This is a genomic window from Ureibacillus xyleni (genome assembly GCF_900217795.1).
GTDB classification, from domain to species: domain Bacteria; phylum Bacillota; class Bacilli; order Bacillales_A; family Planococcaceae; genus Ureibacillus; species Ureibacillus xyleni.
The window spans coordinates 1-57671 of sequence record NZ_OBMQ01000009.1 but is presented as its reverse complement, the minus strand read 5'-3'; the positions used below and the strand labels follow the sequence as shown (position 1 = coordinate 57671).

Here is a 57671-nt window from a genome sequence, read left to right as displayed (position 1 = left end):
CTATTTTGCTGACTATAACACAGAAGTAAACTTCATCTCAGAAGAAGAATTACAACGCGACCATTCAAAAGCTCCACATGGCGGATTCGTTATTCGTGGAGGAAATACTGGTGATGGTAATAAACAAATTTTCGAGTTCTCATTAAAATTAGACAGTAACCCAGAATTTACGGCAAGTGTTTTAGTTGCTTATGCTCGCGCAGCTTTCAGATTAAATAAAGAAAATCAATTCGGAGCAAAATCTGTATTTGATGTAGCACCAAGTTATATTTCTCCGCGCACAGCTGAGGAATTAAGAAGAGATTATTTATAATTTAACCTTAAATTAATAAACTGCACCCTAATTATAGGTTGCAGTTTTTTTACAATACTAATTTTTATTTTTTTGTTTCCTTTTAATAGGACAATTTTTGCAAAAAAGTCCCTTGCTCTCAGTTAAGTAAGATAAACAGCAAGTTTTTCGAAATTGAGTACCTTCTAGTATACTAGAACATTCCATGGAACTATGAAACTTTATAAATGGGCTTTCTTCATAATCTCCAAATAATTCGCCTTTCCCCATCATTATCATTTCAAAATCGTATTTAATATTTTGAGTATTATTGCAACAATAGGTGCCCTGCAAAATATTTTTATACATCCAAACAATATAGGTATAAAGGTTTTCCCACATTATTTTCTTTGATAGCTTCGTTACTTTATTTAAATGATTAAACAACACATCTATATGATTTGAAAATATTTCTTTTAGAATTTCACTAACCCAATTTAATCTATCTCCTCGAGGTGCTGAACTTAAATTCATCTCGTTAAAATTTATCCTTGGAAGCCATAATTTATCATTTTCATCTAGCGTTTGTATTGAAACATTATCCATTAAATAGTTAATTCGTTTATTTAGCACACTCATTGTATAAAGTACAATTAGTACCCCAAAGCTATATCTTTTTACAAATAGAGAGGCAGCTACTCCTAAGTTGGCTGACTTTGTTTTTTCTTTTATAGATGTTAAAAACATTTTAAGTTGTTCATCGTTTACTAAATCTATTGCTTGAATAGATAAATATGAGCAATTCTTTTCAAAAGTTAACCGGTAATTATTTTCTAGTACATTTATTTCATGAGGTGCAAACGTATTGATCATGTAATTTCACCTCTTTAATAAATCTTCCCCTTCCATATGGGACACACATCGGAGTTCCAAAAACAGGGTCTGCTACAACTTCACATTCTAGATTAAATACATTTCTCACTAACTCCCGGTTAACAATCTCTTCTGGTTTTCCTTGTGCAAAAATAGCTTTATCCTTAACTGCAATCACATGATGTGCATAACGACATGCTAAATTCAAATCATGTAGAACCATAATTACTGTGCGCTTTTCTTTTTCATTTAGTTCAAATAAAAGATCCAAAACTTCTATTTGATGAGTTAAATCCAGATAAGTGGTTGGCTCATCTAATAGAATAGTATCTGTATCCTGTGCAAGTGTCATAGCAATCCAAGCTCTTTGTTTCTGACCCCCAGATAATGAATCAACTAATCGATTTGAAAATTCCATCATACCAGTAGATTGTAGCGCATGATGAACGATTTCTTCATCTTTTGAAGACCATTGTTGGTACCATTTTTGATATGGAAAACGTCCTTGTTTTACTAATTGCATTACTGTTAAACCTTCTGGAGATACAGGTCCTTGTGGTAAAATAGCTAACTTTTTCGCTACTTCTTTAGTAGACAGCTTCAACATCATTTCTCCATCTAATAATATCGAACCGCTTTGTGGTTTTAATAACCGTGCCATTGAGCGAAGTAGAGTTGATTTACCACAACCGTTACTACCTATCAAAACTGTAATTTCACCAGTTGGAATTGTAAGGTTTAATTGGTCTAAAATAATATTCTCTCCATAAGTTAAGGTAAGATTTTTCGTTTCTATAATAGTCATAACAGTTACCCCTTTTAAACATTTCGATTTCTATATAAAAGATAAATAAAATAAGGCGCTCCAACAGCAGCAGTAAATACGCCAGCAGGAACTTCTATTGGTAAAAAGAGAGTTCGTCCAATTGTATCAGCAATTAAAACTAAGATACCTCCTATAATCGCAGAAAGAGGTAACAAATTTCCAAATGATGAACCAACTAGCTTTCTAGCGATATGTGGTGCCATTAAACCTACAAAACCAATACCTCCAGCAAAAGCGACAGCACTTCCAATTAGCGCTGTACTAAGGAGCAGTAGACCTAGCCGCTGCTTTTCCATCTTTAACCCAACGCCTAATGCAATATCCTCTCCTAATTCCTGTATATTTAAATGACGAGTCATGATTACCGCAATAAGGAATAAAACAATTGTAATAGGGAACAAAATTTGAACATTACTCCAATTAGCTCCATAAACAGATCCAGTTATCCAAACATTTGCCTGACTTGCTCGATGAATAGGGCCTAGAATCATAAATAAATTAGTTAATGCCTTCGTTAAAGCCCACAAACCAATCCCTATTAAGACTAGTCGAAATGGTGATAATCCATTTTTCCATGCCAGAATATATAATAAAAAACCCATTATTGCTGCACCAAAAAACGAAGCTAATGGCATCCAATGAATACTCACAGTTAATACATTACTTTCATTACTAAATAATGCTAAAAACAAAACGACCGCAACAGATGCCCCTCCAGTTATCCCCGTAACATCAGGTGAAGCTAAAGGATTTCGTAGGATGGATTGAAGAATTGCTCCTGCTACCGCAAGACTTATCCCTACTAAAATAGATATAACTATTCGTGGTAAACGAAATGATTGAACAATCATCATTTCAAATGCATTCCCGTTTCCTAATAATATTTGTATGACTTTCCATGGTGTAAAAATTTGCTCTCCCATTCCTGCACTTAGAAGAAATACAAGCCCAAGAAAAAGGAGGAAAAAGATGATTAATTTAAATGCTTTACGATCAATTAAAAAAGAGAATTTTTCATGAAAAGCTCTAACTGATATGTATTTTCTCATGCTACTTTTCTTCCTTTACGTGCTATATATATAAAAAATGGTGCGCCTACAATTGCTGTCATTATTCCAACTGGTACCTCTTGTGGCATTAAAATATAACGTGCACCTATATCAGCAATTAGAAGAAATATCCCACCTACTATTCCACAGTAAGGAATAATCCATCTATAATCATTTCCTACAAAAGATTTCACAAAATGAGGCACGATAATTCCTATAAAACCAATTGGTCCTGCAATAGCCACTGAACCACCTGCAAGTAGAATTATGGAGATTCCAGTAACTAGTTTGACAAATGCTGTTCTTTGACCTAATCCTTTTGCAACGTCTTCTCCCATTGTTAAGACATTTATTTGATTTGAGATAAATAATGCTATGAAAATACCTATTACTAGATATGGTAAAACAGATAAAAGTAATTCTAACTTTCTCCCTTGTACAGACCCGGACATCCAAAATAATACCTGGTCTAATGCTGATTCATCCATAACGAGCAATCCTTGAGTTAATGATCCAAAAAGAGCAGCTATTGCAGCTCCTGCCAATGTCATTTTTATTGGTGTCATTCCGTCACGACCGATTGATCCTAAAAAATAGACTATGACACCTGCGATTGCCGCTCCAAAAAAAGCAATCCAAGTAGTTACCTGTAATGAAGTTACAGAAAATAACATAAGAGCGACTACAATTGCAAAACTAGCACCCGCATTAAATCCAAGAATATCTGGTGATGCTAATGGGTTTCTTGTTAATGCTTGTAGTAAAGCACCAGCTATACCAAGACTTGCACCTACAGTAGTTGCAATTAATGCTCTCGGTAAGCGTACATCATGAATAATAATATGTTCATTTGTACCATTGAAATTTCTAAATGCATCGATAGCTAATTGAATTGAAATATCTGTATACCCCAGCACAATACTTAAAAAATTGAATAAAAGAAGGAATAGTATGCAAATAATTAAACCCGTTATTTTCCCCTTAATGTTATAAAACAGCATTTCATTTTATCTCCCTATATTCCTATTTCAGTTGTCTATCTTTCAACTGATAATCATTTTCAATTAATTATTGACAATATTTATTTTATCCAATAACATTCTAATTGTAAATGAAAATCATTATCAAATGGAGGTTATTTTTAATGCTGAAATATATCAAACAGCAAAAAATCTTTTTATTATCATCATTGTTACTATTAGCTATCGTACTAACTGGTTGTGGTAACGATGTAGAAACTTCTAAGGAGACTACAACAACTACGCAGGATGAAACAGAATTTAATTCTGAAGTTTATTCAGTTCAACATGCTATGGGGATTACTGAGTTAGAAAAAACCCCTGAAAAAGTTGTAATTTTAACAAACGAAGGAACAGAAGCTTTACTTGCATTAGGTGTTAAACCGGTTGGGGCTGTGGAATCTTGGTTAGGAGATCCTTGGTACGATCATATCAAAAATGAAATGGATGGCGTTACAAGTGTTGGTACTGAAGGAGAGCCAAGTTTAGAAACAATCGCTTCCCTGCAGCCAGATTTAATTATTGGGAATAAAATGCGTCATGAAAAAATCTATGAACAACTAAATACAATAGCACCAACCGTATTTGCTGAAGATTTACGTGGAGATTGGAAGAAAAACTTTGAGCTTTACGCAAAAGCCATCAATAAAGAAGCTGAAGGAAAACAGATCATCGCTGATTTTGATAATCGTGTAACGGATCTACAAAATAAATTAGGAGACCAATTACAAAAAGAAGTATCTATCGTACGTTTCATGGCTGGAGATGTACGTATTTATCATAAAGATTCTTTTTCTGGAGTGATTTTAGACCAATTAGGTTTTGCTCGTCCTGAATCACAAAATATTGATGACTTTGCAGAAAAAAACGTTACAAAAGAACGAACTCCAGCTATGGATGGGGATATTATCTTCTATTTTTCATACGAAACAGGTGATGGAGAAGCAACAAAATTAGAAGAAGAGTGGATTAATGATCCATTATTCCAAAACTTAAATGCAGTAAAAGCCGGTAATATCCATAAAGTAGATGATGCTATTTGGAATACTGCGGGTGGTGTACTTGCTGCTAATTTAATGTTAGACGATATCGAAAAATTCTTTCTTGAAGAAAATAAATAAAAAGTAATAATGGGAGACTGTAATCGCTCTGAGTCATTTCAGGTTGACTACAGTCTTTATTTTGCCATAAAAAAACCCGGAAATTAAATTCCGGGCTTGATTTCAACTTACATTAAATTCTCCATGACACACTGCCTCGCTTTTCGCTAAGATTTTCCAAAGAAAACAAAGCTACAGCTTATTCAGTTTGATGGTTCTTCTGAGCTAGAAATGAATCCCACTCATCGGGTTAACCCTCCTAATCACAGAGATTGAAGTGAAATCATTTATAGTATAGGCTGTCTCTCATGTTTTATACATCATATTTCAAATTTCTATCGCACCACCATTAATCCTTTTAAAGCCACGCAATTTCCCAAGCTCTTCAACAAGTTTTAATGCAGCTTGGTCTTTCAATTTCGCCTCAATCATGATATCTGCAGACTTCCCAAAAGCTTTTAATGCTTTAATAAAAGGCAACGCAAAATCTATATCAATATAATCTGCATGTGCTCGTATTAATTTCTCTGACTTAGGGGATGAGAGGTGAAATTTCGGTACCTTCCCCGTTCTTTCCCAAGTGGCAAAAATTCGTTCAAGTAAATCTTCAAAATTTTCATTTTGGCGGTTTGCCCAATAATGATGATAATCGAATACAATAGGGACATTTTGCTGTTCACAAATTACTAACGTTTCTTCTGCAGTATACGTTTTATCATCATTTTCTAAAGTTGTTTGCATTCGTATTTCTTTGTCTAGTTTATCAAAATTTTTATGAAATCTCATAATCGCTTCTAATTTATTTCCGTACATTCCTCCAACGTGAATATTAATATTAGCGTCCTTATGTAAACCCATTGCTTCTAACATATTATAATGATAGGTCATATCAATAATTGCATTTGCTGTAATATGTTCTTGTGGACTTGTAAACAAAGTAAATTGGTTTGGGTGAAAGCTTACACGTAAATTATTTTCTTGAACTAAAGTACCAACTTCTTTAAACAGCTCCCTAAAAGGGCTAATAAAATCCCACTTAACATCTGGGTGTGTTGCAAGCGGTACGAGAGATGAGGACATTCGGTAAAGTTCTATGCCGTGTGCAATATTATAATGTAATATCCGTATCGTATTTTTTAAATTTTGCTCTGTAAGATGTAAAAGTTTCTTTTCTCTATCTTCCTCAACTTGTTTTTTCCAATTTGTAAATGTTAACGTCCTTGAAGGAGAAGCTTCCCACAATGCTAATGCTGTTGAGACATACCCAAATCTGAGGATCATCGCGACACACCACCTTCTCTAGATATAAAACTTTAGCGCTCAATATAGATCTATGAGCGCTTAAAATGAACCTTTATTTATCTTTCTTATTTGCCATCTGTTTATTTATACTACGATACATTTGCGTATACATTGTTCCTTGTACAACTTGTTCTAAGAAAAAATCCCCGACTAATTTTAAATACTCATCATCGTCATACATCTTTCTATTTTGAATTTCCATTTCAGCCATACCTTCATACGTTGCTAAAATGGCGTATTTGTAATCGTGGCCACTGATTGGAATTAAAACTTCAACGGTATGATCGTATTGTTCATTTCTGTATTTTTTTATTTCTTGTAAATTTTCTATTGCCTCTTTAAATTTATCTTGTTTAATTTCAAAGGTTTGATAAATATAAACTGTCATTAGTACTTACTCCTTAAAAACGAATTTACTTATAATTTGTCCTATTACAGAAAAGTCATGAATAGGATGGTACAAACCATTCTTACATACTAAAGGAGTCTACAAATATGAGTGCTTTTTTTGGTTACGTTTTTCTAGGAATATCCCTTGCAGCTCCAATCGGCCCTGTTAATGCTGCACAATTAACGAAAGGAATTAATGGAGGTTTTTGGCACGCGTGGCTAGTTGGATTAGGAGCGATGTTAGCCGATGCCATTTTTATGCTTATTGTTTATTTAGGAGTGTTTCATTTTTTAGAAACAGAATTTATGCAAACTTTATTATGGTCATTTGGTTGTTTTGTTCTCATTTCTACTGGCATTGAAAGTGTGATCAATGCTAAGAAAAAAGTACAAATGAAAAACATGAAAGGTAACTCCTTAAAAAAATCATTTGGTTATGGCTTTTTATTGTCCATATCAAATCCATTATCGATGTTGTTTTGGCTGGGGATTTTTGGCTCGGTCCTTGCAAAAACGGTTTCATCATATGATTTAGACCATATTATTTTATATAGTGGTGCTATTTTCGTCGGATTGTTTATATGGGATATTACAATGGCTTTAACGGCAAGTAGCTTTAGAAAAATACTAACTTCTAAATTACTTAGTATAATCTCCATTTTATCTGGTCTATCTTTAATTGGGTTTGGAGGGTATTTTGGTGTACAAGCTGTAAAATTATTATTTTTCTAGTTACATGGGGGGAATTTGTCCGGTTCCCCCAATCATATGCCCTTTGGATATTCATTTTTCTGTTTTTTCTTACTACCTTTTCGTATAAATAAAATCACAACCAGAACGATTGCAATAAAAATGACACTAACAAAAAGGCCCATCCGATTATTCTTGTCTAAAACCGTACCGAAGATTGCAAGAAGTATAAGTACCATTGCAAAATAACGTTTTACATGATCAAATTTTGTTACTTTTATTAGTTTTGGGAATGATAATAGAATAAAAAACCAATTGTAAATAAGCATTAGTCCTGCAGCGGTTGTAATATACTCGTATACTCTATCTGGGACTAGACGAGCTATTACTATGGAAATAATTAAAACAGAGATAGTTAAAGCTAGAGCAAATGGAGGCACTTTTAGTTTACCCTTCTTTGCAAAAAGTTTTGGTGCATCGCCATCCTCTGCCATTGTGACAAGTATGCTTGTAACGGCAAAAAGCGATGCCGCCATTGTAGAAAACCCAGCAATTATAATCCCTGCATTAAATACGTGTGGAAAAAAAGCTAGATTATATTCTGCTAGTGCAATAGCAAATGGGCTTTCTTGAGCATTAAATTTATTGTGAGAAACAAATCCAGATGCTAAAAAAATAGATATTAAATAAATGGCCGTCAACAAAATTAGCATTACCGTTGTTGATTTAACAACATCTTTCTTTTGTTGAAGTCTTACGGACAAGATCCCCATTATTTCAATTCCACCAAAAGCATAGAAACCGAATATTAAGGATGACCATAAACCGATTATGCCATGAGCAAAAATTTCATCTGTTTTAGTTGGTACATTAAAATCATCCTTACTGCCACCAAAAAAACCGAATAACACTAGAATGGCAAGGATAATGAACATTAAGATTGCGGCCACTTTTATGACGGCAAATAAGTTCTCAGCACGTTCAAACCCTTTTGTACCAATTAAAACGACAATAATTCCTAACGTTGCATATATGGAAGCTAAAATCCAGAGAGGCACATTTGGAAACCAAAATCGGGTAAGTATCGAAAGGGCGGTTAATTGACTACCGGAAATGAGCATTTCTGAAAACCAATATACCCAACCACTACTAAATCCCGCCCAACGTCCAAAAGCTTTTTTCGTATAAGAACGAAAGGAACCTTTTTGCGGGTCTTGTACGAACATTTTTCCTAATGCTTCCGAAACAATCATCGCTGTAATTCCAGCAAGGATAAAAGAAATAACAATAGAAGGTCCAGTTTTCGAAATTCCAATACCAGAACCTAGAAAATAGCCTGTCCCAATGGTGCAGCCGACACCGATTAGAGAGAGTTGCCACCATTTTAGCTTACTATCATTGTTATTATCGTTTTTATCATTTTTACCCCCTACTCGTGCTGGTAGCTCCATCAAAAACTCCCTCCCTTAATTTCCTAGTTATTATGAGCTTTGGAAAGAAGTTTATGCACTTGGACGAGCTCCCACTTTTACTGAAAAGGGTTAGGTAAATTATGTATTTTCTGATATTATATCCCTATAAGTAAAAGGAGGGACAAACTATGAAGAAATTAATCACATTACTACTTCTTTTTGCCTTTGTAATTACACCAACTTTATTTTTTAAGGATGTACCTACAGAGGCAGCAGGAAATATTATGTATGTTAATGCGAAAGATGATATCATTTTGCGTGAAAAACCATCCCAAAATGCAAAAAAATTAGGATCAATAAAAAATTATTCAGCTGTGACAGTACTGTCTTCATCAAAAGGATGGTCTTATGTACAAACAAGTAAAACGAAAGGTTATGTTTATACAAGCGCTTTATCGAGCAAAAAACCTACCCCAACCATTAATGGAGGATTAATACCAAAAGTAGGATTAAAACTAACATATTCGCCATCGATACTATCTACGAAAAAGGAAGAATTTATCGTTAACAAAGATCTTTACTGTACATACTTAGTCAATATTTCAAATAACGATGCTGATTTTTGTTATACTGAGAAACAATCAAGACTATCGATGGGAGTATCTGCAACAGATTGGAGCTTCTTCCATTTCACTTATCCGATGAAACAAGGTCAATATATTAAGGATATGTATTTTGATGTTGATGATGCATCTGGATTGATGGTTGAACAGTACAATAAAGTTCTTGTTGAAAGTATGACTAAAAAGGTGAAAGTAAAAGCAGGCACATTTGAAAATGTTGTAATACTCCGATACCAATCAGGTGAAAGATATTATTTTGCAAAAGGTATTGGTTTGATCAAAGCAACAGACAAAAAAGGAAAAACTGTAACCGAGCTATCTTCAGTAAAAAATGACAAACTTACAACAACTGATGCTGTAAAACTGATTAAAAAGTACACAGGTTTAGCAAATGACTCGGACGTAATTTTTGAATATGACCATAAAAATGATGAACAACATTATATTATTCATGTATATAGATTTGTAGGCGAACCTGGTTACGAACATACTGCAACATTTGGCTGGTATGGCGTTAACCCGCATACAGGTGAAATTTACGACGCCTTTATGGAAAATCGCCTTTAATGGATAAATCCTAAGTTCAGTATGAAAATTGAGCTTAGGATTTTTTATTTTATCTTATATGAATAAACTAAAAAGACCTTCAACAGAAATTGTTGAAAGTCTTTTTCATATTATTTATTTTGATGACGTGAATTTGATGAAGCTTTCCCTCTTCTTTGCTCTGGTGGAATTTTTGGCTTTGCATCATTTGTTTTTTTCTTTGGTGCATGTGAGTCTTTTACCATATGATCTCCTCCGTTTTCGTATAGGTATCATTAATATATTAACCTTTATGTAGTGAATTATTTACGGAGAAGTTTGGATATAATAATTTACCGCTGATATAAAATTGTTTGCGCAACACCAATAAAGTACTCTGATTCAACAATGATATGGTTTAAGACAACTTTTGCTGTTGGGTTCGTACTAATTGGAACACTTTCTGTCATCATAGTGCGGCAAAAGTTAATAAATTGCTCGCTCTGTTTTAAACAATATGAGGTAAGCTGCATGATATCATGGTAAAGCGATTGAGAAATTTGTCCATTTGAACGGTTGACCGTTTCAATATATCTAACAACTCGTTGATGAGTTTTCGCAAATTCCATTTCCCATTTCTTTAAAGCACTTACATATTTTTGTTCAAGATTTCCAACAAGCTCTCTAATCACAACAGTATGTTCCTCTTCTTGGTGTTTCCAAAATTCGGCCTCATCAAGAACACGCAACGGCATCATGTTCCCGTAGTAATACTGCAATTATACATCCCCCATTCTAATCATTCTCTTGATATTTATATTCAAATGAATAAAGGGGCAGAACTTATTAATCTTTATCAATCCATGTTAATAATAGAAACATGCAGATAACTGTCAACCCTGCAAAAGATAACAATGGAATTTTATCAATTTCAAATTCGATCAAAAATTTTCTAAGCGACTCTTGGAAAATTCCTCCGAAAAATGATAATGGAAAACCAACAATAGTTATCGTTTTAATCACTCTGCTCGTCCGTGATTCGACAACACCTTTAATTGTCGTTTCAATCTCACTAACCATTGAATACAGCTCGTTCAGTTGCGAGTTTAAGCCCCAACGTTTTTCAATTACTTGTCTAAATTGAGTAACATCATAATCATTCGTCTTCGATGCTGTCTCAAAAATACTATTTTGTAGCTCAATTTTAATTTTCGCTAAGCTACTACTTAGCGTAACGATTTCTTTTCTCATCTTCCGTTTACTACCGATTTTATCCATTATCTCTTGAACTTCTTCTTTAATTCGTGTTTGGAACTTTTCAATGGCAATTTTACGTTTATTTAAACATTGAAACTCCTCATAATAAGTGCTAATATTTGCGCCTTCATCTGACCAATCATCGAAAAATACTGCACCCTCGTTATGAATTAATGCAAAGCCACCTGGAAGTTCTAGATAATCAAAGCTATTCTCATTTGGCAAATCTTTAATGGAAGGGATTCCTCCATTATTTTTTAAACATGCCACTAAATACCGTTTAAAAGTTGGGGTAATTATCATTGTGTTTTGTGGGTTCGATTGTGCCCATTTGATACCGATGAATTTTTTTAACTCCGCTTCTTGAATGACTTTCAGATTGCAAATGTCACTTTCTTCTCCCCATTTACTACTAGTATAGGAATGGACACGCAAACCTTTCATCGGGTTATATAAATTCCACAATGTATCTAACACATCGTCCCATGATAACTTTGAGCCTAACACTTCTTCTCCTTCTGGGATAACAGATTTTTCTGTCATATTAGGAGATAATACTTTATCTTCACTCGTTAATGTTTTAGGTGCTGCGATAATGGTAAAACTGTTATTACCATTGAACCACGGCTGATTGGTATCATAGTTGTCGCGAGGTTTATGGTTTGGTCGTTTGCCTTCCCATCGTTTGTTCTCTAATTCTTCCAGCGAATCCCATAAGTCTTTCAAATGAACACCTGTTGAAGGATCTACTGATATGACGTAATCATTCCCGCTTCCTTTCAAATGAGGACGATGTAAGGCCATTAAACCAAAGCCCATTTGGAAGAAAGAATTTTGCCGATCATTTCTTGAAAAATTCTTCAATGTCGCTAAAACATTAATTTCAGTAGCGATAATTGAATCCACAAAAACACGTCGATTTGAATTTTGTAATGGTAACAGAAGTTGAATTTCCGTTGCATTTCTTAATGTATTCTCATACTCTAGCTTTTCAATATTCAATAGTGCTATTGCTCGATGGTATCCTTCTGAGTGCTGTAGTACAGGTACGTTTGCTGGGTCAACCATTTCGGTTAGCGCTTCAATTGTAAAATTCAAACACATTCGAAAGCCATCTAAAATCTTTTGCTGATCATATGTTTTTACAATTTGACCGTTCTCTTCTTCAAAAATTGGTACAAAATATTCATGAGACAACGAGTTTAATAACACTCCCCATGAATTTTCGATTCCCCCAGTGGCTTTTACTTCTCCCGCTTCCCAGAGGTTCACATACGACAACCATTTAAGAGGGATTTGTGAAATAGGTATATCATTGCATCGTGCAAAAAATAAAAGGATGGCAAAACAAGTATCAGGTGATAAATCTTCTATAAAAATTGTAAGATTATTCACTTCTTGTTTGGTTGAAAAACTTTCCTTCCATGGAAGAAAGAAATCATCCTTTTTGTTAACAATATATTGCGAAACAGATACACTCTCTTGACCTTTAATTTTGTTTGAAAGCAATAGTCCACCAGATTGTTCATTTCCAATGCCAAACAAAATTTCATTTTCACAAGCAATCTTTTTATTTGGATCGTATTGAACCTTAATATTATTAGAATTTATGTACGTCTTTAATTCGGTTAAATAGTTTTCTAACATCGTAAACTCCTAGTATAAGTTTTGTTTTTAATATCTTTTATGAAAGACAAAAGTGGGTATCTTTCACTGGATTTTTATAGGAAAATAGTAGCTCTATCATTATATCAAGCAATTGATGTTTGATATATAAATATCTTTATAAAAGTAGATGAATACCAAAGCGAGTCATTTTTTATGTCAATTTTCACATTAAACCTTTACATAGAAGGAGTTGGGAAATTTTAGGTTATGTGAGATAATTATATACAGACAAACATTAAAATTGGGGGGATTTAAATGGAGATTATTTTGGGATATTGGCTAGACTCAAAAAAGTACCCAGATGAGCTGAATGGACAATCTGCAAGCGTAGGGAAAATAATTACCGGCTTTCATGGACTTATCAATATTTTAGAAATACAGCTAGGACAAAATTTCCCAGCTGTTGCGGATAGTACCCGGATTGCAGAGTGGCAGGCTACCATTACACAACTTGATGATGGGCAAAAACCATATTCCAAATCATTTAAAACTGATTCATGGAATACTGCGCGGGAACTAAAAAATAGAAGAGATGAACTTGTTCTTGCAGGCTGGAATCCAACTATTTGTGAAGGTGGCGGGAAATGGATTGAAGCAATTGCAGAAATTGAATTAGCAAGCGTTGACCATAGCAAAGGTTTTGCAGATCGTGTACGAGGATTATTCGAATTGCTAAATCAACAAACTTTACCACTCTCAATCAATAAAATTACTCTCGTTGATCAGGACGAATCACTTTGGGATAACTGGGCCATTGAGTTAGTCGAACTCCTAAAGTTAAACGGTATACCATTTGAGAAAATGACGTACCAACTACCAGAGTTTCCTAAAGAGCCCCTCACCGACTTAGAAAAAATTAAAACAGCCTTATATGACCCAAGTAAGGAAGTTAGTGATTTAAAAGTAATGAAGGATGGTTCTTTCATTATTGTACGATCTGAACAAGAATGGGATGGTGCAGACTATTTAATTAGTTGGCTGCAGCAACATGGTGATCAAAATACTGTTTTGATCAATAACGCAAACAACCTTTTATTAACTGAATTATTCCATCGCCGTGGCTTACCATCGAGTGAGGTTAGTGAATACTCGAAATGGCGTTCAGTACTACAAGTGCTGCCGCTTACAATTGAAACCTATTGGAAGCCGGTTCGTGTAGACCGTATGATGGAGTTACTCACACTACCTGCATCCCCCCTACCTAAAAAGCTTTGTTATAAACTAGCAAAAGCATTGTCTGAAGAGCCAGGTATTGGTGGAGATAAATGGAATGAGGCTCTTGAAAATGCTGTAACAGAACTTGAGGAACAGTGGATTGAAAAAGGACTCGACACAAGACAGTTAAATAAACGGAAAACAGAGTTACAAGAAAATATTGATTTATGGATTAATCATGATTATTACGACACAGTTGAAGGAATACCATGCCATATTATTGAAAGGATTTGCCGTAAAGTAAGTCACTGGGCATTTACAAGAAATAGTTTTGAACCAAATTCAATTTTTGCCCAATGTTTTAGTTCTGCAAATGAATTGATTAACAGTCTTCGTGCGTTAAATGTCAAACGAATTAGTCAGCTGCAGTTAGCAAATATACTAGATTCAATACTAGGTGATGGTACCAAACTCAATGCTTATTATTCTGAAACAACAAATTGGATTACAATTCAACAACCAGGTGCTATGTGGGGACAAGCAAATAATATCGTTTGGTGGGACTTTGTTCAAAATTCGACAACCAACTTTTCTAAATGGTCGGATGCAGAGCGTCACTTTTTACAATCGCACAATATTAATCTCCCAACACCTGAAAAAGAGCGTCGTCGAGAAAGTTTATCGTGGCATCACGCACTACAGTTTGCTAAAGATAAAGTCATTCTCTTTGTACCTTCGAAAATTCGTGGAACAGATGTAAAAGCTCATCCCCTTTTAGATGAGATTCGATTTGCTTTATCAAAGATGCAAGCTGAGGAACAACAACTTACTATTGATGCCGCAATGCTTCGTATGCGTGAAAGTGTAACAATTTCAGATAGTACATTTAAACGATTCCCATTAACAAACAAAGCAATCCCAGGCCCTATTCGTCAATGGCAAATTCCACAACAAAAAGTTGCATTAAGAGAAAAAGAATCTGCCACAAGTTTTGAGAGTGTCCTTAGTTGCTCACTTCAATGGACATTAAAATATAGTGCCAACATCCGTTCAAGTAACGCTCTATCTCTTCCAAATGAGTCAACTATGTTAGGAAACCTTGGACATGCAATATTAGAACAATTAATTAATGAAGATGCATTCACAGCTAGTATAGATATCCAACAAATGACAGGAGAAATATTCGATCGTTTAGTGCCAAAAATGGCTGCTATGTTACTTCTCCCTGAAAATCAATCCCTTCATCGTAAAGTGCGCCGGGATTTGCAAAAGTCGATGCAGCAATTCGCGGCATTCCTAGAAAATTCGGGTGTAACCATTACCGAAACAGAAGGGATTTACAATAAACAATGGCAAGAGGGGGTTCACTTTGAAGGAAGACTTGATTTGGTTGGCCAAACAGCAAGTGGTCGAACAGTACTATTTGATGCAAAATGGTCGAGGCGTCCTGCTAACTATAAAACGAAACTACAAGAAGGCTCTATCCAACTTGCTTTATATCATTGGCTGTTATCAACGACAGAAGAGGACTTCATTCCAGTAGCATACTTCATGTTGCAATCGGGTGAATTTTTCTCAGTGCCAGACAATGAAATTCCAGAGCAATACCACGTTGAAAGCATATCGATGAATGAGACGTTGCAAACGGTTCAACACGAACTTACGAAAATAAGTAATGCGTTAACAAATGGTTTGGCCATAGCACCTGGAGTTGAAGAAGATGGTGTCGAGGAACCAATTTTCAAACCAGTTTGTAGATTCTGTGAATATCAAGATTTATGTGGAGTTAGGAGGCTACAGAAATGACAGGTTCTTTAAAAATTATTAGTGCCGGTGCTGGAGCTGGTAAAACAACACGATTATCTAAAGAAATCATCGATGTGATTCATCACGACATAGCACCTGAAAAGATTGTTGCAACAACATTTACAAAAAAGGCTGCAGAAGAATTGATTGAACGTATCCGTCTTGAATTATTAAAAGCCGGAAAAACAGACGAAGCTGCACGAATACTAGATGGCTATGTCGGGACGATGAATAGTGTATTTGGGCGCCTGATTAAAGAATTTGCTTTAGAAATTGGCTTATCACCTGTACAAAATTTATTGGAAGAAAACGAATCACTGTCACTCTTTAATTCCATTGCATACAAAGCGATTACAAAATATGAACTACAACATTTTGAGTCATTACAACGTCTTCAACTCATTGGTGGAGACACACCTTGGAATAAATATGTACTAGACGTATTAAAGCTTGCTCGTGAAAATGGCCTATCTGCTTCAGATGTAAAGAATTGTGCCAACTTTTCATGGGAAACAATGCAACAATGGCTACCAACGCCAGCTGAAAACGGTGATGAGCTTACAAGAAAACTTGTTTTAGCACTTAAAAATGCAAGTAAAACATTACCAGGTAGTGACTCGACGAAGGCAACACAAAATGCAATCGGCGCGATTGGAACGATGCTAGCCCAAATTGAACGGAATGGATATTTAACGTGGGATCAATGGGCAAAAGCTTCAAAACTAACACCAGCAAAGGCAAGTTTAGAAGAAGTTTTACCAATTCATCAAGCAGCCCATATTCATCCTACACATCCACAATTACATGCTGATTTAAAAGCGGTGATAGAAGCGGTATTTTACTGTGCAGCAGAAGCAATGGAGCTATATGAAAATGAGAAGAATTTACGTGGTTTAATCGACTTTACAGACCAGGAATATTTGGCGTTAAGGTTACTTGAAAATGAAGACTATGTACAAGCATTGAAAGAACGTATTGAAGCTGTTTTTGTCGATGAATTTCAAGATTCAAGTCCATTGCAAATTGCACTAAACATGAAGTTACGTGAAATTGCCAAAAGTGCTACTTGGGTTGGCGACGTCAAACAAGCAATTTACGGATTCCGTGGTACAGACCCAGATTTAATGAAAACTGCTATGAAAAGCATCGAAGGAATCGAACAAGCAATTTTAGGAGATTCATATCGCTCACGGAAGTCGTTAGTCGAGTTTGTCAATGAATTATTCGTACCCGTATTTAATACAACAGGTCTAACTAAGGAGTTAGTTGAGTTAAATCCTAAAAGAGATGATATCGACGTTCAACAAATTTCACTGGAAACATGGACTTTTAGCGATTCAAAAAATGCGAAGAATGATGCAGCATCCCTTGCCCATGGTGTTTGGCAAGTAATCCAGCAAAAAGAATCCTATATTGTAATTGATAAGGAAACTCGTGAAACGCGAACACTTAAGCCAAATGATATTGCGATACTTTGCCGTTCAAATGATGAATGTGCCGATATTGCAAGTGCCTTATCAAAGTTGGGAATTTCTGCAACAATTGGTGGTAGTGGATTAATGGCAACAGTGGAAGTTGTTTATGCTATCGCAACTTTGCGCTATTTAATCGATAACCGAGATACACTAGCACTAGCACAAATTCTCCATTTAGGGTCAGATCAATGGCAAAATGGAGAATGGTTAGAAGCTTGGTTAAACACTGATAAAGCAGAGCAAGTGAAAAATAGCGAAACAATTGAACAACTAGATAATGTCCGTCACAAGATTTTTGAAATGAGTCCATCTGAAATTTTAGATTTAGCTCTTGTTACAGCGAATGTAGATGAACAAATTTTACGTTGGGGTAACGGGAAACAGAGGTTAGCAAATATCGATAATTTACGTGCACTCGTTCAGCAATACGAACATGGTGCAGAATCAAATGGATATGCTGCAACAGCAAGTGGATTACTATTCTTCTTAAATGAAGTGGAAAACAATAAGGAATTAAATCGAGTTGCCGAGTCAACAAATGAAAATGCAGTAAAAATTTTAACGTATCATCGTGCAAAAGGATTAGAATGGCCATTTGTCATTCTATACTCGCTTAATAAATCTGCTATTAGTACTGGCAAACCAGCTGTATTCGATCGAATTTTAGCCGTTAGTACAACAGATTTCAATGTTGAGGATCCGTTAAAGGGCCGAATGTTATACTTCTGGCCATGGCCATATGGTGCCCAATCAAAAGATGTTGGATTTGATTCCGCAGTTCAGGGTACATCACAGCTAATTTTGCGCGAGAAGCAATTACGGGAAGAAAGCCAACGTTTACTCTATGTCGGGATGACGCGTGCTCGTGACTATTTAGTACTTGCAACACGCGATTTTTCAAAAGCGACATGGTTGAATGAGCAAAAATCAGAAGATAGTAATCAAGTGATTTCTTTAATCCATAAAAAAGAAGGTGAAGAAACTGGGGAAATCATTATTAATGGTAAGTCATTCCCTATGAAAACATGTAGCTTAACTCTGCCAGTAGTTCAAAATGAAGACAATTCGTCATTTGATGAAAAGGTCTATATTGGTGAAAAACTAGAAAATGTTGAATTTCAACCTGCAACTTTTAAACCAAGCATGACCCAATTCGCGGAACAGCTTGATGAAAATACATTAAAAGCAGAAGAAATAAATCCACATGTTCAATCGATTGGTTCAAGATTGCCAATCACAGGTAGCCCTGAAATGGATATTCTCGGTACTATGGTACACACATTTTTAACCGTCGACTCCCCAACTTTTGGAAGGGAAAAACGTCAACAGCTTGCTCAATCTATTCAACAAAATTTCGGGGTTTATGCACTGACTCCCGAAGCGTTAATAGAAGCATCAAATCGATTGAATGATTTTATCGAAAATAACTATGAAGCTAAGGTTAATGTTTTTAAAGAGTTTCCAATTCATTTAAAATTCAACAATCAAAAAGCTTCTGGATTTATCGATTGTTTAATCGAATTACCAGATGGTTGGATAATTATCGATCATAAGACGTTCCCAGGTCGCGAGGATCTATGGACGAGCCGCGCGTATTTACATTTACCACAGTTACAAATTTATGCTCATGCATTAGCTGAAGCTTCTAATAAGCCTGTACTAGAAGCATGGATTCATATGCCAATAGTTGGTAAGATGGTACGCTTTTTGCAAGATGATTTATCGATACAAGACACAAATAGAATAATTCTAAATCAATAAATTAATTCAGACTATAGACAATCTCGATTAATTTCGATTTTGTCTATAGACTATTTTATTAAAAAAAGACCATCAAAAGATGATCTATTATGTGTTCAAATCTCTATCGTTATATTCGGTTTTGTTTCGATTCTGCTTAACTTTCCACTTAACTGAGTGTTTTTGTCATAATATAATCAGTTTGTTCTTCATCACCTAAATAGAAGGAATGCGACCCTGTTTGGACAAAGCCCATTTTCTTATAGAAAGCAATGGCATTCTCGTTTTTTTCCCATACCCCTAGCCAAATTTTCTTGTTACCAAGTTGTTGGGCAATTTCAACTGCTTTATTTATTAAAAGTTTGCCAAGTCCATGCTTTTGATAGTTTGTTTTTAAATAGATTCTCTCAATTTCAATGGATTCTTGCCCCACTTCAGCTTCGTCGGTATTCACCTTTAAATACCCAGCAACTTCATTATTAAAATAAACAAAAAAGAACTGCGAAGAAATATTAGATAATTCCTTCTCTAGTTGTTTTAGATTAAATGCCTTTTCTAAATAGACCTTCATATTTTCAGGTGAATTTTGCTCTTTAAATGCACTGTTGAACGTATCGATACTAATTTCTTGAAGTGTTTGTAAATCTTCTAAAGTACACTTTTTTACTTGAACTGTCATTTTACTATTTCTCCCCTTTAATAACTTCGCTTGTTCCCTTTTTTTACGTATTCCCAATCTTTTTCTACGTTTTTTCTCACTCTCTGTAGCAGATTGAAAATGGTTTCTACTTCATTTTCGGAAAGCCCTTCTAAAGCTACTTGATTGGAATAATCATTTTCTCTTTTTAAAAATGCATATATATGATTTCCTTTGTCAGTTGGATAGAGCTTTTTTATTTTTTTGTTATGGGCATCATCTTTCTTTTCAATGAAGCCGTTTATTTCGAGTTTTTTTATAGCACGAGCTGCTGTTGTCCGGTCAACTTTGATCAACTCGGCTAGTTTTTCTTGAATGATTCCAGGGTTTTCACATATTCGCACAAGGTATAAATATTGCCCTTTAGTAAGGTCAAATTCTTTAAATTCAATATTACTAATAGAATCTAGTGCCCTTGCAATCATTCCAATTTCACGTAGAATTTCTTTCATTATGAATCTCCTTCGCATTTTGTTGCAAATACAACATATATTAAATTTAAACTCATTTTGTTGTAATTGCAACAAAAAGTGTGTAAAAAAAAGCCGGCTTAATTTTGCCAAGCTTACATTGAACATTTCTGACCGATGCTATACCCTAGTCCAAAAACGCTTTTGGGCAATAGCATTGATAAATTCCGTTCCAAAGTTAGGGTTATTTTCTGAAAAAACGACGTCATCTAACTTATTTACTTCTAAAAATTGTTGCTAGTCACCATGGAAACACTCCATTTTGTTACTCTCAAATAAAATAAAAAACTACCAGAAATCTCCTAGTAGTTTTTAACGAATGTAACTTTATCACTCACTATACACTTCTTAACGCATCGATTGGATGTAGCTTCGATGCCTTTCTTGCTGGTGCAATTCCAAAGACAATTCCAATTACTGCAGAAAATCCTAGAGCTAAGAAAACCGTGGAAGCTGTAAGGATTAAACTAGTACCCATTATTAAACACACCACATATGCGACTAAGACGCCACCAAAGAATCCAAGTATTCCACCTATCAGTGAAAGGAATACTGCTTCTAGTAAAAACTGCTGTTGGATTCGTTTAGGTTCTGCGCCGAGTGCTTTTCGGAGGCCAATCTCAGCAGTTCTTTCTGTAACTGATACGAGCATCATATTCATAATACCAATACCACCGACAAATAAAGCAATGGAGCCAATACCGCCAAGCATAAAGGACAGCATATTTGTAATTTTATTAATTGAAGACAGCATATCTTGCATATTCATTACTGTAAAAGCTTCCTTTTTATCATAAAATGCTTCAGATAAAGCTGCTTCAATATCTTCTGTAATTTTCTCTGAGTTAGTAGCATTTTTCATATACACATCTACACTAGAAACATAGCCCGTTCCAAGTAAACCCATGGAAGTGGTATAAGGAATTATCACGGAATCATTCGTTGAAGAACCAGAAAAATCATTTGATTCTTTTAATGTTCCGATGATTTGGTACGAAACACCACCTATGATGATTTCCTTACCAATCGGGTCTTGCCCAAAAAACATTTCCTTTGCAATTGCCGATCCAATTAAACTAACTTTATTTTCACTCTCAATATCTAATTGATTAATTCCTCTACCTGCTTCTACTAAATCTTTTGACTTAGAAAAGTAAACATCATTTTTCCCTTGAACTAGTACATTCGTTTTTTCTGCACCAGAAGCAACAACTGTTGTATTTCCAGATAAGGTTGGTGATACACCTGCGACATTCTCAATTTCTTGTAGTTTTTCAATATCACTTTCAACTAGTCCTTGCTTAAGGGGTGTACCTAAAACTTGAATCGATATTTTATCTGCACCGAAAAGTTCGAATTCACTGGTCATTTCATTCATTGAACTTTTACCAATTGTAATTAAGGCAATGATTGAGCTAACGCCGATGACAATTCCTAGTATTGTGAGGGCAGAGCGCATTTTATTGTTCATCACATTCATCCAGGACATTTTGAGGTTTTCTTTAAACATATGCTGCCTCCTCCCTTAGTTGGCCGTCTAAAATATGAACGATTCGATTTGCAGTTTTTGCAATTTCCCTATCATGTGTGATCATGACAATGGTTTTCCCCTCACGATTAATTTGCTGGAAAAGTTCCATGATTTGTTGCCCCGTCTTTTGATCCAATGCTCCGGTTGGTTCATCCGCAAGTAATATCGTAGGCTCCGTAACCATTGCCCGCGCTATTGCCACCCTTTGTTGTTGACCGCCTGAAAGCTGATTCGGACGATTTTGAATTTTGTCTTCAAGTCCTACTCTACTTAACATCTCCGTAGCTTTTTGCTTTCGTTCCTTTTCATTTATACCAGCGTAAACGAGAGGGAGTTCTACGTTTTGTAACGCACTTAGTCTTGGCAGCAATTGAAACTGTTGAAAGACAAAGCCAATTTCCTTGTTTCGGATGGCTGCCAATTCCTTTTCGTTTAACTCATTAATCTGTTGGTTCGATAACATATAGTTTCCGCTTGAAGGGGAATCAAGGCAGCCAATGATGTTCATTAAAGTTGACTTTCCAGAACCAGACGGACCTAGCACAGCAAGGAAGTCTCCTTTTCTCACTTGTAAATCAATTTGTTTTAAAACGATTTGTTCTTCATTTCCCATACGATAAGCCTTTGTAATACTGCTCATAGAAAGAATATTGTCTTGCACTATTGAGTTCCTCCTCCATGCATTGCAGCAGCACTATTTTGTTGATCAGGTTTTGGAATCATCACGACATCATCAGCATTTAGTCCGCTTTTAATTTCGATTGTTGTACCATCGTTAATGCCTGTTTCTACATATTGTTTGATTGGTTTTCCGTCTTCGGATAACATGACGTAAGTTTCATTTTTACTATCAAATTGAATAGCTTTCATTGAGATCGTTTTAATTCCTGTTGCAGAATCTTTTAACACTTTTGTTTCTGCACTCATTCCAACGCGGATACTTTCATCTTTGTCAAAATCGATCATTGCTGTGAAATACGAGATTCCATTTTCATTAATGGCTTCTTTGGAAATTGCATATATTTTCCCTTTAATATCCTTTTCAAGCGCATTGATTGTCACATCCACTTCTTGGTCAACTTCAACATATTTTAAGTCATATTCATCCACTTTTACCTTCACATGTAAATTGCTATAATCCACAATATCAACTAATCTTGTACCCTTCATTGCATGGCTATTATTTTTTGTGTAAACGCCAGCAACCTCTCCATCAATTTCTGATTTAATTTCTTCTCCTTCAGAACTAATGACTAACACATCTCCCGTTTTTACCTGGTCGCCTGCTTTTACGAGTACTTCCTCAACATGCATTTCCTTTTGACTAACGATGTTTTGTCTACTTTTAGCATCAACTGTGCCAGAAAAGCTATAGTATGTCGTTATGTCTTCTGTCTGAACCTTTTCCTCTTCAAATGAAGCAGAACCCTTATTAGTTAAAAATGCACCTGAAATTAAGGATACTACTAGAACCCCACCAACAACGAAACTTGTAATCTTTATTTTCTTATTCATTTGCTTTCCTCCAATTGGTAAATACTGTTCTTTACACATTTATTGTACTAAGGAACACCCCTTAACAAACCGCACTCTTATTGGAGGACCACCGCACAGTTTTTCGAATTACACCGCAGTCTATCTGTAGAGCACCGCAAAATTTTGTGGTACCCCGCAAGCTTTTTGAATAAAAAAAATACCAGGGATCCCTGGTACATTTGACGATCAAATTATTTCAATTCTTCTTCTGGAATTAATCCAAGACTTTTTGCTTTCGCAATGGTATCTACTCTCGTTCGTACACCAAATTTTTGGTACAGCGTTGTTAAGCTATATTCTAAAGATCTTTGACTCATAGCTAAAGCAGATGCAATTACACGCGTGCTTTTCCCTTTAGAAAGCTCTAATAAAATTTGTTCTTCGTTTTCAGTTAACACTACTTTACCACTAGTGCTTGAACTGTCTGAGATAATTCCAGGTCTTCTTAATTCTCTTACTAAAGAAAGGGGTAAAATAACCTGTTTTCTTAATGCACAACGGATTCCAGCGACTAGCTCATCTCTTGAAGATGTTTTTGATAGGAATCCAGAAACCCCTGCTTCCACAAGCAAATTAAAATGTGGCTTGATATCAAATCCTGTGTAGATTAATACAGTTAGGTCAGGATTATAAGCGAGTGCTTGCTTTGCTAGTTCAAGTCCATTTAAATGTGGCATATACAAATCAAATAACAAGACATCATAATGTTTTAACTTTATTAGATTCATCGCATTTAACGAACTATTTTCAACCGTAATGTTAAAGTCTGGTTCTTGCTCTAATAGCATTTTTGTACCTTCAATAATCGATAAATGATCATCGACAATTAAAATATTAACCATTATAGTAAACTCCTTTCAAGATGAATGGGAAGCTGCAAAGTACCATGCGCTGAGGTGAACTCAATTCCCCCTCCAAGACTTTGCGTTCGTTGGCTTATACTCGTAATCCTCATATTAGACGTATCGATTGTTTTACCATCATCACAATAAATTAACTTTAGATGATCGTTTTCAACATACAAATCAAAGTTAACCGTCGATACATTATCCTGTTCTTCAGCACGTTGTAGAAATTCCTGTACAATTCTATAGATACCTATCGTTTGCTCCTCGCTTAAATGTAGCCGGGAGAGATTTGCAGATGTAAAAAGGATTTTAAAAGTAGAAGATAATTGAATATGCTCAAATAAATTTTCTAAAGATTTTTCAAGCTCCAACTCTCTTAGCAAAGGTGGCCGTAAGTTATTGCAAGTCGCTCGGATCGCATAAATAATATCCAACAACCCTTGCTCAATTTTGATTAACTTTTCTTTTGCTTCACTATCCAGTTCGTGTTTTTTGAGAAGCGATTCAAGCCTACGATATAAATCAATCTGGTCCTGCAAAACGGTATCGTGTAAATCACTTGATAATGTTAATCGCTGTTGTTCTTGAAGATTAAACATCATGCGTAAAACCCATTGTGGTGTCTCATTATTAAGAGTAGTTGTTTCTAGCTGAAGCATCAGGTTTTCAATCATATTAAGATTTTCAAACACCATCACAGAATAATGTACAAACGTTTCTAGCCAAATCATTTCCATTGGCTCAGTTACTGCATTTGCATTAAGAGTTATGATATATGGTCGCTGGTTTCTTTCCCCTAGTTTTATATAAATGCTATCATCAATCGTCACTATATTTCCGCTCATTATTTCCATTTCTGCGGCTTCAGGAAATGAAGTAACAAATTTAGGATTCGAGTTCAGGAGAATTGTGACAAGCTCTTTCATAATCCTTTCCTCAAGTTCTGAAAATTTCATAACTGCTGTAAGATCATTTGAGAAATTCTTTAAACTACTTTGTAAAATTTCATGTCTATTTTTATGATATTCGAGTTCAATCTCCATCTGCTTTCGTTCGGTAACATCCCTTGTTGAAACAACTTGGAGATAATCTTCTGTCCCAGGAAGTGGGGTAGTTCTACATTCAAAATACCGAATTTCTCCACTTTTCCGAACCATACGATATTCTGTAGAGTTGCTCTTTTCAGAATCCAATAAATGCTTATGTCGATGCATCATCATTTCTCGGTCTTCAGGATGAACCATAATAAATGCATCAACACCTTTTAGTTCTTCAGGGTTATAACCAGTTATCTCATATAAACTAGGGGTTGCAAAAATAATATGTCGCTCTTGATTAACAATAAAGAGCATATCACTGGAATGGGTAAGGATGGTTTCTAACATTTGTTGGTTTAAGCTCATACAAACACCACCATTTTCAACTTGTATTAGTAGTTTACCTTAATCGTAAAGATCCTGAACCGAAAAAATCTTGCGTGCCTTATGCCTATTTATGTGGTGTGCTAGCTAGTGAGTGGCAGTGTCAAAACAACTTGTAATCCTTCATCAGCTCTTGGTATCATTTCAACTTCTCCACCAAGACTTTTAGCTCGTTGTCTAAAACTTGTTAACCTCACTGCATCGCTAAAACCCGCTCCATTATCTTGGTAGATCATTTTCAAGCAATTTCTTTTGTATTTAAAGTCAAATGTACATTCAATAGCAGCAGATTCTTCTGCAGAGTGGAGCAAATCCTGAACCATTCGATAGATACCAATCGTCTCTTCTTCATTTAACGAAAGTTCCGAGAGACCTTCCGAAATAAAATGTATTTTATAGGTGGAAGACAATTGAATATAATCAAATAAATTTACTAAAGACATTTGGAGTCCCAGTTCTCTTAAGAGAGGTGGCCGTAAGTTATTGCAAGTCGTCCGTATTTCATGAATGATATCCAATAACCCTTGCTCAATTTGAAATAGTTTTGCTTTCTGTTCTTGCTCTATTTCTTTGCGTTGTAAAAGGGATTCAAGTCTACGATACAATTCAATTTGATCCTGTAATACTGTATCATGCAAATCGCTAGATAACGTCAACCTCTGTTGTTCTTGTAAATTAAAAATCATTCGTAACATCCATTGAGGTGTTTCCTCTTGATGTTTCGCCTTTTCTAGCTGCACCATCAGATTATCTACTATATTTAAATTTTCAAATAGCATCATCCCGTAATGCGCTATTGTTTCTAACCAGATTGTTTCCATTGGGTCAGATATTGCCTCTTGTTGTAAAGTGAGGATATAAGGTTCTTGTTGTAAATCACCGAGTTTTATCAAAAGTTTGTTAGCAACCGTCACCAACTCTCCATCCCTTAAGTCCATTGGAAAAGATGTAAGAATGCTTGGGTTAGACCCAGGAAGTACCGTTTCTATTTCTCTGAGCAACCTTATCTCAAATTCAGCTAGTTTCATTACCCCAGATAAGTCATCTGAAAATTGTTTAAGGCTATTCTGCAAAACTTCATGTCTATTCTTATGATATAGGAGGTCCATTTCCATTAGCTTTCGTTCTGTAATATCTCGCATTGATACTACTTGAAGATAATTTTCCGTATCCGGTAAAGGGGTCGTTTTACATTCGCAATACATTATCTCTCCATTTTTCTTAATTGTTCGATATTCAGAGGAATTATTTTGTTTTGACGCTAATAGGTTCTGGTGTCTCTTTAGCATAAATTCTTTATCTTCAGGGTGGAGAAAAAAGAATGTATCTCTATCTTTCCATTCTTCAGGTCCATAGCCCGAAATCTTATAGGCATTCGGTGTAATGTATACAACATGACGATTTCGATCACAAATCATAATGGCATCACTTGTATATTCGAGGATCGTTTCAAAAAATTCCTCATTATATTTCATGCCTGAAACTCCTCCTGTCATAGTCTTCTTGCACTTAGTTTACCTGAATATGGTATATCGTGGACCGAAAAAATCTTGCGTGATAGGCGCTTTTTTTGAGAGGTATGTAACGCAAAAAAAATAAACCACTGTCCGTGCGTGGCTTATTTTTCACATAATCTATTAACTATTAATCGGCAATTCTAGCTTAACACGCAATCCTTTTCCAAGTTGTGAATTAAATTCAATGGTACCTCCAAAGCTTTTAATTCTCTCCCTCATACCAGAAAGTCCGATACTCTTGTATGTTGGTGTTAGTTTATCAGCGTTGAACCCTACCCCATCATCTGAATAATGTAAGATAACTCGATTGTCTTCGCATTCTACATAAAAATGCAGATTGCTAGCTTGAGAGTGCTTTCCTGCATTGTTTAGTAACTCTTGAATGATTCGATAAAGACCGATTGTTTCTTCTTCGCTTAAAATGAGACCTTCTGTATTTTTTGTAGTGTAGTTGATTTTAAAAGTTGAAGATATTTGGGTGTATTCAAACAAATTTTCTAGCGATTGTAAAAGTCCAAGTTCTCGTAAAAGTGGTGGACGTAGCTCATTACAAGTCATCTGAATTTGGTGAATCGAATCTGATAATCCCTTAGAAATGCCCATAAGCTGAGCCTGAATTTCACCCTTAAAATTGTAATCTTTTAAAATCGCTTCAAGATTTCGATATAGATTCATTTGATCTTGTAACACAGTGTCATGTAAATCACCCGATAATTCTAATCGTTGTTTTTCTGATAAATTAAATAATAATCGTAAAATCCACTGTGGTCTTTTATCTTTTTGAAGGGCATCTTCCAATTGATTCATTAAGTTTTCAATAACATGTAAACTTTCAAAAACCATTACCGTGTAGAAAATCAAAGTTTCGAACCAAATCTTATCCATAGATTCCTTTAGTGAAAAAGCCTTTATTGTGAGAATGAATGTTTTATCTTTACGCTCTCCTAGTAAAATATGTACTTGCTCATGATCATATTGAAGCTTTCCTACAATAAGTTTCGGTAGGTAAGATTGTAAGTCAATTGGGTTATCCCCTTCAAATTCATCCGTTTGTCGATGATAAATACTGATTACCGGTTCTGAATCTGGAAGTACAGTATCAAGTTCTTGTATTAATCTATTTTTTAGCTCAGAGACTTTTAAGACCAACGATAAATCTTGTGAATACTTTTTTAATTGATTTTGTAAATATTGATACCGATTTTTGCGATTCTCCAGCTCAGTTTCCATTGATTTTCGTAAAGTAATGTCTCTAATCGAAACCACCGCTAGATTATCTGGAACATTAGGAATTGGCATAACCTTTGATTCAAGGTATTTTATTTCACCATTTTTATGAAAAACACGATATTCATCAACTTTAGCCTTTTTTAAAGTAATCACTTCCTGATGTGAGGCCATCAATCTTTCTCGATCTTCAGGAAATACTGGCTCAAAAGCATTTTTTCCTAAAATATCTTTTGTAGAATAGCCCAAAATCGTTTCAAAAGAAGGTGTAACAAATTGCACGTTTTGACTTTGATCCACAACAAGAAGGATATCTTGTGTATGCTTTGTAATCGTTTCAAACTCCCAGTGCATATGTTTCGTTTTATCCAATCTCTCACCGCCTAACAGATATACTTTACCTTTAAATTCCATTTTACAAGATGTACATAAAAATGAGTAGGGAAAATAAAAAATGTCCGCAAAACTGGTTACGGACACTAATTATTATAAAAATTAAACAGCTGAAATCATTTTCGTTATTTTAGTAGATGGCTTTTTAGTCTCATGTTCATTTTGTTTTGAATGTAATTCTTTGTAATATCCATTTAAGCGCATTAGCTGTTGGTGACTTCCACTTTCGATGATCTCACCGTTTTTGAGAACGAAAATTGTGTCAGCATTAACAATTGTCGAAAGTCTATGGGCAATCATGATGACAGTTTTATCTTTTCCTACTGTAAATAATGATTGTTGAACAAGCTTTTCACTTTCGTTATCTAGCGCACTTGTTGCCTCATCCAATATTAGTATAGAAGGGTCTTTTAAAAATACTCGTGCAAGAGAAATTCTTTGCTTTTGTCCCCCTGAAAGTTTAATTCCTCTTTCTCCTATTTCTGTTTCATATCCTTTTGGTAGTTTTCTAATAAATTCATCTGCAAAGGCTTTTTCTGCCGCTCTCTTCACTTCCTGATCGGTTGCATCCGGTTTTCCTAGCTTGATATTATCCTTAATTGATGAACTGTATAAGAAATTATCTTGTGTGACGATTCCCATCTGTTCACGCAAACTGGATATTGAATAATCCTTTATATCCCTTCCATCAACAAGGACTTCCCCAGAACTTGTATCGTACATTCGCATGAGAAGCTGTAAAATCGTACTTTTTCCTCCACCACTTTCACCAACAAATGCATACGTTTTTCCCTTTTCCATTTTAAAATTCACATGATTTAAGATTTGACGGGATTGATCATAGGAAAATGAAACATTGTTAAAAGTAATGGATTTATTAAACGTTTTTAATTCAGTAGGATTTTCTTTCTCCTTAACCGTTTTTGAAATATTTAAGAAGTCAAAAATTCGTTGAAGGGCGACACTTCCTTCCGTAATAACCGGAAATGCTTGAACAAGCGCAGCAACAGGACTTCGCATTTTTTCTACATATGCAAAAAAGGCAATCAGACTACCAACAGTTAAATTTCCTTCAATAACAAACCAACTTGCAATAAATGCAACTAGTAAAGGTGTAAAATCAATTAAAACATTAACAGTCGATAATGAAAGCGCATTAATTTTCGCGTGTTTATTCGTTAACACCTCATACTGTCCTAAACGATCATCTAATTCCTCTTTGTCACGTTTTTCAGCAGAAAATAGCTTCGAAATAAATGCTCCTTGAATTTTTTCGAAAACAAAACCATTTAATACTGACCGCTCATTCATCATGTTCTTAGTTGAAACTTTAAATTTTTTTGAGAAAAAGTGAGCAAGCAAAAATTGAATTGTTATTAGAACAATTGAAATCATCGCGAGCTTCGGGTTAAGTACAAGCATAATTCCAATAACAGTTACAAGCACGATCATTTCAATCAAAATGTTCCCAAAAGTGGCTGTTAAATAGCCCTTCACCTTTTCTACATCATCAAAAAAACGTGTACCAATTTCCCCACTTTTATTTTCCGTAAAGTATTTCGCATCTAGAGAGTGAATTTTATCAAAGATATCCTGACGAAGCTTTTTTAGAATATTGTTATTCGCAGTATGGATACAGTATTGTCGAACGTATTCCATAGGATAGCGTATAAATAAAAAAATGATGACCATACAAATTGCTATAAAAAATAGCTTTTCAACTTTTTCCGCATTCGTGTAAATGCTCCCTTGAAGTACGTCGTCAAAAATAAATTTTAGAATAAGAGGAACAGACAGCGGTATTAGAAAACGGAACAAACTCCCTACGAATCCCCAGATATATAACAGTGCTTCTTTTTTTACATAAGGTGCAAATTGCTTGTTAAACATACTAGAACCCCTCTCGTAAAGTTAACTTTTCTACCACTAACTTTACACTTTTTTCTGGCAACTAAAGCGCAGACTTACTGCATGGGGTCCGCAAAACCTTTGCGTTGAATATACAATTTCTTTCGGGTATCTCTTGTTTATGTAGCAAAGATTATTTAACTACCTTATTAATGATTTATGCCTCATTCGATAGCTTTATAAAAGGGAAAAGAAAATAGTTCCACACATTAATAATAAGCTAAATAATCAACCCTTCATAGCTTTAAAATAAGTCATGCCTGCCGTGTAGTCTTTTGTAGCTTCACCATTAGATTTCATATAAACCGTGTCACCTTAACGCAAAAACCCAAGTCTTCGTAAAAAACTTGGGAGCTAAATAAAACTTTATTTTCCGTCAGTAATAGTGGTAATACCTCGTTCAAGCAATCCTGCAAAACCTGAAAGAATCCGGTTCGCGGCTGCCGTATTTTTTTCAGCAGGAGTCATTACATTCATACACGCTCTCATCGCAGAAACTCCCACTAAACTTTTCGCTTCACCCGATGCAACAACTCGTTTATCCAACGCTGCTAAGAAAGTGGTGTCACCTAACCATGTTAGATTGTAAAGATACGCACTAGGTTGTTTATGATTTAGTAATTCTGTTGCTGAACTAACTGATGCATCACTTGTGACCAGACTCGGCGAAGTTCCCGTGTTTTCAGCTACCAATCTAGCTTTTACAGTATTAATACTTGTTATAGTTGATGCGGCTCCGGCAAAATCAAAAGGCTCGTGAAGTTGATGAGCTTGACCAGAATTCAAAACGGAAGTATAGTATGCAGCGATTTGTTTGGCTTGAGTCAAATAATTCCCGCCATTTGATGGTTTTTTCAAATCTCTTGTCCCAGTGTGACCATGTGCAGCCAACGCTAATCCCATCCCTGTGTAGGCATTATATCCTGACGAACCGAATGGCTTTCTAACGGTATTTTTACCGCCAATCGGAATAAAGGTCCGTGAATTATTTGAATAGCCGTATCTCCCTACTACTGTATTAGAAAAGGTTACAATTGCACTTCGATGTGGTGACGACTTACTAACTAAGTCTGAGTAAACACCTAATGCACCTGCAACCAATGCCGGTGAATTTAACGCAAACTTAGGCACCGCATATAAACCACCATATTTATACGGCGCTGTATCAGTATTCACTTCTTTAATGCAGAACTGAAATAAATGTGCACCAAGGTAATCAAAGAAATTCTTTGCGTTAGTGTCTACAATACCTTTCGAAGTAAGATTTAAAGCATTATAAGTAGAACTTTTTTTTATTAATGCAAAACCTAACAAGATCATCCCATAACCTGGGTCCCCAAAGACATTCCCGTAAGTTAGTTTACTTTTGTTAAGCAAACCACTGATATTCAAGATACTAAGGATTAAGTTTATTTCTTTAATAACTCTTTGTTTTCGATTAGCATCGGTTGTTCTTGGATACAACGCTCCTAAAAATTGAAGTTGCATTCCCATTCGTTGTAAACTAGTTGATATGCTTGGATTTCTAGATCCTGTAATTTGGGTGAATGTGCCGTTATATTTACTTCCATACGTAAAATAAGTTTCAAATGCCAATTCAGCTTCGGTTAGAGTACGTAGTATCAACTTAAAATACTCCTATTTTTCATATTTTGTAAGCATGTTATAAAAGGAAACTTGATTATTTCCTCAATCCAATGTTAGACAGTGATAACTATACAAACCTCTCTTGCGTAACGACCTAAAATCTTTTCTTAATTATTTTATTCTTTGAGTCTTTACACCTTCTTTGTTACCAGCATTTCTACCTCTATTATTTTTTCATGCTATAACTTCACCACCTTCCACCAAATGGTAATAAAATAGTATATTTTAGCTTTATAAGTTGCATTAAGGCATTTATAGCAAGTGTGGAAAAATTGTTGAAATTATTATTGAAATAAATCGAATGCCGAGGAAGCGTCAAGAAATTGCAGATTCTAAATTTTTTCCTTCTCCTAACACTCATTAGAAGAGATATGTTTTAAGTAGCTAGCTATTTTACATAAAGAGCTGAGGTCAAATTGGGGTGATATCAATAATTGAATCGATAACAAAGAAGAATAATAGCATGTCGCGCAAGCATGTCTAGACGAGGCAACAGTCGGGAGAATGCGGTTATTGAATCTTTTCATTCGAATTTGAAAACAGAAGAATTCGCACGTGTAAAACATTCATTCATTAACAAATGAAAAGACGAGTATACATGTACAAACTATATGAGTTTCTATAGAAAGAATACAAGAAAAATAGGCTACTTAGCGCCCGTAGAATATAGTTACCAAGCAGCCTAAAGGGTGTTTTTATATGTTTCTCAAATGACTAGGTCAGTTCATTTTTTAAATTTTTGATAGTTTCTTCGGTTGAAACTCCCTTCCGAAACTAACCAGTGCGTACTTTTTGATTTCTTCTATCACTTCTGTTGTATCTAGCCAGTGTCGTTTCATTAACCTGGATCATGTCTCACTGTGTAATGATAAATACTTTTCGAATCGGTTCTTTTAGCTCTTCGCCTTTTTCTGATTGTAAACCGTTAATGGTTACATAGTAAATTTCGCCCTTTTGGTAATGGAGCTTTGGCATGATTTTGATTGTCTTGCCGTCTTCACTTACCTGTAATTCGATTTCAACAACATTTCCTTTCGCATCTTTGACGACAACGTTTTCAGGGTTTATCGATACTGTGTTGACCGGCATTGACATTTTAATGTTCCATTCTTTCTGCGGATTGACATTTGTTGTCGTCTCTAAATAGCGGAATGGCTCTTCATTTTCAATTATAAAAATTCTACGAATCGTATTTGGGAAATTTACTTCGCCCGTTTCATTAATCGGGCTAGTGGACCCTTTACTTTGCTCCCCTGTTTGAACAATGAGTGTACCCCCTATTGTTTCGGTTACTACAATCGGAACGGGTTGCCCGTTTTGAGATAATACTAATTTACCATTTGTTAGTACTGGTACTAGATTCGTATTTGGATTTTCGATAAGTGGCGGTGTTTCGATTGGTTGTTCCGGTGGGCTTGGTGGTGTCACAATTGGCCCTGCAGGTGGGCTTGGCACATAAATACTAAAGCTGACTATTTCTGTTGTTTCGTTTCCAGCCAAATCGGCTACTTTCACGATTAACGTATAATTTCCTGCTTGCGAAATGACGGAACCAGTAGTGAATGGAACCTGTGTCCCGTTTCGCTCGAGTGTCGTAGTCATAATAGCTTGTGCATCGTTTGATGTAATGATTGGCGTTACTTGTTGATACGTTTTATTATTTTCTACACCATCAATCGTAATGGTTGGAGCGGTTTTATCAACTGTCACGGCTGTTCCTGTTGTTATGGCTGTCACTTGTGGAGATGCATTTCCAGCTAAATCTTCGAAGTCTAGTGTGAACGGTACTGCACCTTCTGAGTCTCTGTTTTGTATCACATACGATGCTAACCATGTTCTGGCATCAGTCAGTTGCATCACGGTTGCTGGTTTTCCTGCAATCGTAACAGTTGGTGCTACAATATGCTCATTCGCCACAATATTTAACGTAACTGTATCGCCGACTTTGACTTTTGTCGGATCGGTCGTATTGCTTGAATTCATCGTGACGGTTGTTGCGGTTGGTGGGGTTTCGTCAAAAATCACCGCTGTTCCTGTTGTGACCGCTGTAACCTGGTCGCCATCATTTCCTACGTTATCTTTAAAGTCGATTGTAAATGCAACTTCTCCTTCTAAATCACCGGACTGCATTGTGTATGTCGATTCCCACGTTTTTGAATTGCCTTTTTGTGTGGTTGTTACCGATTTTCCTGCAATCGTCACAACTGGTTGTTGCACATCCTCATTTGTTGTAATGGATAGCGTTATCGTATCCCCGATTTTTGCGTTAGCTGGATTTGCATTACTTGAATTCATCGAGACGGTTGTTGCTGTTGGCTTTGTTCCATCAAATACTACTGCACTTGCATTGGTTGTGGCAGTTACTTCTGTTGCTTCATTTCCGATGATATCCTTGAAATTTAGTGTAAATGCTACATTTCCGTCTGGGTCTCCATTTGCCATCGTATAGGTTGCTTCCCATGTTTTTGCATCAGCCTTTTGCGTCACAGTTGCGACTTTTCCTGCAATCATAACAATCGGTGTTTGAATATTTTCACTTGTTTCAAATTGTAGTGTAATCGTATCGCCAATTTTTGCTTTTGTTGAATCCGTGTTGCTTGACTTAATTGTAACTGGTGAAGCTGTTGGTTCCGTTTTGTCAAAGGTAACGAAAGTTCCACTTGTTACCGCTGTAACTTGTGCAGCTTGGTTATTACTTATATCTTTGAAGTCTAATGTAAACGGTATGACTCCTTCTGTATCTCCAGTCTGCATGATATAAGTTGCCTGCCAGTTTTTTGCATCTGCTTTTTTCGTTACAGTTGCAGCTTTTCCAGCAATCAAAACAGTTGGTGCTTCAATATCCTCATTCGCTACGATATCCAGTGTAATGGTATCTCCAACTTTGGCCTTTTTTGTATCTTGCTCATTATTGGATATCATCGTTACATCAGCTGTAGGCGGTGTCTTATCCAATACATGAATCGTAAAGTCTTTATCCAAATACGCTCCATGTTGATTGGTTACACGAATGGTTAGCGTGTATTGGTTCTTTGTATTATAGTCCAGCTCAGTTTTTGTGATTAGACGGTTATTATCTATTTCAAACACTGTGTTGTCCCCTGATTGAATACTATAAGTTAAGGTATCACCAGCTTGAGCAACTGCATTTAAGATACCTACCTCAGTTCCTACAGGCAACTCTTCCCCTACCGTGTTATTAGTCAGTGATAGATCACTTGGTGCTTGAATTACAGTTACTATCCAATTTTTCGTCGTTCCATCTTCTGCTGTTACAACATACGTTACTGGATTACTAAAGTCATTTGCTGTTGTTCCGCTCACTTGATCCATTGCTCCCACCTTTACAGATTGGACATCATCTGACACTGTAAAAGTTGGGGTTAGATTGGTTACATTTTGACTGCCAGCTACAAATACAACTATGGTTCCATTATCAATCGTTGCTGGCTTAAGCTCCTCTGGAATACTAAATGTTAAAATATTTGCTTCACTACTTTTCGTAACTTCGATTGAGGCTGTTTGCGTATTCGATGAAAAAGCAGTTGTTGTCCCATTAGTAGTTGTATCAACTTTTGTTCCTTGTGTACCTGACGTTTGATCCCATCCACTGAATGTAAAACTTGCTGTTTCACCTAGATTGATAGATTTGTAACGGACTTGATCTGTTGCTCGAAGTAAAAGGGCACTTGAATCAGATACTGTTCCAAATGCTTGCCATGTCGAACCATCTAGTGAATATTCCCATGTTCCATTTCCAATCACTTTGTTAATTGCTAATCCTGAGATTGCACCGTTATCAAAATCTGACATCTGTGCTATATCATTTACGGTAACACCTGTGCTTGCAGCATTCTTAGCTATAGCACTAAATGTATAAGGTCCTGAAGTTAAGATTGGTGCATCATTTACGTCCGAAACAGTGAGACTAGCAGTACCTTCATTAGTAGAAAATGCAGTTGAACCTCCATTACTTGACGTATCTACTAAACTAAATGGAACTCCAATAGTTTGATCCCATGCACGAAATTTGAGCATAGGTATTTCACCATTTTGCCCATCAGGAATATATTTAAAAATGTCTGTATCCCTTAATAAAAGCGCATTATTGTTACTGACAGAAGGAAATGGTTTCCATATAGAATCAAGGTATTGCCATGTCCCATTACCTGAAATACTAGTTACTGCGATTCCCTGTGATAATCCGCTATCAGAATCAGTGGAATCTAGAAAACTAGAAACTGTAACTTGCGATGACGCTGTGTCTTCATCGGTATCGTTAAAGGTAACATTTGTATTATTCAGTATAGGAGATTCATTTACATTCGTAACAGAAACTGTAAAATCTTTCTCAACGTAAAGTCCTCCAGAGTCTGTTGATCTTACCTTGACTGAATAACTATTTTTTGTTTCAAAATCAAATACGCCATTTGTCTTTAATACATTTCCTGATATTGTAAAATTCCCTATATCACCAGAAACTAAAGAATACGTGTGAGTGTCACCCGCATCTGGGTCCGTTGTAGTTAACGGTCCAACAGCTGTTCCTGAAGCTTGGTTTTCTGCAACTGAACTATTAGCAAGCGATATGTTTATTGGAGCTTCATTCACATTGGTGACTGAAATTGTAAAAGTCTGATCCTTGGTTAATCCAGCAGTGTCAGTTGCTTTCACAATAATCGAATAACTGTTCTTCGATTCGAAATCAAAGACACCAGTCGTTCTTAATTCATTTCCTACTATTGAGAAGTTATCTACGTCTCCAGAAACTAAAGAATACGTATGCGTGTCCCCTGCATCTTGGTCTGTTGCACTTAACATTCCAACCTTTGTACCAGGTGAAACGTTTTCTGAAACTGTGTGTGATGACAGGGCAAGGGCTGTTGGAGCATCATTTGCATCGGAAACTGAAATTGAAAACGCCTTCTCATAGGTCGCACCACCTGAGTCTGTTACTCTTATTTTTATGGAATAACTGTCCTTTGTTTCATAATCAAAGACTCCTTTTGTTTTTAGTTGATTTCCATCAATCAAGAAGTTATCAGTGTCTCCTGAAACAAAAGAATACGTTTGGGTATCTCCCACATCAGGGTCTGTTGCACTCAACGTTCCAATCGTTGTTTCGGAAGGAGCGTTTTCTAGCAACGAACTATTTGAAAGGGTAATGTCTGTTGGTGGTTTGTTTCCAGTGCTAACATCGGCAATTGTGATGTTGTCAAAGTTAAGGTAAGTGTTATGCCAATTATTAACTGGTCGTAATGTTATGTGTATTTCAGCAACATCCGGGTAATTAATTGTTACCCCAAAAAGATTACTTATTTGTTGAGGGGTAGTAGTTAAAGGGTAATTTTCATCTACAACATTCACAACATTAATTTCATTGCCATCCTTGTCTATTACATCTAATTTAAAATCCTCTATAGATTCGTCACCTTTGTAACCACTAATGCCTAAATCCTTAAATGTAAAGGTTTTGCAAGTATTTCCACCCTCTGCTTTTATTACAAATGAACTGGTTCCATCACCATTCTTTTGAATTTGATCATCATAAGTAGAATCTTGTTGATCAGGATCAATATATATCCTAGTACCATCCTGACCAAATGTATTACTAATATGAAACTTGTCACCAAGTATTGCGAAACCTGGGCTAGCACTATCGTTTGCACCTAACCCACCAAAATCATAAGTGCCATTAGCAGTTCCTTCTGTTACCGCAAAAGTCTTTACTGGAATTGCTGAAATTAGTGGGATAAATATCATGATAAAAGCGATAAATACACGTGTTATCTGTTGTAATTTTTTTAAGCCAAATCTCTTCCTTCGCCAACAATCCTTTTTATATTCAATTTTCCTCATCATTAATTCCTACCTTAGTTAAAATTTTTATAGGTTACTAGTTTCCCTTTTTTACATATCAGCTTAATCTCGTGCAGGAAAAATACCTTGTAACGCAATAATAAAATTCAACCCTAAATAAGTGCCCTTCTTTTGGTGCAAATTTTCTTGCAAAAGGTCTAATCTCACCTATAAATGGTTCTGTAATATTATTTTCCCTCCTTTGTTCTTATCTGTTTATAAATTTCCCATATCCTTCCTAACCACCACCCCCTTTAGTTGTTAACTTATGACCACTCCACCTGAATGTACAATCCATTCTTATTTAATTGGCATCTTTTAATATGTTGGAGATTATATATGTACCGATTACCTCTATTTTGATAGTTTGCTAGCAATAACTTTCCTACTATTTTATTTTGAAAATAATTAATATTTGTATCTAAATTGGGATAATAGATTAAGTGGAATGCTGCTGAAGCTGGTATTACATCTTCAAAAACTGGATGATTTGGTTCTGTTCCCAACCCCATGTACTAACTTCACTTAGTCTCGAACTTACATAAAGTTCAAACTCTTCTTCCTTAACCTTCGTTGTTTCCAATCAAAAATTACAAATTTAATATATTACTGAACTTTCATTTATATCGGTATATTATATGATAGTTATTATGGGAAATTTGGAATATATTATAAAAATAGTTCTTTCTTAACTATTTATTCCATAAAGAAAAACTTAGGAAAAGAAATATGAAATAACCCAACTACTTGTTTGCCTTTAATTAAAAATGCAACTTCATGGGTAACACCATAAAGTTGCATTTTTATTTATTATTATTTATTAAATTTTGGATCGCCGTTGCTGCTTCTGTTCTAGTTGCATTTCCTTGTGGATTAAAGGTTGATTTGTTCACGAATGATTTGCTCATCTGGTTAAATTCGCCCCACATCTAATCCATCTATTATCCTCTATTGATAATGCCGTTAAAAAGCTATACATATTTCATCCCCATTTAATAAAACCCCATTTGGCTTACAGCTAGTGTAAAATGAATTCGATTCGTATCATTTTCTATCGTATTTAAAAAACGGAAAAGGTCCATAAACGTTGATATATCAACGTTTATGGACCTTCGAAAACTTCCTATATTAACCAAAATACACTTAATGATACCGGTGGTCGGGGTCGAAATAACGGTCAAACCCTTTGTATTATAGGCTTTCAAGAAAGATTGTGTAAAATTTGTGTAAAATAATTCATTTAGGTAAACAGGTGATTATTCTCACCTGTTTTTTTGTATCTAACTATTTATTATGTGAATTGAGATCTTTTAGAAGGTGAAGGAGATAATTTTAAAAATCAATAGCATTGATAAGTACATCAAATTCAGTTTGGGAATTAATTGAAGCCAAGAAATTTGGAAAGAGACTGACTAATATTAAACGAGGATTGGTATTGGTTTTAGTGTAATGAGAAAAATAATACTATACTCCTAACTTGATTCCCATATAGAAGAGCTTTTTTCGTATTTTCCAAGGTATAAGTAATATTATTCTTAATGATATATTCAATCTTTTGGTGCCCACCCCTATGTCTAACAGAAAGCTCACATACTATATATTTGTAAATGCTCATTAAAACGACAATCTAAATACGCCTTCGGCTACTAGATTAAAATGTACTCATTCTAATCTCTTAGAGCTACTGTATACTTCAAACAATGCCCTTTTATCACGAATATTTTTATGACTGCTATAGATTCTTACATCACTATTATGTAATCAATTGATTTTCTTGAACCGTTCATAAAAGCTATTCATTTTTGCTGCAGTGCTCTGTCCACAGATGAAAAAAATGCATTGCTTTTATTTTAAGACTGCTCATTATAAATACAATATAAAAGCCTTTAGAAACCACCTAGAACTATTTATAATATCATTTGTATAAAAATTCCCACTACATAGATTTCTAAGGTTCATATCTGACACATAAATACCATAAAATGATGTTCAGCTATATAATTCTATACTTTTTCAAATTAGATAAATTTGAGACCTTCTGTGGGGGTGTAGTAGCTAATTGCCTAAATATAAGCTTTTTGAGATGCAGGAGGCTTAATTATGAAATTACCCCACTACTATTTAATATATAGGTTTTCGGCGTTTTTCGGTCGAATCGAAAAAAATTTTATCACTTCTTTTATGTAGTTTTAAAATTAGCACCAATAAATAAAAAGTCCACTCAAGTTTGTACTTAAGTGGACAACAATTATTACTTTTCTAAAATAGAATCTAATAAATTCTTGTTCATCTGTTAACATACTTTATTGACCTTTAATAACTTCCCCTATACACATCCGTTGAGAAATAATAGCCTTTTTTTAATTGGTGAGACATACATTTCGTACATTCATTTACCTCTTTACGAAAAGTTTGACCGCAACACTGACACTTTATTACTTTCTGAGTATTTATAATACCTATATCCCTTGCCTTAAATAATATGTCAAATGAGTCATCTAAACTTAATCCTAAATGCCTTTGAATATAGTTTGGAGTAAAGAATTGAGCTGAAGAATGTAAGTTTTTTAATATAGAATCTAATTTGTAAACCACAGACTTATCATATCCTTCTATATTTCTTAACTGTACAAAATACATCTCACTTCTCTCCTTTCAATCTATACTCTAGAACTAATTTTACTAATTACTTCACTTGCTTTAGGATGTTTGAACATACTAAGCTCTTTAACTATTTTTTCAATTTCATGTCTGTCATTTATTTCAAGTGCTTCTTCTAAAAGCTTCTCTTTAATTTCAATAATTTCCAATTCCCTTAAATGAAAGTCATCTAATTCAACAGGTTCATCATTAAACTCTACATTGCTCATTCCAACATTTAAAGGTGTGCCCTCTTCTAAAGAGACCCGATTAGCTTCTAACAATCTTTTACCTGCTCCACTTAGTTTATACACTTTTTTTATCTGATTATTTTCTATTTCAGATGACATTTCTAAAGCAGTACACATTGTACATTCAACGTCACCCTCATTTAAAGATAGTTCATCAAACGTGTTTATATGATGATCATGCTCACAAAGGATTTCATAATCCACCTTTATAAATCCTTCATCTAATAAATAACTTAATAATTTGCCAGCATCTTCATTTGACAATAAGCATCTAAATGCAAAATATCTTTTAGAAAAACGTTTTAAAATATGTTTATTAGCGCCCATGCAAAATTCAATAAATACAGCCTCTAAGGTTTGAGTATCTCCAAAATCTAAAATTTCATTCTTAGTTACTTGTAAACCTTTTAAAGCCGATACTATATTCAACACTATTTTATTCATTTCTACTTCAGATACTAATTTTGCTACCCTTATATTCCCTTTTGAAGATAACAAAATTTTTGTATCTGTATCTTGTAAAGTAGACCAAACAGATTCAGGTGTACCTTCCGTACCTAAATCTACAGCAATAATATCCCCGTTATCGTCTTTTACATGTATTACTGCACCATTTTTGACACTAATAAATTCGCCTTCTATCTGAGCTTTTTTAACACTTACCCCTTCAGTACCCCAAACGATAGAAAATTCTTTAGCATTTAGTTCTTCTAAAATAGCTGTATAATAGCCTCTATCTATAACTAATGATTCTAGATTTAAAAAATAAGTGTTAATTTTTCTTTCTAATTGTTTTTGAACAGTCAAATTAGATCTAATTTCTAATACATTTAGATCCTTATGAATTACAATTATTCCGACTTGTTTAACATCTACTGTAGTATATGTCCATCCAGCATTAATTTTCTTTGAAGAGGTATCTTTTTCAACAAAAATATAATATTTATTGTTAACCTCTTCTTTTTCAATAATTGTCCAATCATCAATTGTAAATTCATTTATTGAATCGAAATTAATTTCTTCATAAGTATAAATATGAGAACTACTTGGTTTAAATATATGTTTATACTTAAGCAATAATTCTGCACCTAATCGAATATTCCTTGTTTTTAAATTATCTACGACATCCTGTTCTTCAGCTCTGGTTAATTCTAATTCTTTTTTTAGGTCTTCTAATTCTTTCTTTGAGAACATGTGTACAATTCGCTCAATATGATCAACTGACATTTTTACCTCCTACTTACTTTTCGTAATACTACAGCAATAAATAAAGCTAAAATTAAATTACCGCTTATTACTTCTACTACAGATATCCAGTTATTACTTTCCAATAAATAGGGGGTTGTACTAAATCCACTAAACAATGATAAGCTAAATAAAATACAACTATATAAATATTCTATTTTGCTCTCTTCTTTTGTTATAAAAAATGGATTGTTATTATCTCCGCCAATGATAGTAACGTCATTAGAAAAATAATAATAGATTATAAAAATCAAATTAATTATTAAACTAGAAATAAATAAATTTTTCAATTTTTCCCCATATCCTGTTATCCACTTAAATGACTCATATTTTAAGCATCTAAAGAAATAGCTAAATTTCTCTGAGAATTTTTTATTCTTTATAAAAACATTCCAATAATGCTTCCTTTTACACTCCATTTCTTTTAAATAAGCCTCGCCACACTTATCATAATCCCCATTGTCTCCGTAATAATTCTTAGCTAGTCCATAACATTTAATAGCCTCTCTTAATTTTCTTTGTTCAATATATATACGGGCTGCTTCTTCGATACATTCTGCAGCTTCTTTATAATGATTTATAGAATGAAATCTTTTAGAAGCTTTGTCGTATTTATTTGCCGCAATCATTCTTTTTTGTTCGTCTATAAATTGACTACTTTCATAAGTAATATTTGCTGCTTGCTTTAAACATTCTGCCGATATATAAAAGTTACCCTCATCAAAGGCCTTTTGAGATAATGTCTCTAACCTTTGTAAATAACTTTGATTAAATCTTAATTTCTCTTCTGTACTATCATGATATTCCTTAATAATTTGGTCAAACTGTTGCTTTATTTCAGTCAACTTTGCACTTCCTTTAAATGCTACAGATTCTAGAAAAATACTTGGACTGCGCCAACTTTACAATGCCTACTTATCTTTTAAAAAACAAAGTTAGTTAATATCAACCACAACACTCTTCTTAATATCGTTATTATTAATTCAATTGTACTATACTGGAAATTACTAGGCTAGAAATGATTTTAACAAATCGCTATTGTGATGCTAGGGGCATCCATTATAAAGAGTTAACGGAAATTATCAAAACTTAAAGGAAGTGAACTTGTAAAAGAATTGATTGATCGCGGTATTGCTGTACATATCTTAAACATGGGGCTACTTGATAATACCCCAGCTTCTAAATTGGTTCGTAACATCTTTTTTGCATTTGCTGAATTTGAACGTGACATGATTGTAGAACGCACTCAGGAAGGTAAAGCAATTGCAAAACAACAACCAAATTTCAAAGAAGGTAGACCACATAAATACACAAAGAAACAAATGGATCAATACAATTACTAAGTAACAATTCATATAATCAGGTTGCCACGCTAACTGGTATATCAAAAAGTACTTTGATTCGTGAAATTAAAAGAAGAAACATATAAATCATGTGAGGTGGAGTAATCGAAAAAGGAGAGATTCCATCAAAAGCTGCAAAGGTATTTCTAGATGTATTAAGAAATAATAATCATTAAATATATAAACCTAACTTCTTGGTATTATGATGGAGAAATTAGGCTTTATATATTTCTTGGCTACCGATTTAATTAATAGGGACAGATGTACTTATTCCATAATCGCACCCGATTGTTGAATAAAGGGTTTTTGAGTCTTCAAATTGGTATTTGGAGATATATTATGTATATTATTTATTGCATGGCACAATCCATTATTTCCTGATAAAGCATATTCCATTTAGGATAGTAAGTAGAGACATCTTTCGAGTTAATAAAGGTATGGTGAGTAGACTCATATCCACCTTCAAATGGTAAAATTTTATGATATTTATATTGTTCTTTAGTTACGTTAGACAACCTACTAAAAAGATTGTTACTATTCCAAAAAGGGCAATAAGTATCTAATTTTTTTCATAATATCGCCTTATTTATACATTATATGGTTATAATAAAAAATTTCCCATCATTATTATTGCATATAAAAAACAACGAACTTTACGAAAACAGCCTTCTAAAAAGAACACTATTGACCGAAAATACGGCCAATAGTGCTCTTAAAATTATACTTGGAAGTCTATACATACAGTCAATAACACATCACATCATCTATGGTGTCCTCAATTACGCCCCTTTAAGGAAGTATTAATTATATTTTTTTGATATTGTAGGGTAATTAAAATGCTATTTCTACTACAAAATCATCTGCTAATACAAATACACTATTATTGCATTGATAAACGCCTATGTATTCAAATGCATCAGGTAATATCAATATATCAATAATTTCATTTTTCTGTATATCTACTAGTAATAGTTCATGATTATATTGAAATTCCCATTGATTATCTAATTCAATATTTTTAGGTATATACATAAGAATATATTTATCTAAAATAATATAACGATTAGTTGTAACACCATAATTTAAATACAAATCAAAATTATCTTCATCTTCACCGTTTTCTTGTAAGTAGTGTTGACGAACAGACCGAACATATTCATTAATACAAGTCAACGGACTTAAAACATTTTGATTAAATATAAATAGTTGACCTAAACAATCGATATTCTCATAATCAGCATCTTGATTTCTATTTTGTCTTAATACTGTATCGTGTATAGCATAAACCAATAAAAACTGTTCATTATATTTAACATCTATAGGATATAAACCGCTTAATTGCAATGCTTTTTGTGCGTGTTGGAAAAAAATACTCCAATCATTCGAAGCCTCTTGTAAATTTCCATTAATTAGCTCAAAGAAATCTTGATAAAATAATACTTTATCTTCTTCAAATTCCCAATCTGTACATACGATTTGAACACCATTAGTGCTTGGTAAAATAATTAAATGTTTAGCATCGTCTATTACATCATTTTCAACATATGTTAGTTTTTCTTTATTTTTATCATAAAATAACCAACAATAATTCTCATTGTCTTCATAATCTGGTGTATTTATGACTAAAGGATTGTAAAGAAAAAATTGTCCATTTGAATCAGAGTATACTTTATCTAGTACATTTAATAATCCTCTTTCAAATTCACTAGAATCATTTATCCCTAAAGATTCGTAGTTAATTATCGTATCTACTGCTTCCAAGTCCCCAATTACTTCTATTGCTGAAGAAAATGTTGGCCAAGTATAGTAAGTTTCAAATATATCCGAATTGGCATCATAAAATTCACTAATATGTAACTGATTGTGAATAACCGCTCCTTGTGATGCTGACTCGTTAAGGTTGAAAATATTTTTTATATACATTACTATACCTACTTTCAATGAATTGATATAATGAATTTTACCAAAACCTATGCTACTTTCATACTATTTTTTTAGGAGGGTTATTATGTCAATATCTATTTTACAAAACACAAAATTTGATCCTTCAATACCTTTTTCAATATCAAGTGGTTTTTTAGAAACAGATATTAATTTCTCGATGGAAAGAACATCTATTCTATCACCTAGTACAAATTATATTTCAATTTTAAAAACAGTAGGTTTCAATCCTAGTATGCCTTTTTCACTATCAAACTCGCCTGTTATCTGTAATAATTGTAGTTCATTTGTTACTTCACCTACTTATTTTGAAAATCACATTTATTGTTCAGAGGATTGTGCAAAAGAAAACCTAATACTGGTTAATAAAGTTTCTACTCTATGTAAAGTTACAGGACTTGATCCCGAAGAAATTAAACACACTATGACAATCAATCAATGGACACTAGACAATTTTATTGAAAATATAGACGATTCTTTAGAAGCTATATCAAGAGGGGCTTCAATACCTGTTGCCACTGCATCAGCTTTTAGAAACGCTGGTGTGTTTAATACTTTAAGTAATAACCTATCAACTTATAATACTATGCGTGGTGGTGCGAATGGTTTCAAAGGATTTGTTTTTGAAGAATTACATGCTGCCAAAGCAACTGTTTCTGGTACACCAACTTCAGTCCTTGCTAATAATGGGGTTGCTGATTTCTTAATCATTAATTCTGACGGTAAGCAGATTTTTGGACAAGCTAAAGCTGGCTATCAAAATACTTATATTGATTTTAGTAAGTATTCAGGACAGACAATCGTTGTAGACAAAGGAAATACACAGTTAATTGAACGTGCTAAATCTGCAGGACTACAGGTAATTGAATCTGATGTTAGCTTGAAACAAAGTTCTCGTCTAGCTGATATTATGAAATTAGAAAGCCAAATCCTAAGAACATCCAATGCTAATTTAACAGCTAAACTATATTCGTTAAACCAAGCTGGTATTACTGCCGCAAAATCAGGAGCTACTTTTGGTGCTGGCTTCAGTATAGGTAGTAATATTGTTGAAATTTTTTCTGGTGACAAAGATTTAGGAGAAGCTGGCGTAGATATTGTGCGTGATACAGCCATTGCTACAGCATCAAGTTATGTAATCGGAGCTGCTGCAAGCACAACTATCGGTACTGCTGTTACTGGAGCTGTTGCAAGTACGGCGGTTGGTAGTACAGTTATAGCTGGAGTTGGGACACTTACTGGAGCTGTTACTGCAGGTACAACAGCTGTTACAAGCGCGATAGCTGGATCTACTGTTGGAGTAGGAGTTGCAAGTGCGGCAACAGGACTTGCAACTGCAGCTGCAAGTACAGCTGTCGGTACGGCCGTTACTGGAGCTGCAACGGCTGTTGCTGGTACAGCTGTAGGCGGGGCTGCAATTGCTGGAGCTGCTGCCGTTGGTGCTGCTGCTGTTGCTGCTGCTCCTGTTGTTTTAGGCGCTGCTGCCGTTGGTGGTTTAGTAACCTTAGGTAGAAAAATATTTGGTAGATAATAAAATCATATTTTTACAAAAAGAGAGAAGATTACGTACTACCTTCTCTCTTTTCAAGTTTAGATTTTTAACTAATTAAATGTTGGTTTTACAACTAACGTTCCAAAAATTTATTTCCTCATTTGGAACCTTTAATGGATACATACCTTTATACTCACTCAAGGAAGATAGCTATTGTTGAAAAATAATACCGAAGATTTGTACTACCGTATCGAAGATGCCAGGTTATTTATATGCGTTCTTTGATTACGGGCTTACTTTTGAATCAGTTATATCTTCAATATTTACATTTGGTAAAATAAGAGTCTTTACAACCAAGCGAGAGCTTCACAATGTATGAAGTATTTGGGTAACCCTTCATAAAATTTTTATTATAGTGATAGGTAAGCCTTTGACGTTATCTCCAACTTTTCCCCCACTTCACACCGTACGTGAGACTTTCACCTCATACGGCATTCCAACTAATCCAATTCATTCAATATTTTTATGTTTGTGCAAGATGCAATTTTAGAATCAGATAGCTTCGTTCAGACATTGCTCACGCAATTCATTAACCTTTTTAAGTTGCTTTTTATTTAATTCGAGTGTGTTTAACAACACTTGTATTTTCTCTCGATTACTCATATGAATTAGGCGATGAACAGCTTGATGCACGATTATTAAATTCCCGTTTGAATCATCTTTTGTAAGATGATATGGTGTTTTATGATGACAATGCCAATCGTCTAGTCCTAATTCGATTCCTGTAACAGCGCATTTTCCATACTGTGCAATAAACCGACTAATCCGATTATCGTTATATTCAATGGAACGGCTAGGAATAAATTGTTTCATTACGTAAACGAGTGTTTGTTTATTAATGGCTCGCAAATTTTGATGAATCTTATTCCTACCTGCGGTAGTATAATTACAGATTGTTTGAGAGAAATTTAGATTCACCTTACAGCGTTGGGCATGAATTGGTACAAGTACCATTTCTTTTATTTTATAAAGCCTACATTCATATCCCCTATACCTTTTCTGTAAGGATTTTGTGAGGTTCTGAAACGTTGCTTCTTTTCTTATTTTATTTAGACGATTATATAACGCTTTATGAAGACGACTGTTCAGCTCAATTAAATCATCCGTGATGTGTGACGCTGCAGAATAATAATTTTGGATTCCCATTATTACTGTATTAAAACGCCAGACATTTTCCACGGATTGATGTTTTTGAATAGCTTTGATGGCTTGTTTCGCTTTTATATGTGCATTTTTGAGTGCTTTCTTTGTCATATGGGAGCGAGCAACATAGAGAATTCTTTATTTGCCCTTTTTCGATGCGCTTTAATTCGAAAACCTAAAAACTCTGATGAGTTTTTCTTTAAGTTGACTACTTTTGATTTTTCTTCACTAATTTCAAGGTGTAGCCTTGTTTGAAGAAAATCTTTGACGGCATAAAACACTTTAATGGCTTGAGATCGAGTACGGCACAGAATCTTAAAGTCGTCTGTGTACCTCACAATATAGCAATGTTTTAAATTCGATTGTTTCAGTGCATTATATCTGCCACTATAAGTTTTATATAGCTTTCGCGTTTCAAAGCTTTCTCATTGATGACTGACCCACCAATCAAGTTCATTCAGTACAATGTTAGATAAGAGTAGTGATAGAATACCACCTTGTGGTGTACCTTTTTTGGGGAAACCTTCGCCAAGAATTTCAGCTTTTAGAAAACGCGAAATAATAGAAAGCAAAGCTTTATCTCGAATGCCTAATGACCACATTTGTTTTAATAATTTAGCATGGTCCACATTGTCGAAAAATCCTTTGATATCAACATCTACGCAATGATACAAGCACGCCCGATTAATGAGCGTTTCAAACCTAGCTTTCGCATGGTGTGTATTACGTTTTTGTCTAAAACCATAACTATGCTTATAAAACCTCGCTTCATAAATCGGCTCAAGCACTTGTAAAATACACTGTTGGAACAGTCGGTCCCAAATCGTCGGAATTCCTAAAGGGCGTGTTTTTCCATTTGCCTTTGGAATAAAGACCCGACGAACGGCTTGAAGTCTATAGTGTTCAAACATTTGTTGTATCTTCGATACAACTTCTGATACAGACAATTTCTTTAAATCTTCAATCGTTAATCCATCATAACCAGCCGTTTTACTGCCGGTATTTCGTTTAATATTGCAATAAGCTAATCGAATATTTTCATCAGATTGCATAAAATCGAGTAAATCATAAAAATTTTGACCATTAGCACTTTGAGCATATAAAGAATCAAAATGAGATTGCATATCATAATACTCGTTGTGCCTCAGTTTCTTTCGTTTTAACAAGTCGGTGGCTCCTTTGGGAGCTGAACCTCTATTAGTCTCACAAGAACCTTATTAATCGTTGAAGAACTGCCTTGCATGGTGAATGAATCTTTTATTAGTCTAGTGGCTATCCCTCCACGTTCATTACACCCTTCAACGGTACTATGCCACCACTTTCACTGATATAAAGGAAAGTTATATAATCGCTAATCTCACGATTATTTTCCTTTCCAACGTTTCATCGAAAGTAAGCTCTCCGCTTCATCAGCTTACCACGTTGAATATTATCTATTATGGAACAAACTTAGATGCCTCCTATGAACCTGTTAGCATTGTATGTGCCTGTAACACAAGATGGATTTTTATATTGTTGATTCTTACTCACCCATATCTAATCCCACATTTAGTGATATACACATTTCTATGTATTGCCAGTCTAGACCCGTACATTCAGAGGTTCGTCAGCAATAAGGTTTACTGTCCTATTGGTTGCATTCTCACCATATTTGTTCAACCCAAGCACCATGATTTACACCACTCCATCGAGTAGGGTTTCGTCAGCCGAACTGTTACGGTAAATTCTCACGCCTATTAGCCGAGCTTATAACACACTTTTCCTTACTAATCAGCGTGCTATTCGACGCAGGGGGAGCCTTTCAGAGCGTTACTTCATCATTCGACTCCTTGATAATATCCTTCAATTTAATTCGTAAATTGCCTGACCTTTACCGAGATTGTGTTAGCCACATCTCATTTGAATCAGGAACGTGTCGCACCAATTAAATGGCCCGATTGTTGAACAAGTCTAAACGATTCCCGAACTAAGTTACAGTGGTAGACCATATATACTCATAATTTTTAAAGAAGAAATTTAACTAAAGTTAAAGGGCAGCTCAATAAGAACTACCCTTCTTTGTTTTTCTCTATAAATCGATTTATCATATCAATATGTTCTTTCTTATAGCGTTGTCGTCCATACTTTGCAAGTTGGGCCATTTTTTTTGGATCACCACCGTATGCATCAAGGATTAATGCATAAGTAGGGGCGGCTTGATTCATAAACCACATCTCTTTTTCTTCCACAGTTTGAGGTTCTACTGGATTCGTAGAGAGTGAAAGTGCATCTACACCATTGAGGAACTTATCCCAGAACCGCGCTGTTTTCCAACGACTACGGTTCTTCTCTTTGCCTTTAATCGTAAAACGAATATAATGCTTCAATATACCACATACTGTCTGCCCGATCGTTCTTTCGCCATCTTCTTCTGTTGCCAATATTTTTGCTACAGTTTGTGCACGTTCATTACGTAGTTGCACTTCTGTTCTATTCCAAAAGTTAATATCCTTTGGAACATTATAATTGTTGTTACTACGTTCACTTAACTTATCATACATCCGAATCTGAATATCCGACTTTGAAGATCCATAATAAATCGTTAAACCCTGTCCTAATCCAGTTCTTGTTTCATAGGACTGTTGGATATTTGCTAACTTGAATTTAGAAACAAGCTCTCGTCCTTTGATTTTTTTCTGAATTTCTTTTAATTTGAAGAATCCTTTGAAATCATCTACTGCAATGTCTAACCGCGAGAAAGATACCTCATAACGAAGAAAAACTTCAAATAGCTCTTTCCAAGACAATAAATTGTAGCCTTCATACTCTCTGCAACCTCGTCCTTTCATCTCTAAATGGATTCCCATATCTTCTTGACCATCAAAGTAAACCGAAATACTACCGCAACGTATTGATCGTCTATACCCATAACGTCCTGTATCTGGATAAAACTTGTCGAAATTCATCTGCAAAAGGTCTGTAACAAGTTGCTCCGTTCCGACTGTTTTGAAGGTGGCTTCAACCCAGTCTACACAAGCTCTCAAGCCGTTTTCTAATGTATTTTCTACCCCCCTGTTAGAGTACGGGAATACGAAGTCTTTTTTCTCTTTTTTCATACTTATTTATCCTCCTTTGCTTGTCTGGAGGAAACGTAAGCAGTTGAAATATCACTATCAATACTAAAAATATGGTAATAGAGTTATTTTGAGATTGATCTCCAATAAAAAAGTAGATTCAAAAGAATTGCTAGTTCTTCAAATCTACTAGTTTTTATCTATTCATTTTCCTCACGAGGAGAAACCAAAATACTTAGACCTCTCCCTTCTCCATAATCCCACATTTTCACCCAAGGATAAGTACCATCTGGAAGGTAAAATGTTCGAACTTCTAAGTGTTTAATTGGCGACATATCACATTCTGTTCCATGTTCTCTTGTTGCAGGGTGAATATCAATTTCTCTACCAGTATCATTAAAATACTCAAATTTCATGAATCTCACCCCCTATATCATCTTGTACCACTATCTTGGTAACACTAATCCAGTTTTTATTTAAACTTTATCTTTTGCCCTGTTGTTTTTGTTCATCTATCACACGATAAATTTCATTTAACTTTTTTGTGAGCTCCTCATCATGAACCCATGTTCCTCTTAACATCTTATCTACTTCATTAAATGGTAATCCAAAAAACGGTTTGTCCAAATCATACTCGTATTTCTTTTTAGTCATCAGAATATCTCCCCAATCTTAATCACATTTGATCTCATACAATTATCAAATGAATATTTTTCATACATTTAAATATACTATAGTTAATATTTTAATACAATAAACAACTATAGTTTATTCTTTTGTTATTTATTCTAGGCTTTACTAAACCTAGAGGTGATTACTATGGGTATTTCAGAAGTAATAGGTGAAAGAATTCGATTTTTAAGAAAAGAAAAGAAAATGAGCCAAGAGGAATTAGCACATTTAGCCTCTCTATCGAATACATATATTGGACAGGTTGAAAGAGGAGAAAAAAATATTACTGTAGAGAGCTTAAGTAATATAGCGACGGCTCTTAAAGTACCACTAGAAGATTTATTCCGATTTTCTGAAACTAAATCAATAAACAGTGAAGTATTATTAAAAATTGTTGATAAACTACATGATAGATCTTTAGCGGAGCAAGAAGAAGTCCTAAAATTAATTGATATCATCTTAGGTTTAGTCGATAGTAAGTAAAAAAATATACTAAACTAATAAAAATAAAAAGATGAACAAGGAAATCGTAGTAATTTATCTCGTTCATCTTTAATTTTAGGCTGTGATTCTTTATCAAATAAAAGATCTGGGTAGTTCAAAATTCTTGTTAAATATAATTCTCCCAAACTTCTACAAAAGCGCCCGATTGCTTAAAATCACTATTAACTAAAGCCTCAGTTAGTTATTCGTTATCCAAGCCTAGATTATTATACATATAGTTAACTTACCTAATTATTTATCACTTATTTAAGAAGTAATTTCATTTCTTTTACTAAGTAATCCTTTAATTGAGTATCCCAAAACCCCTTATTTAATTCTAAGATATCATCTATGTTTACGGAGGGATTATTTAAATGCTGATTAGATAAATACATAACTTTCACATTAGGATATTCAGAGGTATCTGTTACCTTTCCCCACCGATTATGGTCATTTGCCTTACATAGTACAATACCTAATGTTTTCAAATTCTCCACCGATTCTAGCAAAATATGACTTGTTCTTTCAGGTATAGAATTCTCATCTCTGACTAACTCTAACTTACCCGTTTCTTGATTTTGTTTAGCTAGGTAGCGTTTAAACTTTACGTTAAATTCATTAAAGAATTTCATTCTGCTATGCATATTTTCTACCCAATTATCTTCTGCATAAGAAATATCACATTTGCATTCAAAAATGGCACACACCCTACTTTTTTCCTCGTCTACTTTTTCTAACACAAGAATATCTGGCTTAAAGAATTGTTTGTACTTACCTTCTTCTTTACAATATTTAGATAAATGAAAATCAATAATAAATGAATATCTATTATCTAATACAGTACTTAAGAATTTAGCGAATTCTTCCTCATACGCATCACTAATAGGAGATTTGGATCCTCTCTGAATTCTATCGCTGATAATTTTATCATCCGATTTCAAATCATAAATCTGTTTCATTCTTTTTACTAATTCATATACCTTTGATTGGAACTCGGTAAGTTTCCTCATAAGTGTTCCCCCCTCATTTATTCCCTTTAATATATATCGTGTACCCCATATCTACATTTCCGATATAAGATAGTACATCACTCCCTAGACTAGATGTTTCCATAAATTTGATAAATACCATAATCAATTTCATTGTTTTATAAAGTATGCCAATTCACTTAACTTTAAAGTCCATCCAATCAATTTGAATTATATACGTTTTTAACAATTTCCATTAAGTTTTATCTACTCTTATTTACTTACATCTAATTATTAACTTGCTGGTGTAAATTCTGGACAAGGTGGTTACAAAACGGGCGGTGGATTACAAGGTGTAGGAGCATAACCCAGTAATCATTACATCAGAACCGTCAAATTCACTAAAGGTAACAACTTTAGCATCGCCTTTATAAAATATACCGCTATTATCTATCTACTACGCATATTTAATACTTCCACCTAAATTCCGCTATACATCAGGTTTTAGCCCCGCATATTACATTTTCATAATGGCTGTATTTTTAAAACTTAATATTACTCAGCAATATATAATCAACTTAACCCATAGTAGTCGCTTTAATGTGGCTTACAGAATAAGAACACAACATAGGAGGTTATCAACGTGAATAATTTTTTAGAAAAAAATAATTTTCAAGCACTCCCCGATTACTTAATAATTTCAAAATCAGATTTAGAAGAGATGCTGCAACAGCAACTATTAGGAACATATTGGTCAATGAAAGATCTTGAAAAGCAGGTTAACAGAAAGCATGAATGGATAAAGGAACATATTCTCTACCCAGCTAAATTCAGAAACCTACTTGATATCGAATGTGGTGGATTCGTCTATTATCCTAAAAGCAAAGGTCAAACATGGGCATTCAATGCTCTAAAAATGGCAGAATTTCTTCACGATAATTTTTCTGAGATATTCTCTGACAAGAATCAACTCATGTAAGTTTTAATAATAATTTCCTATTTTTTACTATGTACAAATTCATATAATTAATTCTATGATTAAGGTGACCGTTATTTCTCCTGGTCACCCTTCAGAAATATAAGAGGGTGAATTTAATGGCGAGTATAACAAAGAGAGGAAAAACATATCAATATACAATTAGTTACGTTGTTGATGGAAAACCAAAACCGATTAGAAAAGGTGGTTTTCGTACTAAAAAAGAAGCACAACTAGCAGCAGCTGAAATTGAAGCGCAATTAGCAAAAGGTGTTAATCTAGTTCAAAGAAGTATTCCATTTAATCAATACTTTGAAAGGTGGATTGAACTTTATCGAGCACCTAAAATTACTAATGTAACTTTGAAACATTACCTTTATTCTCTAAAAGCTGTGAAAGAACATTTCCCTAATACACCAATACAGAATATAAAAAGAGACGACTATCAAAAATTCTTAAATACTCTTGGGATTAACAAAGCTAAAGAAACGGTAGATAAGGTACACCGCCATATTAAAGCATGTGTAAAAGATGCTGTTGATGATCAAATTATCCCAATTGATTTTACGAGAAATACTAAACCTACATGGAGCAACTCATCTAAAAAATCAGATGAAAAGCACTTAGACTTCGATGAAAGTGCAAAACTATTTAATAGCCTCTTAGAAAAGCTCGATGAAGGTTTAGGCTACTATCTATTACTTTTAGGATTATCGACTGGAATGCGCTTTGAAGAGCTTGTAGGGCTTACTAGAGGGGATTTTGACTTTGATAACAATACAATCAACATCAATAAATCCTGGGGCTATAAAAAGGATTCTCCGAGAGGATTTGGCCCACTTAAAAATGATCAGTCAGAACGAATTGTTAAGGTAGATCAAGTAACAATGAAGCACTTTGAAAGGTTATTTGAAACTACTCGAACGAATGTTCATGATTTAGTATTTTATAGTCCAATATCTAAGTATCAGGTTATTACCAATACAGCTGTAAATAAACTACTTAAAAAACTTCTAATTGAACTAGATATTGAACCAATAACTGTTCATGGATTACGCCATACTCATGTCAGCGTTCTATTGTATAAGAAGCGATCTATTGAGTATATTAGCAAGCGCATCGGTCATAGTAACGTTAACATAACATACGAAAGATATACGCATCTCCTTAAGGAAACAAGAATAGAAGAAGAGGAGTTAAGCGTAGCAGTATTTGAAAATATGGTTGAAAATCATGTGTAAAAAATGTGTAAAACCATTCGAAAACATATCGTTTTCTAACGTATTCTAGAAAAATAAAAAAAGCTCACAAACCCTGTCATATCAAGGTTTATGAGCTCTATCACTTTTCATATCGTAACTAAAAATAACTTAAAGATACCGGTGGTCGGGGTCGAACCGACACTCCAGAAGGAACACGATTTTGAGTCGTGCGCGTCTGCCAATTCCGCCACACCGGCAAAGTAAAATAATAAAAAAAATATCGGATAAACCGATGTCTTAATAAAAAACTGGAGGCGGCTACCGGATTCGAACCGGTGGTAAGGGTGTTGCAGACCCGTGCCTTACCACTTGGCTAAGCCGCCATTATAATATTGGAGCGGAAGACGGGGTTCGAACCCGCGACCCCCACCTTGGCAAGGTGGTGTTCTACCGCTGAACTACTTCCGCAAAATGGCTGGGGTACCAGGATTCGAACCTGGGCATGACGGAATCAAAATCCGTTGCCTTACCGCTTGGCTATACCCCAATAATTTGATGAAGTTTTCATTAGTTTTTAATGGGGCGACTGATGGGAATCGAACCCACGAATGCCGGAACCACAATCCGGTGCGTTAACCACTTCGCCACAATCGCCATGATAAATACTATGTTTTTGTTTTATTTTATATTCTATGAATGGGGCGACTGATGGGAATCGAACCCACGAATGCCGGAACCACAATCCGGTGCGTTAACCACTTCGCCACAATCGCCATAGTAATATAAAACTATTGGCAGGGGCAGTAGGAATCGAACCCACACCAAAGGTTTTGGAGACCTCTATTCTACCGTTGAACTATGCCCCTATTTAAATGGTGGAGGGGGACGGATTCGAACCGCCGAACCCTAAGGAGCGGATTTACAGTCCGCCGCGTTTAGCCACTTCGCTACCCCTCCAGTTAATGGTGCCGGCGATAGGAGTCGAACCCACGACCTACTGATTACAAGTCAGTTGCTCTACCAACTGAGCTACACCGGCAAAATTAAGAGTACTTATTATATAAAGATGGGTCGAGACGGAATCGAACCGCCGACACTTTGAGCTTCAGTCAAATGCTCTACCAACTGAGCTATCGACCCATTTTATGGCGGTCCCGACCGGGATCGAACCGGCGATCTCCTGCGTGACAGGCAGGCATGTTAACCGCTACACCACGGGACCATTTGGTTGCGGGGACAGGATTTGAACCTGTGACCTTCGGGTTATGAGCCCGACGAGCTACCGAACTGCTCCACCCCGCGAAAATACTATTCATTTTAATAATTATGGTGGAGGATGACGGGCTCGAACCGCCGACCCCCTGCTTGTAAGGCAGGTGCTCTCCCAGCTGAGCTAATCCTCCGTGCTGGATATTCTATAAATGGTGACCCGTACGGGATTCGAACCCGTGTTACCGCCGTGAAAGGGCGGTGTCTTAACCACTTGACCAACGGGCCAGACAATCTGGCTGTCTAAGATGGCGGAGAGTAAGGGATTTGAACCCTTGAGACAGTGTTACCCGCCTACACGATTTCCAATCGTGCTCCTTCGGCCTCTCGGACAACTCTCCAAGAAGATGGCTCCGAAGGTAGGACTCGAACCTACGACCAACCGGTTAACAGCCGGTTGCTCTACCACTGAGCTACTTCGGAATATTTTTATATTATTGCTAAAGAGTTTAACATAAAATGCTATAACCTCTTTGCCATCACACTGCAATTATTATTGAAAGACAAGTATTATTATATCATAATTGAATTTTATTTCAACTATTTTTTATAATTTTTTCATTAAATTACTTATTCTCTCAAAACTGGATAAAGACATTGACATACAAACTTCAAGCTAAAATTGGTTAAGTCCTCGATCGATTAGTATTCGTCAGCTCCATGTGTCACCACACTTCCACCTCGAACCTATCTACCTC

The 57671-nt window shown here is 34.9% G+C and carries 39 protein-coding genes, 16 tRNA genes and 2 pseudogenes (1 of these 57 running past the window's edge); 11 read left to right on the top strand and 46 right to left on the bottom strand.

Features of this window, described 5'->3' with window-relative positions:
• Positions 1-313 carry the 3' portion of a diaminopimelate dehydrogenase gene (locus CRO00_RS13220; protein ID WP_097074137.1) on the top strand. 665 nt of this gene lie to the left of the window's left edge, so the window shows 313 of its 978 coding nt (coding positions 666-978); the start codon falls outside the window, past its left edge; the stop codon is at positions 311-313.
• 57 nt (positions 314-370) lie between these two features.
• Here CRO00_RS13220 and CRO00_RS13215 read toward each other — a convergent pair whose 3' ends face one another.
• Genes CRO00_RS13215 through CRO00_RS13200 form a run of 4 tightly spaced genes read right to left on the bottom strand, consistent with a single transcriptional unit; the run spans position 371 to position 4020 of the window.
• On the bottom strand, positions 371-1144 hold the full coding sequence (locus tag CRO00_RS13215; RefSeq protein WP_097074136.1) for a (2Fe-2S)-binding protein: 774 nt from the start codon (positions 1142-1144) through the stop codon (positions 371-373).
• A complete protein-coding gene (locus tag CRO00_RS13210; protein WP_097074135.1) occupies positions 1119-1949 on the bottom strand; it encodes an ABC transporter ATP-binding protein in 831 nt (276 codons plus the stop codon). The genes CRO00_RS13215 and CRO00_RS13210 overlap by 26 nt, the downstream gene beginning before the upstream one ends.
• A 14-nt stretch (positions 1950-1963) precedes the next feature.
• Complete coding sequence (locus tag CRO00_RS13205; protein WP_097074134.1) at positions 1964-3019, bottom strand: FecCD family ABC transporter permease; 1056 nt, start codon at positions 3017-3019, stop codon at positions 1964-1966.
• Complete coding sequence (locus tag CRO00_RS13200; RefSeq protein ID WP_097074133.1) at positions 3016-4020, bottom strand: FecCD family ABC transporter permease; 1005 nt, start codon at positions 4018-4020, stop codon at positions 3016-3018. The genes CRO00_RS13205 and CRO00_RS13200 overlap by 4 nt, the downstream gene beginning before the upstream one ends.
• A 143-nt stretch (positions 4021-4163) precedes the next feature.
• On the opposite strand from CRO00_RS13200, the gene CRO00_RS13195 reads away from it, so the two are divergent.
• A complete protein-coding gene (locus CRO00_RS13195; RefSeq protein WP_097074132.1) occupies positions 4164-5159 on the top strand; it encodes an ABC transporter substrate-binding protein in 996 nt (331 codons plus the stop codon).
• 306 nt (positions 5160-5465) lie between these two features.
• On the opposite strand, the gene uvsE is transcribed toward CRO00_RS13195, so the two are convergent.
• Both uvsE and CRO00_RS13185 read right to left on the bottom strand, forming a co-directional pair.
• Entirely contained in the window at positions 5466-6419 is a 954-nt protein-coding gene (uvsE, locus tag CRO00_RS13190) for a UV DNA damage repair endonuclease UvsE (protein ID WP_097074131.1), read from the bottom strand.
• A gap of 73 nt (positions 6420-6492) precedes the next feature.
• Positions 6493-6828, bottom strand: coding sequence for a hypothetical protein (locus CRO00_RS13185; RefSeq protein ID WP_097074130.1), 336 nt, complete (start codon positions 6826-6828; stop codon positions 6493-6495).
• Between the two features lie 107 nt (positions 6829-6935).
• Here CRO00_RS13185 and CRO00_RS13180 point away from each other — a divergent pair, with 107 nt between their 5' ends.
• The gene (locus tag CRO00_RS13180; RefSeq protein WP_097074129.1) at positions 6936-7562 is read left to right on the top strand and encodes a LysE family transporter; all 627 of its coding nucleotides are present in this window, start codon (positions 6936-6938) and stop codon (positions 7560-7562) included.
• Positions 7563-7594: 32 nt separating this feature from the next.
• Here CRO00_RS13180 and CRO00_RS13175 read toward each other — a convergent pair whose 3' ends face one another.
• Positions 7595-8971 carry an amino acid permease gene (locus CRO00_RS13175; RefSeq protein WP_097074128.1) on the bottom strand — a complete coding sequence of 459 codons (1377 nt, stop codon included), beginning with the start codon at positions 8969-8971 and terminating at the stop codon, positions 7595-7597.
• A gap of 149 nt (positions 8972-9120) precedes the next feature.
• Here CRO00_RS13175 and CRO00_RS13170 point away from each other — a divergent pair, with 149 nt between their 5' ends.
• Positions 9121-10122, top strand: a complete 1002-nt coding sequence (locus CRO00_RS13170) for an SH3 domain-containing protein (RefSeq protein ID WP_097074127.1) — start codon at positions 9121-9123, stop codon at positions 10120-10122.
• A gap of 311 nt (positions 10123-10433) precedes the next feature.
• On the opposite strand, the gene CRO00_RS13165 is transcribed toward CRO00_RS13170, so the two are convergent.
• On the bottom strand, positions 10434-10859 hold the full coding sequence (locus CRO00_RS13165) for a DUF2935 domain-containing protein (protein WP_097074126.1): 426 nt from the start codon (positions 10857-10859) through the stop codon (positions 10434-10436).
• A 67-nt stretch (positions 10860-10926) separates the two neighbouring features.
• Positions 10927-12984, bottom strand: a complete 2058-nt coding sequence (locus CRO00_RS13160; protein WP_097074125.1) for a hypothetical protein — start codon at positions 12982-12984, stop codon at positions 10927-10929.
• Between the two features lie 276 nt (positions 12985-13260).
• Between CRO00_RS13160 and CRO00_RS13155 the strand changes: the two genes are divergently transcribed.
• Together CRO00_RS13155 and CRO00_RS13150 are read left to right on the top strand one after the other, a co-directional pair.
• Positions 13261-15966, top strand: a complete 2706-nt coding sequence (locus tag CRO00_RS13155) for a PD-(D/E)XK nuclease family protein (protein WP_097074124.1) — start codon at positions 13261-13263, stop codon at positions 15964-15966.
• Entirely contained in the window at positions 15963-19202 is a 3240-nt protein-coding gene (locus CRO00_RS13150) for a UvrD-helicase domain-containing protein (RefSeq protein WP_097074123.1), read from the top strand. Before CRO00_RS13155 ends, CRO00_RS13150 begins: the two co-directional genes overlap by 4 nt.
• Positions 19203-19350: 148 nt before the next feature.
• Here CRO00_RS13150 and paiA read toward each other — a convergent pair whose 3' ends face one another.
• The 15 genes from paiA to CRO00_RS13070 form a co-directional block, all read right to left on the bottom strand.
• Positions 19351-19860 carry a spermidine/spermine N(1)-acetyltransferase gene (gene paiA, locus CRO00_RS13145; RefSeq protein WP_097074122.1) on the bottom strand — a complete coding sequence of 170 codons (510 nt, stop codon included), beginning with the start codon at positions 19858-19860 and terminating at the stop codon, positions 19351-19353.
• A gap of 17 nt (positions 19861-19877) precedes the next feature.
• Positions 19878-20330 (bottom strand): MarR family winged helix-turn-helix transcriptional regulator, encoded by a 453-nt coding sequence (locus CRO00_RS13140; protein WP_097074121.1) that lies wholly within the window; start codon positions 20328-20330, stop codon positions 19878-19880.
• A gap of 355 nt (positions 20331-20685) precedes the next feature.
• Positions 20686-21858 (bottom strand): ABC transporter permease, encoded by a 1173-nt coding sequence (locus CRO00_RS13135; RefSeq protein ID WP_097074120.1) that lies wholly within the window; start codon positions 21856-21858, stop codon positions 20686-20688.
• Positions 21851-22540, bottom strand: coding sequence for an ABC transporter ATP-binding protein (locus CRO00_RS13130; protein ID WP_272914318.1), 690 nt, complete (start codon positions 22538-22540; stop codon positions 21851-21853). Before CRO00_RS13130 ends, CRO00_RS13135 begins: the two co-directional genes overlap by 8 nt.
• Complete coding sequence (locus CRO00_RS13125; RefSeq protein WP_161946695.1) at positions 22540-23394, bottom strand: efflux RND transporter periplasmic adaptor subunit; 855 nt, start codon at positions 23392-23394, stop codon at positions 22540-22542. Before CRO00_RS13125 ends, CRO00_RS13130 begins: the two co-directional genes overlap by 1 nt.
• Before the next feature lie 212 nt (positions 23395-23606).
• A complete protein-coding gene (locus CRO00_RS13120; RefSeq protein WP_097074118.1) occupies positions 23607-24257 on the bottom strand; it encodes a response regulator transcription factor in 651 nt (216 codons plus the stop codon).
• Positions 24257-25666, bottom strand: a complete 1410-nt coding sequence (locus CRO00_RS13115) for a PAS domain-containing sensor histidine kinase (protein ID WP_097074117.1) — start codon at positions 25664-25666, stop codon at positions 24257-24259. The genes CRO00_RS13120 and CRO00_RS13115 overlap by 1 nt, the downstream gene beginning before the upstream one ends.
• 101 nt (positions 25667-25767) lie before the next feature.
• A complete protein-coding gene (locus tag CRO00_RS13110; RefSeq protein WP_097074116.1) occupies positions 25768-27159 on the bottom strand; it encodes a PAS domain-containing sensor histidine kinase in 1392 nt (463 codons plus the stop codon).
• Positions 27160-27321: 162 nt separating this feature from the next.
• On the bottom strand, positions 27322-28842 hold the full coding sequence (locus CRO00_RS13105; protein ID WP_237658422.1) for a PAS domain-containing sensor histidine kinase: 1521 nt from the start codon (positions 28840-28842) through the stop codon (positions 27322-27324).
• A gap of 81 nt (positions 28843-28923) precedes the next feature.
• Positions 28924-30711: an ABC transporter ATP-binding protein gene (locus tag CRO00_RS13100; RefSeq protein WP_097074115.1), complete on the bottom strand. Its 1788-nt coding sequence runs from the start codon at positions 30709-30711 to the stop codon at positions 28924-28926.
• A gap of 384 nt (positions 30712-31095) precedes the next feature.
• Positions 31096-32355 (bottom strand): hypothetical protein, encoded by a 1260-nt coding sequence (locus tag CRO00_RS13095; protein WP_097074114.1) that lies wholly within the window; start codon positions 32353-32355, stop codon positions 31096-31098.
• 876 nt (positions 32356-33231) lie between these two features.
• Positions 33232-38235, bottom strand: coding sequence for a cadherin repeat domain-containing protein (locus CRO00_RS13090; protein WP_161946694.1), 5004 nt, complete (start codon positions 38233-38235; stop codon positions 33232-33234).
• Positions 38236-40548: 2313 nt separating this feature from the next.
• Complete coding sequence (locus CRO00_RS13080; protein WP_097074111.1) at positions 40549-40875, bottom strand: hypothetical protein; 327 nt, start codon at positions 40873-40875, stop codon at positions 40549-40551.
• A 20-nt stretch (positions 40876-40895) separates the two neighbouring features.
• Positions 40896-42353 (bottom strand): hypothetical protein, encoded by a 1458-nt coding sequence (locus tag CRO00_RS13075; RefSeq protein WP_097074110.1) that lies wholly within the window; start codon positions 42351-42353, stop codon positions 40896-40898.
• 2 nt (positions 42354-42355) lie between these two features.
• Complete coding sequence (locus CRO00_RS13070) at positions 42356-43216, bottom strand: hypothetical protein (RefSeq protein ID WP_097074109.1); 861 nt, start codon at positions 43214-43216, stop codon at positions 42356-42358.
• A 237-nt stretch (positions 43217-43453) separates the two neighbouring features.
• On the opposite strand from CRO00_RS13070, the pseudogene CRO00_RS13065 reads away from it, so the two are divergent.
• Positions 43454-43800: pseudogene (locus CRO00_RS13065) on the top strand (recombinase family protein); the annotation flags it as partial.
• Between the two features lie 745 nt (positions 43801-44545).
• On the opposite strand, the gene CRO00_RS13055 reads toward CRO00_RS13065, so the two are convergent.
• A complete protein-coding gene (locus CRO00_RS13055; RefSeq protein WP_161946693.1) occupies positions 44546-45655 on the bottom strand; it encodes a hypothetical protein in 1110 nt (369 codons plus the stop codon).
• 67 nt (positions 45656-45722) lie between these two features.
• On the opposite strand from CRO00_RS13055, the gene CRO00_RS13050 reads away from it, so the two are divergent.
• A complete protein-coding gene (locus CRO00_RS13050) occupies positions 45723-47186 on the top strand; it encodes a hypothetical protein (protein WP_097074107.1) in 1464 nt (487 codons plus the stop codon).
• A gap of 513 nt (positions 47187-47699) precedes the next feature.
• On the opposite strand, the pseudogene ltrA reads toward CRO00_RS13050, so the two are convergent.
• The 4 genes and pseudogenes from ltrA to CRO00_RS20195 form a co-directional block, all read right to left on the bottom strand.
• Positions 47700-49516, bottom strand: a pseudogene (gene ltrA, locus CRO00_RS13045) (group II intron reverse transcriptase/maturase).
• An 882-nt stretch (positions 49517-50398) separates the two neighbouring features.
• On the bottom strand, positions 50399-51445 hold the full coding sequence (locus tag CRO00_RS13040; RefSeq protein WP_097074106.1) for a replication initiation factor domain-containing protein: 1047 nt from the start codon (positions 51443-51445) through the stop codon (positions 50399-50401).
• Positions 51446-51603: 158 nt separating this feature from the next.
• The gene (locus tag CRO00_RS13035; RefSeq protein ID WP_097074105.1) at positions 51604-51819 is read right to left on the bottom strand and encodes a hypothetical protein; all 216 of its coding nucleotides are present in this window, start codon (positions 51817-51819) and stop codon (positions 51604-51606) included.
• 67 nt (positions 51820-51886) lie between these two features.
• Complete coding sequence (locus CRO00_RS20195) at positions 51887-52057, bottom strand: hypothetical protein (protein ID WP_161946691.1); 171 nt, start codon at positions 52055-52057, stop codon at positions 51887-51889.
• Positions 52058-52222: 165 nt separating this feature from the next.
• Here CRO00_RS20195 and CRO00_RS13030 point away from each other — a divergent pair, with 165 nt between their 5' ends.
• Positions 52223-52558: a helix-turn-helix domain-containing protein gene (locus tag CRO00_RS13030; RefSeq protein ID WP_097074104.1), complete on the top strand. Its 336-nt coding sequence runs from the start codon at positions 52223-52225 to the stop codon at positions 52556-52558.
• 263 nt (positions 52559-52821) lie between these two features.
• Here the strand turns inward: CRO00_RS13030 and CRO00_RS13025 are convergent, their stop codons facing one another.
• The gene (locus tag CRO00_RS13025; RefSeq protein ID WP_097074103.1) at positions 52822-53568 is read right to left on the bottom strand and encodes a hypothetical protein; all 747 of its coding nucleotides are present in this window, start codon (positions 53566-53568) and stop codon (positions 52822-52824) included.
• Positions 53569-54169: 601 nt separating this feature from the next.
• Between CRO00_RS13025 and CRO00_RS13020 the strand changes: the two genes are divergently transcribed.
• Positions 54170-54505 (top strand): DUF771 domain-containing protein, encoded by a 336-nt coding sequence (locus CRO00_RS13020; RefSeq protein ID WP_237658421.1) that lies wholly within the window; start codon positions 54170-54172, stop codon positions 54503-54505.
• Positions 54506-54621: 116 nt separating this feature from the next.
• Entirely contained in the window at positions 54622-55743 is a 1122-nt protein-coding gene (locus CRO00_RS13015) for a site-specific integrase (RefSeq protein ID WP_097074102.1), read from the top strand.
• 136 nt (positions 55744-55879) lie between these two features.
• On the opposite strand, the gene CRO00_RS13010 is transcribed toward CRO00_RS13015, so the two are convergent.
• From CRO00_RS13010 to CRO00_RS12935, 16 genes are all read right to left on the bottom strand, one after another.
• Positions 55880-55961: transfer RNA gene (locus CRO00_RS13010), tRNA-Leu, on the bottom strand.
• 52 nt (positions 55962-56013) lie between these two features.
• Positions 56014-56087, bottom strand: a tRNA-Cys gene (locus tag CRO00_RS13005).
• A 10-nt stretch (positions 56088-56097) separates the two neighbouring features.
• Positions 56098-56172, bottom strand: a tRNA-Gly gene (locus tag CRO00_RS13000).
• Positions 56173-56176: 4 nt separating this feature from the next.
• A tRNA-Gln gene (locus CRO00_RS12995) sits at positions 56177-56251 on the bottom strand.
• A 31-nt stretch (positions 56252-56282) separates the two neighbouring features.
• Positions 56283-56358: transfer RNA gene (locus CRO00_RS12990), tRNA-His, on the bottom strand.
• 43 nt (positions 56359-56401) lie between these two features.
• A tRNA-His gene (locus CRO00_RS12985) sits at positions 56402-56477 on the bottom strand.
• Between the two features lie 19 nt (positions 56478-56496).
• A tRNA-Trp gene (locus CRO00_RS12980) sits at positions 56497-56570 on the bottom strand.
• Between the two features lie 7 nt (positions 56571-56577).
• A tRNA-Tyr gene (locus CRO00_RS12975) sits at positions 56578-56661 on the bottom strand.
• 6 nt (positions 56662-56667) lie between these two features.
• A tRNA-Thr gene (locus CRO00_RS12970) sits at positions 56668-56743 on the bottom strand.
• A 28-nt stretch (positions 56744-56771) separates the two neighbouring features.
• A tRNA-Phe gene (locus CRO00_RS12965) sits at positions 56772-56844 on the bottom strand.
• A gap of 6 nt (positions 56845-56850) precedes the next feature.
• Positions 56851-56926: transfer RNA gene (locus tag CRO00_RS12960), tRNA-Asp, on the bottom strand.
• A gap of 3 nt (positions 56927-56929) precedes the next feature.
• A tRNA-Met gene (locus tag CRO00_RS12955) sits at positions 56930-57006 on the bottom strand.
• A 25-nt stretch (positions 57007-57031) separates the two neighbouring features.
• A tRNA-Val gene (locus CRO00_RS12950) sits at positions 57032-57107 on the bottom strand.
• 19 nt (positions 57108-57126) lie between these two features.
• Positions 57127-57201, bottom strand: a tRNA-Glu gene (locus CRO00_RS12945).
• 21 nt (positions 57202-57222) lie between these two features.
• Positions 57223-57314: transfer RNA gene (locus CRO00_RS12940), tRNA-Ser, on the bottom strand.
• Positions 57315-57321: 7 nt separating this feature from the next.
• Positions 57322-57396 (bottom strand) — tRNA-Asn (locus CRO00_RS12935).
• Positions 57397-57671 lie beyond the last annotated feature (275 nt).

Bases quoted from the DNA above. Each gene is read 5' to 3' on its own strand.
- CRO00_RS13215 (WP_097074136.1), bottom strand. From the start codon at position 1,144: ATGATCAATACGTTTGCACCTCATGAAATAAATGTACTAGAAAATAAT.
- CRO00_RS13210 (WP_097074135.1), bottom strand. From the start codon at position 1,949: ATGACTATTATAGAAACGAAAAATCTTACCTTAACTTATGGAGAGAAT.
- CRO00_RS13205 (WP_097074134.1), bottom strand. From the start codon at position 3,019: ATGAGAAAATACATATCAGTTAGAGCTTTTCATGAAAAATTCTCTTTT.
- CRO00_RS13200 (WP_097074133.1), bottom strand. From the start codon at position 4,020: ATGCTGTTTTATAACATTAAGGGGAAAATAACGGGTTTAATTATTTGC.
- CRO00_RS13195 (WP_097074132.1), top strand. From the start codon at position 4,164: ATGCTGAAATATATCAAACAGCAAAAAATCTTTTTATTATCATCATTG.
- uvsE (WP_097074131.1), bottom strand. From the start codon at position 6,419: ATGATCCTCAGATTTGGGTATGTCTCAACAGCATTAGCATTGTGGGAA.
- CRO00_RS13185 (WP_097074130.1), bottom strand. From the start codon at position 6,828: ATGACAGTTTATATTTATCAAACCTTTGAAATTAAACAAGATAAATTT.
- CRO00_RS13180 (WP_097074129.1), top strand. From the start codon at position 6,936: ATGAGTGCTTTTTTTGGTTACGTTTTTCTAGGAATATCCCTTGCAGCT.
- CRO00_RS13175 (WP_097074128.1), bottom strand. From the start codon at position 8,971: ATGGAGCTACCAGCACGAGTAGGGGGTAAAAATGATAAAAACGATAAT.
- CRO00_RS13170 (WP_097074127.1), top strand. From the start codon at position 9,121: ATGAAGAAATTAATCACATTACTACTTCTTTTTGCCTTTGTAATTACA.
- CRO00_RS13160 (WP_097074125.1), bottom strand. From the start codon at position 12,984: ATGTTAGAAAACTATTTAACCGAATTAAAGACGTACATAAATTCTAAT.
- CRO00_RS13155 (WP_097074124.1), top strand. From the start codon at position 13,261: ATGGAGATTATTTTGGGATATTGGCTAGACTCAAAAAAGTACCCAGAT.
- CRO00_RS13150 (WP_097074123.1), top strand. From the start codon at position 15,963: ATGACAGGTTCTTTAAAAATTATTAGTGCCGGTGCTGGAGCTGGTAAA.
- paiA (WP_097074122.1), bottom strand. From the start codon at position 19,860: ATGACAGTTCAAGTAAAAAAGTGTACTTTAGAAGATTTACAAACACTT.
- CRO00_RS13140 (WP_097074121.1), bottom strand. From the start codon at position 20,330: ATGAAAGAAATTCTACGTGAAATTGGAATGATTGCAAGGGCACTAGAT.
- CRO00_RS13135 (WP_097074120.1), bottom strand. From the start codon at position 21,858: ATGTTTAAAGAAAACCTCAAAATGTCCTGGATGAATGTGATGAACAAT.
- CRO00_RS13125 (WP_161946695.1), bottom strand. From the start codon at position 23,394: ATGAATAAGAAAATAAAGATTACAAGTTTCGTTGTTGGTGGGGTTCTA.
- CRO00_RS13120 (WP_097074118.1), bottom strand. From the start codon at position 24,257: ATGGTTAATATTTTAATTGTCGATGATCATTTATCGATTATTGAAGGT.
- CRO00_RS13115 (WP_097074117.1), bottom strand. From the start codon at position 25,666: ATGAGCTTAAACCAACAAATGTTAGAAACCATCCTTACCCATTCCAGT.
- CRO00_RS13110 (WP_097074116.1), bottom strand. From the start codon at position 27,159: ATGAAATATAATGAGGAATTTTTTGAAACGATCCTCGAATATACAAGT.
- CRO00_RS13105 (WP_237658422.1), bottom strand. From the start codon at position 28,842: ATGGAATTTAAAGGTAAAGTATATCTGTTAGGCGGTGAGAGATTGGAT.
- CRO00_RS13100 (WP_097074115.1), bottom strand. From the start codon at position 30,711: ATGTTTAACAAGCAATTTGCACCTTATGTAAAAAAAGAAGCACTGTTA.
- CRO00_RS13090 (WP_161946694.1), bottom strand. From the start codon at position 38,235: ATGAGGAAAATTGAATATAAAAAGGATTGTTGGCGAAGGAAGAGATTT.
- CRO00_RS13080 (WP_097074111.1), bottom strand. From the start codon at position 40,875: ATGTATTTTGTACAGTTAAGAAATATAGAAGGATATGATAAGTCTGTG.
- CRO00_RS13075 (WP_097074110.1), bottom strand. From the start codon at position 42,353: ATGTCAGTTGATCATATTGAGCGAATTGTACACATGTTCTCAAAGAAA.
- CRO00_RS13050 (WP_097074107.1), top strand. From the start codon at position 45,723: ATGTCAATATCTATTTTACAAAACACAAAATTTGATCCTTCAATACCT.
- CRO00_RS13040 (WP_097074106.1), bottom strand. From the start codon at position 51,445: ATGAAAAAAGAGAAAAAAGACTTCGTATTCCCGTACTCTAACAGGGGG.
- CRO00_RS13035 (WP_097074105.1), bottom strand. From the start codon at position 51,819: ATGAAATTTGAGTATTTTAATGATACTGGTAGAGAAATTGATATTCAC.
- CRO00_RS20195 (WP_161946691.1), bottom strand. From the start codon at position 52,057: ATGACTAAAAAGAAATACGAGTATGATTTGGACAAACCGTTTTTTGGA.
- CRO00_RS13030 (WP_097074104.1), top strand. From the start codon at position 52,223: ATGGGTATTTCAGAAGTAATAGGTGAAAGAATTCGATTTTTAAGAAAA.
- CRO00_RS13025 (WP_097074103.1), bottom strand. From the start codon at position 53,568: ATGAGGAAACTTACCGAGTTCCAATCAAAGGTATATGAATTAGTAAAA.
- CRO00_RS13015 (WP_097074102.1), top strand. From the start codon at position 54,622: ATGGCGAGTATAACAAAGAGAGGAAAAACATATCAATATACAATTAGT.